Annotated in this window: 50 protein-coding genes and 1 pseudogene (1 of these 51 running past the window's edge); 33 read left to right on the forward strand and 18 right to left on the reverse strand. The window is 73.7% G+C overall.

The features are described 5' to 3' along the window. Window positions 1-256 carry the end of an NAD(P)/FAD-dependent oxidoreductase gene (locus G011_RS0118000; RefSeq protein ID WP_036552789.1) on the forward strand. 1121 nt of this gene lie to the left of the window's left edge, so the window shows 256 of its 1377 coding nt (coding positions 1122-1377); the start codon falls outside the window, past its left edge; its stop codon occupies window positions 254-256. 104 nt (window positions 257-360) lie between these two features. On the opposite strand, the gene G011_RS0118005 is transcribed toward G011_RS0118000, so the two are convergent. Next, entirely contained in the window at window positions 361-651 is a 291-nt protein-coding gene (locus G011_RS0118005; RefSeq protein ID WP_013154270.1) for a metal-sensitive transcriptional regulator, read from the reverse strand. A gap of 293 nt (window positions 652-944) precedes the next feature. Between G011_RS0118005 and G011_RS0118010 the strand changes: the two genes are divergently transcribed. From G011_RS0118010 to G011_RS0118030, 5 genes are all read left to right on the forward strand, one after another. Then, the gene (locus G011_RS0118010; RefSeq protein WP_013154269.1) at window positions 945-1190 is read left to right on the forward strand and encodes a DUF2630 family protein; all 246 of its coding nucleotides are present in this window, start codon (window positions 945-947) and stop codon (window positions 1188-1190) included. Window positions 1191-1305: 115 nt separating this feature from the next. Continuing rightward, window positions 1306-2001 carry a DUF4126 domain-containing protein gene (locus tag G011_RS0118015; RefSeq protein WP_019609706.1) on the forward strand — a complete coding sequence of 232 codons (696 nt, stop codon included), beginning with the start codon at window positions 1306-1308 and terminating at the stop codon, window positions 1999-2001. 84 nt (window positions 2002-2085) lie between these two features. Further along, window positions 2086-2760: an HAD family hydrolase gene (locus tag G011_RS0118020; RefSeq protein WP_013154267.1), complete on the forward strand. Its 675-nt coding sequence runs from the start codon at window positions 2086-2088 to the stop codon at window positions 2758-2760. A gap of 339 nt (window positions 2761-3099) precedes the next feature. Next, window positions 3100-5103 carry an acetoacetate--CoA ligase gene (locus tag G011_RS0118025; RefSeq protein WP_019609707.1) on the forward strand — a complete coding sequence of 668 codons (2004 nt, stop codon included), beginning with the start codon at window positions 3100-3102 and terminating at the stop codon, window positions 5101-5103. Between the two features lie 87 nt (window positions 5104-5190). Continuing rightward, window positions 5191-6489, forward strand: coding sequence for a heparan-alpha-glucosaminide N-acetyltransferase domain-containing protein (locus G011_RS0118030; protein ID WP_019609708.1), 1299 nt, complete (start codon window positions 5191-5193; stop codon window positions 6487-6489). Here the strand turns inward: G011_RS0118030 and G011_RS0118035 are convergent. Together G011_RS0118035 and G011_RS0118040 are read right to left on the reverse strand one after the other, a co-directional pair. Continuing rightward, window positions 6467-7153 carry a hypothetical protein gene (locus G011_RS0118035; protein ID WP_013154264.1) on the reverse strand — a complete coding sequence of 229 codons (687 nt, stop codon included), beginning with the start codon at window positions 7151-7153 and terminating at the stop codon, window positions 6467-6469. The genes G011_RS0118030 and G011_RS0118035 overlap by 23 nt on opposite strands. 155 nt (window positions 7154-7308) lie before the next feature. Then, window positions 7309-7893 (reverse strand): N-acetyltransferase, encoded by a 585-nt coding sequence (locus tag G011_RS0118040; RefSeq protein ID WP_019609709.1) that lies wholly within the window; start codon window positions 7891-7893, stop codon window positions 7309-7311. Between the two features lie 409 nt (window positions 7894-8302). Between G011_RS0118040 and deoC the strand changes: the two genes are divergently transcribed. From deoC to G011_RS0118065, 5 genes are all read left to right on the forward strand, one after another. Beyond that, on the forward strand, window positions 8303-9250 hold the full coding sequence (gene deoC / locus G011_RS0118045; protein WP_013154262.1) for a deoxyribose-phosphate aldolase: 948 nt from the start codon (window positions 8303-8305) through the stop codon (window positions 9248-9250). 5 nt (window positions 9251-9255) lie between these two features. Continuing rightward, window positions 9256-10686, forward strand: a complete 1431-nt coding sequence (locus tag G011_RS0118050) for an aldehyde dehydrogenase family protein (protein ID WP_019609710.1) — start codon at window positions 9256-9258, stop codon at window positions 10684-10686. After that, window positions 10679-11641, forward strand: coding sequence for an aldehyde dehydrogenase family protein (locus G011_RS0118055; RefSeq protein ID WP_019609711.1), 963 nt, complete (start codon window positions 10679-10681; stop codon window positions 11639-11641). Before G011_RS0118050 ends, G011_RS0118055 begins: the two co-directional genes overlap by 8 nt. A 164-nt stretch (window positions 11642-11805) precedes the next feature. After that, entirely contained in the window at window positions 11806-12603 is a 798-nt protein-coding gene (locus tag G011_RS0118060) for a purine-nucleoside phosphorylase (protein WP_019609712.1), read from the forward strand. A gap of 11 nt (window positions 12604-12614) precedes the next feature. Then, window positions 12615-14285, forward strand: a complete 1671-nt coding sequence (locus G011_RS0118065; protein ID WP_019609713.1) for a phospho-sugar mutase — start codon at window positions 12615-12617, stop codon at window positions 14283-14285. A gap of 9 nt (window positions 14286-14294) precedes the next feature. On the opposite strand, the gene G011_RS0118070 is transcribed toward G011_RS0118065, so the two are convergent. Continuing rightward, window positions 14295-14786, reverse strand: a complete 492-nt coding sequence (locus G011_RS0118070; RefSeq protein ID WP_019609714.1) for an Lrp/AsnC family transcriptional regulator — start codon at window positions 14784-14786, stop codon at window positions 14295-14297. Between the two features lie 883 nt (window positions 14787-15669). On the opposite strand from G011_RS0118070, the gene G011_RS0118075 reads away from it, so the two are divergent. The 10 genes from G011_RS0118075 (at window position 15670) to G011_RS0118120 (ending at window position 26729) form a co-directional block, all read left to right on the forward strand. Then, window positions 15670-16668, forward strand: coding sequence for a thiamine pyrophosphate-dependent dehydrogenase E1 component subunit alpha (locus G011_RS0118075; RefSeq protein WP_026338417.1), 999 nt, complete (start codon window positions 15670-15672; stop codon window positions 16666-16668). Further along, window positions 16665-17684: an alpha-ketoacid dehydrogenase subunit beta gene (locus tag G011_RS0118080; protein WP_019609716.1), complete on the forward strand. Its 1020-nt coding sequence runs from the start codon at window positions 16665-16667 to the stop codon at window positions 17682-17684. The genes G011_RS0118075 and G011_RS0118080 overlap by 4 nt, the downstream gene beginning before the upstream one ends. A 7-nt stretch (window positions 17685-17691) precedes the next feature. After that, window positions 17692-18036, forward strand: coding sequence for a biotin/lipoyl-containing protein (locus G011_RS0118085; protein WP_019609717.1), 345 nt, complete (start codon window positions 17692-17694; stop codon window positions 18034-18036). A 165-nt stretch (window positions 18037-18201) separates the two neighbouring features. Next, entirely contained in the window at window positions 18202-18903 is a 702-nt protein-coding gene (locus tag G011_RS29970; RefSeq protein WP_081642985.1) for an alpha/beta fold hydrolase, read from the forward strand. 352 nt (window positions 18904-19255) lie between these two features. Then, window positions 19256-20308, forward strand: coding sequence for a BMP family protein (locus G011_RS0118095; RefSeq protein WP_019609719.1), 1053 nt, complete (start codon window positions 19256-19258; stop codon window positions 20306-20308). Between the two features lie 183 nt (window positions 20309-20491). Continuing rightward, entirely contained in the window at window positions 20492-22090 is a 1599-nt protein-coding gene (locus tag G011_RS0118100; RefSeq protein WP_013154251.1) for an ABC transporter ATP-binding protein, read from the forward strand. Next, entirely contained in the window at window positions 22087-23673 is a 1587-nt protein-coding gene (locus G011_RS0118105) for an ABC transporter permease (protein WP_019609720.1), read from the forward strand. The genes G011_RS0118100 and G011_RS0118105 overlap by 4 nt, the downstream gene beginning before the upstream one ends. Beyond that, window positions 23670-24932, forward strand: coding sequence for an ABC transporter permease (locus tag G011_RS0118110; RefSeq protein ID WP_019609721.1), 1263 nt, complete (start codon window positions 23670-23672; stop codon window positions 24930-24932). The genes G011_RS0118105 and G011_RS0118110 overlap by 4 nt, the downstream gene beginning before the upstream one ends. After that, window positions 24911-25339: a cytidine deaminase gene (locus G011_RS0118115; protein WP_019609722.1), complete on the forward strand. Its 429-nt coding sequence runs from the start codon at window positions 24911-24913 to the stop codon at window positions 25337-25339. The genes G011_RS0118110 and G011_RS0118115 overlap by 22 nt, the downstream gene beginning before the upstream one ends. Before the next feature lie 94 nt (window positions 25340-25433). Next, window positions 25434-26729 (forward strand): thymidine phosphorylase, encoded by a 1296-nt coding sequence (locus G011_RS0118120; RefSeq protein WP_019609723.1) that lies wholly within the window; start codon window positions 25434-25436, stop codon window positions 26727-26729. A 93-nt stretch (window positions 26730-26822) separates the two neighbouring features. Here G011_RS0118120 and G011_RS0118125 read toward each other — a convergent pair whose 3' ends face one another. Beyond that, window positions 26823-27380, reverse strand: a complete 558-nt coding sequence (locus tag G011_RS0118125) for a hypothetical protein (protein ID WP_231391522.1) — start codon at window positions 27378-27380, stop codon at window positions 26823-26825. Window positions 27381-27431: 51 nt separating this feature from the next. Beyond that, window positions 27432-28013, reverse strand: coding sequence for a hypothetical protein (locus tag G011_RS0118130; protein ID WP_019609725.1), 582 nt, complete (start codon window positions 28011-28013; stop codon window positions 27432-27434). A gap of 151 nt (window positions 28014-28164) precedes the next feature. Here G011_RS0118130 and G011_RS0118135 point away from each other — a divergent pair, with 151 nt between their 5' ends. The 6 genes from G011_RS0118135 to G011_RS0118160 all read left to right on the forward strand — a co-directional run bounded on the left by G011_RS0118135 (window position 28165) and on the right by G011_RS0118160 (window position 36207). Continuing rightward, a complete protein-coding gene (locus G011_RS0118135) occupies window positions 28165-29937 on the forward strand; it encodes an acyclic terpene utilization AtuA family protein (protein WP_019609726.1) in 1773 nt (590 codons plus the stop codon). 55 nt (window positions 29938-29992) lie between these two features. Continuing rightward, a complete protein-coding gene (locus G011_RS0118140; RefSeq protein ID WP_019609727.1) occupies window positions 29993-31591 on the forward strand; it encodes an acyl-CoA carboxylase subunit beta in 1599 nt (532 codons plus the stop codon). A gap of 7 nt (window positions 31592-31598) precedes the next feature. Then, entirely contained in the window at window positions 31599-33698 is a 2100-nt protein-coding gene (locus G011_RS0118145) for a biotin carboxylase N-terminal domain-containing protein (RefSeq protein WP_019609728.1), read from the forward strand. After that, window positions 33695-34867, forward strand: a complete 1173-nt coding sequence (locus G011_RS0118150) for an acyl-CoA dehydrogenase family protein (RefSeq protein WP_019609729.1) — start codon at window positions 33695-33697, stop codon at window positions 34865-34867. The genes G011_RS0118145 and G011_RS0118150 overlap by 4 nt, the downstream gene beginning before the upstream one ends. A 59-nt stretch (window positions 34868-34926) precedes the next feature. Continuing rightward, window positions 34927-35541, forward strand: a complete 615-nt coding sequence (locus tag G011_RS0118155; protein ID WP_013154240.1) for a TetR/AcrR family transcriptional regulator — start codon at window positions 34927-34929, stop codon at window positions 35539-35541. Between the two features lie 96 nt (window positions 35542-35637). Continuing rightward, on the forward strand, window positions 35638-36207 hold the full coding sequence (locus tag G011_RS0118160) for a hypothetical protein (RefSeq protein ID WP_019609730.1): 570 nt from the start codon (window positions 35638-35640) through the stop codon (window positions 36205-36207). 40 nt (window positions 36208-36247) lie between these two features. On the opposite strand, the gene G011_RS0118165 is transcribed toward G011_RS0118160, so the two are convergent. Together G011_RS0118165 and G011_RS29975 are read right to left on the reverse strand one after the other, a co-directional pair. Beyond that, on the reverse strand, window positions 36248-37582 hold the full coding sequence (locus tag G011_RS0118165) for a GH1 family beta-glucosidase (protein WP_019609731.1): 1335 nt from the start codon (window positions 37580-37582) through the stop codon (window positions 36248-36250). 86 nt (window positions 37583-37668) lie between these two features. Beyond that, window positions 37669-38969, reverse strand: a pseudogene (locus G011_RS29975) (MFS transporter). A 201-nt stretch (window positions 38970-39170) separates the two neighbouring features. Here G011_RS29975 and G011_RS0118175 point away from each other — a divergent pair. Next, window positions 39171-39992 (forward strand): hypothetical protein, encoded by an 822-nt coding sequence (locus tag G011_RS0118175; RefSeq protein ID WP_019609732.1) that lies wholly within the window; start codon window positions 39171-39173, stop codon window positions 39990-39992. 9 nt (window positions 39993-40001) lie between these two features. On the opposite strand, the gene G011_RS0118180 is transcribed toward G011_RS0118175, so the two are convergent. The 7 genes from G011_RS0118180 to map form a co-directional block, all read right to left on the reverse strand. Beyond that, window positions 40002-40622 (reverse strand): PadR family transcriptional regulator, encoded by a 621-nt coding sequence (locus G011_RS0118180; RefSeq protein ID WP_019609733.1) that lies wholly within the window; start codon window positions 40620-40622, stop codon window positions 40002-40004. A 165-nt stretch (window positions 40623-40787) separates the two neighbouring features. Next, on the reverse strand, window positions 40788-42758 hold the full coding sequence (locus G011_RS0118185; protein WP_019609734.1) for an acyl-CoA dehydrogenase: 1971 nt from the start codon (window positions 42756-42758) through the stop codon (window positions 40788-40790). Between the two features lie 116 nt (window positions 42759-42874). Beyond that, window positions 42875-43162: a helix-turn-helix domain-containing protein gene (locus G011_RS0118190; protein WP_019609735.1), complete on the reverse strand. Its 288-nt coding sequence runs from the start codon at window positions 43160-43162 to the stop codon at window positions 42875-42877. Between the two features lie 281 nt (window positions 43163-43443). Beyond that, window positions 43444-44421, reverse strand: coding sequence for an LD-carboxypeptidase (locus G011_RS0118195; RefSeq protein WP_019609736.1), 978 nt, complete (start codon window positions 44419-44421; stop codon window positions 43444-43446). 168 nt (window positions 44422-44589) lie between these two features. Next, the gene (locus G011_RS0118200) at window positions 44590-45996 is read right to left on the reverse strand and encodes a M20/M25/M40 family metallo-hydrolase (protein ID WP_019609737.1); all 1407 of its coding nucleotides are present in this window, start codon (window positions 45994-45996) and stop codon (window positions 44590-44592) included. Window positions 45997-46150: 154 nt separating this feature from the next. Further along, complete coding sequence (locus tag G011_RS0118205; protein ID WP_019609738.1) at window positions 46151-46984, reverse strand: M55 family metallopeptidase; 834 nt, start codon at window positions 46982-46984, stop codon at window positions 46151-46153. Window positions 46985-47075: 91 nt separating this feature from the next. After that, on the reverse strand, window positions 47076-47927 hold the full coding sequence (gene map, locus G011_RS0118210; RefSeq protein ID WP_081642986.1) for a type I methionyl aminopeptidase: 852 nt from the start codon (window positions 47925-47927) through the stop codon (window positions 47076-47078). A gap of 143 nt (window positions 47928-48070) precedes the next feature. Between map and G011_RS0118215 the strand changes: the two genes are divergently transcribed. Together G011_RS0118215 and npdG are read left to right on the forward strand one after the other, a co-directional pair. Further along, a complete protein-coding gene (locus G011_RS0118215; RefSeq protein WP_013154223.1) occupies window positions 48071-48262 on the forward strand; it encodes a hypothetical protein in 192 nt (63 codons plus the stop codon). Between the two features lie 82 nt (window positions 48263-48344). After that, window positions 48345-49040 carry an NADPH-dependent F420 reductase gene (npdG, locus tag G011_RS0118220; RefSeq protein WP_019609740.1) on the forward strand — a complete coding sequence of 232 codons (696 nt, stop codon included), beginning with the start codon at window positions 48345-48347 and terminating at the stop codon, window positions 49038-49040. A 224-nt stretch (window positions 49041-49264) separates the two neighbouring features. Here the strand turns inward: npdG and G011_RS0118225 are convergent, their stop codons facing one another. Continuing rightward, window positions 49265-50305, reverse strand: coding sequence for an LLM class F420-dependent oxidoreductase (locus G011_RS0118225; RefSeq protein ID WP_019609741.1), 1041 nt, complete (start codon window positions 50303-50305; stop codon window positions 49265-49267). A gap of 187 nt (window positions 50306-50492) precedes the next feature. Next, window positions 50493-51362 carry a 3-methyl-2-oxobutanoate hydroxymethyltransferase gene (gene panB / locus G011_RS0118230; protein WP_019609742.1) on the reverse strand — a complete coding sequence of 290 codons (870 nt, stop codon included), beginning with the start codon at window positions 51360-51362 and terminating at the stop codon, window positions 50493-50495. Between the two features lie 458 nt (window positions 51363-51820). On the opposite strand from panB, the gene G011_RS0118235 reads away from it, so the two are divergent. The 3 genes from G011_RS0118235 (at window position 51821) to G011_RS0118245 (ending at window position 55521) form a co-directional block, all read left to right on the forward strand. Continuing rightward, window positions 51821-53437, forward strand: a complete 1617-nt coding sequence (locus tag G011_RS0118235) for an MFS transporter (RefSeq protein ID WP_019609743.1) — start codon at window positions 51821-51823, stop codon at window positions 53435-53437. A gap of 27 nt (window positions 53438-53464) precedes the next feature. Beyond that, window positions 53465-53896 carry an Rrf2 family transcriptional regulator gene (locus G011_RS0118240; RefSeq protein ID WP_019609744.1) on the forward strand — a complete coding sequence of 144 codons (432 nt, stop codon included), beginning with the start codon at window positions 53465-53467 and terminating at the stop codon, window positions 53894-53896. A gap of 347 nt (window positions 53897-54243) precedes the next feature. Next, entirely contained in the window at window positions 54244-55521 is a 1278-nt protein-coding gene (locus G011_RS0118245) for a globin domain-containing protein (protein WP_019609745.1), read from the forward strand. A 611-nt stretch (window positions 55522-56132) separates the two neighbouring features. Here G011_RS0118245 and G011_RS32520 read toward each other — a convergent pair. Continuing rightward, window positions 56133-56336 (reverse strand): HNH endonuclease (locus G011_RS32520; protein ID WP_231391523.1); only part of this gene is annotated, 204 nt, incomplete at its 5' end.

Consider the following 56336-nt stretch of genomic DNA (forward strand, 5'->3'; position numbering starts at 1 on the left):
ACTGCCCGCGCTGGGCGTCACCCGCGGGTACCACCTGATGGCGGTGCCCTCCGCGACCGCGCGGGCGCGCATCCTGGCCAACTGGGGGATCCGCAAGGCCACCGGCGGCGACACCTCGCGCCTGGGGTTCGCCGACGGCGGGCGCCCGTCCTCGTTCGTGGCCAACGAGTCGGTCGACTACCTGGACGCGGAGGCCTCCCGCCGGGAGGGCGCGCGCCTGCTGGAGAACCTGCACGCGCGCTACGGCGTGCACTGACCGGGAGCCGTCCGGGCCCCGCCGGAGTCCGGACCGCAGAGCCCCGCCGACCGGCCGCGGCGCCCCGCCGCGGCCGGTCGGGCGTGGGCGCGGGGGCGACGGGGTCAGGAACGGACCAGGCGGGCGATCGCCTCTGAGGCCTCGCGGACCTTCTCGTCCGCCTCCTCGCCGCCGTTGGCCACCGCGTTGGACACGCAGTGCTTGAGGTGCTCGTCGAGCATGGACAGCGCGAAGGAGCGCAGTGCCTTGTTGGCCGCCGACGTCTGGGTCAGGATGTCGATGCAGTACTGGTCGTCCTCGACCATCCGCTGCAACCCGCGGATCTGGCCCTCGATACGGCGCAGCCGGTTGATGTGGCTCTGCTTGTCGTTACTGTAACCGTGGGTCGCAGCCATGCTCCCGCTTCCGTGTCGTTCCTGCTCAGATGCCATTACCATACCCCCTCGTGGTATCCAACGGCGGGGGCCGGGAACGCATTCCGCCGGTGCGCCCCCCGCGGGCGCGCGCCGCACCGCCGACGCGGTCGTAGTAGGAGTTTCCCAGACGAACGGGGACCGGTCGCCCCGCCCGGAGTCGCGCGCGTGCCGTGCGCGGGAACCGTCACCGCGCGTAAACGTCCGGTCCGCTCTGGGCAACGCGGGGGTGGTGGCCCTTGCCCGCGGCCCCGCCCCGAACCGACCATGGCGGTATGACTGACAGCGCCGAGAACGACATCATGGCCACCATCCGGGGACTGATCGACGAGGAGCACGCGCTCCGCTCCACCGCCGGGGGACTGGACCCGCGGGAGCGCGCCCGCGTCAAGCAGGTCGAGGAGGCGCTCGACCAGTGCTGGGACCTGCTCCGCCAGCGCAGGGCCCGCGAGGAGTTCGACCAGGACCCCGACGAGGCCGAGCCGCGCCCGGTCTCCGAGGTCGAGAACTACCGGCAGTAGGGGGGCCGAACCGAAAACCCCGCGTGCTCCGCGAGCGTCAACACGGGTACAGCGGTGCCGGGCGGTGACCGCATGACCGCACGGCGCCCCACGCCGGGAGCACAGAAGGAAGCGCATGCTCACCACACTGACCGGGCTGGGCCTGGCCTCCGCGGCCGGGCTCAACGCCTACATCCCCCTCCTCCTCGTCGGACTGCTCGCACGCTTCACCGACCTGGTCCCGCTGGGAGAGTCCTGGCAGTGGATCGAGCACCCCGCCACCCTCGTGGTCCTCACCGTGCTGCTGGTCGTGGAGTTCGCGGCGGACAAGATCCCCGCGGTCGACAGCTTCAACGACGTCCTCCAGACCGTGGTGCGGCCCACCTCCGGCGGCATCACCTTCGGTGCGGGGGCCTCCGCGGTGGAGCTCGGCGAGATCACCGGGGTCGCCTCCGGCGCCGCCGCGGGCGGTGACGGGGTCTCCTGGTGGGCGGTGGTCGCGGGCGTGGTCGTCTCCCTGGCCTTCCACGCGGTCAAGTCCCTGGCCCGGCCGGTGGCCAACTCCGTGTCCCTCGGGTGCGCGGCCCCGGTCACCTCCTTCCTGGAGGACGTCGTCAGCTTCGTCACCTCGCTGCTGGCCCTCCTGGTGCCCGTCCTCGTCCTCGTCGTGTTCCCGCTCATGGTGGCGGCGGGCGTGTGGGCGGCCCGGCGCGGGCGGCGGCTGCGCCGGGAACGCCGCGAGGCGCGGGGAACCGGGCCGCAGGGCGCGGACGCGGGCGCGCGGACCGGTGCGGAGGGCGTGGACCCGGCGGGGGAGTCCCACCCCGGGTGAGGGGCCCCGGCGGGCGCGGGGGCCGGGCCGGGGTGGCGCACGACGCATTCCCCGACCGGGGCCGGTGCCCGTAAAGTGCGGTCAATGGCTGAGACGACTTTCGACCGACACGACAGCACCCACATCGTCTGGGACTGGAACGGCACCCTCCTCAACGACAACCACGCCAACCTCGCCGCGGTGAACGCCGTGTGCGAGCTGTTCGGCCGCGACCCCGTGGAGCTGGACCACTGGCGCTCCGTCTTCCGCCGCCCCCTCATCCCCTGCTACGAGGAGCTCCTCGGCCGGGCCTTCGAGGAGGGCGAGTGGGAGCGGGCGGAGCGGCACTACGACAGCAGCTACCAGGAGCTGCTGCCCTCCTGCGAACTCACCGCGGGCGTCCCCGACGTCCTCCGGGAGTGGACCCGCGGCGGCGGCACCCAGTCCCTGCTGTCCATGGCCTCCCACGACCACCTCGTGCCCCTCATCGAGGAGCGCGGCCTGACCGGGCACTTCACCCGGGTGGACGGCCGCCAGTTCCAGACCGAGGACGACTCCAAGGCCGAGCACCTGGTACGCCACCTCGAACACCAGGGCATCGACCCGGCCCGGGTCGTGCTGATCGGCGACATCGACGACGACGCCCGCGCCGCCCGCGAGGCCGGGGCCCGCTCCATCCTCGTCACCAGCGGCCTGATGTCCCGCGCCCGCCTGGAGGCCACCGGCTCCCCGGTGGTCGACTCCCCGGCGGCCGCGGTGGCCGCGCTGCGCGGCGCCTGAGGCCACCGCCGGGCCCGGCCGCAGCCAGCGCCCCCGGGCCCCGCGCGCCCGGAGCACCGCGCGGGCGCTGACGCGGCAAAGGTCCGGTCACTGGCTCTCCCGCCCGCCTCCGACCCCTGTCAACGGTGACCGCCCACGCCCGCGCGACCGCCCGCCAGTGGGTTCCACACACCGGTTACCTCCCACCGGTGACCTGCGCACTCGACCCGCCTCCCGGCCCCCGTCACCCCGGGGGCCGGGCCGTCGCCGCCGTCATGGGGTGTTGTTAGATGGGTCTCACAGCAACACACGGTCGGCAGCACACCGTGCGGAACACAGTGCGAATGGGAAGGCGGGCCAATGACGGAGAACAGCGTGCCCCGGGTGCTCTGGAAGCCCGACGAGGAGAGGGCCGCGTCCTCCAACATCGTCGCGTTCGCCCGATGGGCCGAGCGCGAGAAGGGGGTCCGGGCCTTCGGCGACGCCTCCGCCGCGTCCTTCGACTACGACTCCCTGTGGCGCTGGTCGGTCACCGACGTCGACGGCTTCTGGGAGTCGGTCTGGGAGTACTACGGCGTACGCTCCGAGACCCCCTACGAGCGGGTCCTGGGCGAGCGCACCATGCCCGGAGCCGAGTGGTTCCCCGGGGCCACCCTCAACTACGCCCGGCACGTCTTCGAGGGCCGCGACGACGACCGCGTCGCCATCCGCCACGCCACCGAACTGCGCGGGCTCGGCGAGTGGACCTGGGGTGACCTGCGCCGCCGCACCGCCGCCATCGCCGCCGGCCTGCGCGGGCTGGGCGTGGGTCCCGGCGACCGCGTCGTGGCCTACCTGCCCAACCTGCCCGAGACCGTCGCCGCCTTCTACGCCGCGGCCTCCCTGGGCGCGGTGTGGTCCTCCTGCTCCCCGGACTTCGGCGTGCGCAGCGTCATCGACCGCTTCGCCCAGATCGAACCCAAGGTCCTGCTCGCCGTGGACGGCTACCGCTACGGGGGCAAGGACTTCGACCGCCGCCCCGTCGTGGAGGAGCTGCGCGCGGCCCTGCCCACCGTCGAGCACACCGTCCTCCTCGACTACCTCCACCCCGGAGAGTTCCTCGACGGCACCCTGCCCTGGGGCCGACTGGAGGAGTCCGGGGCCGGGGCCGAGCTGGAGTTCGCGTCCGTCCCCTTCGACCACCCCCTGTGGGTGCTCTACTCCTCGGGAACCACCGGCCTGCCCAAGGCCATCGTCCACGGGCACGGCGGCATCCTGCTCGAACAGCTCAAGAACCTCCACCTGCACCTGGACGCCCAGGAGCACGACCGGGTCTTCTGGTTCACCACCACCGGCTGGATGATGTGGAACTTCCTGGTCAGCGTGCTGCTGACGAAGGCCTCCATCGTCCTGTACGACGGCAGCCCCGCGGCCCCCGACCTGGGCGCCCTGTGGGACCTGGCCGCCGAGGCCGGGGTCACCGTCTTCGGCACCAGCGCCGGGTTCCTCTCCTCCTGCATGAAGGAGGGCGTCCACCCCCGCCGGGGCCGCGACCTGTCCGCGCTCAAGGCCATCGGCTCCACCGGCTCGCCGCTCAGCCCCGAGGCCTTCTCCTGGGTCTACGAGGAGTTCGGCGAGGACCTGTGGCTGTTCTCCACCTCCGGCGGCACCGACGTGTGCAGCTGCCTGGTCGGCGGCACCCCGACCCTGCCCGTCCACGAGGGCGAGATCCAGTCCCGGGCCCTGGGCATGGCCGTGGCCTCCTGGGACCCCGACGGCAAGGAGCTGGTCAACGAGGTCGGCGAGCTCGTCGTCACCGAGCCCGCCCCGTCCATGCCGCTGTTCCTGTGGGGCGACGACAGCGGCGAGCGGCTGCGCGAGAGCTACTTCTCCGTCTACCCGGGCGTCTGGCGGCACGGCGACTGGATCGCGATCACCGACCGCGGCACCGCGGTCATCTACGGCCGCTCCGACTCCACCATCAACCGCGGCGGCGTGCGCATGGGCACCAGCGAGATCTACCGTGCGGTCCTGGCTCTGGACGAGGTCGTCGACGCGCTGGTCGTGGACGTGCCCCAGGCCGACGGCTCCTCCCGGATCGAGCTGTTCACCGTGCTGCGGGAGGGCGCCGACCTGGAGGGCGACCTGCCCCGGGAGATCGCCCGCCGCATCCGCACCGACTGCTCGCCCCGCCACGTGCCCGACCGCGTCCGCGTCATCGGCGCGGTGCCCCGGACCCTGTCGGGCAAGGTCCTGGAGGTGCCGGTCAAGCGCATCCTCATGGGGGAACGGCCCGACCGGGTCGCCAGCCGCGACTCACTGGCCAACCCCGAGGCGCTCGACTTCTTCAGCACCCTGGCCGGGGAGCGGGAGAACACGGGCTGACGGCGACCGCGCCGGGGCACGTGGCCGGTGACGGCCACGTGCCCCGGCCCGTTGTTGCCGCGCGGGCGACGGCATAGCCTGACGGGCGTGACACAGAACCAGTCCGGCGAGACCTCCGCCGCCCCCGCGGGCCCGTCCTCGGGCCGGGTCCGGATCGACGGCATCGACGCCGCACGCGCCCTCGCGGTGTTCGGGATGTTCGTCGTGCACCTCGGGGTGGAGTCCATGGGACTGCTGTCGCCGGAGGGCTACGCCTGGGACGTGCACGGCGTCGTGCGCGGCAACTCCTCGGCGCTCTTCGCCCTCCTGGCGGGGACCTCCCTGGCCATGATGACCGGGCGCACCGACCCGGTCGGCGGCGATCGCCTGCGCGGGGCCGTCGTGCGCATCCTCACCCGCGCGGCGCTCATCGGCGTGCTGGGCCTGGTGCTGGACCTCATGGGGGTCCCGGTCGCCATCATCCTGACCTACTACGCGGGCTTCTTCGTGCTGGCCCTGCCCCTGCTCAGACTGCGCTCGGGCGCGCTGTGGACGGTGGCGGGCGCCCTGGCCGTGCTCGGCCCGCCGCTCTCGTTCCTGCTGCGCGACAACGTCTTCCCGCCCTCGCCGCGCACGTCCTCGCTGGCCTCGCTCAGCGAGTTCCTCCTGACCGGCTACTACCCGGCGATCACCTTCATGGCCTTCGTGACGGCGGGGATGGCGCTGGGGCGGCTGGACCTGGCCGCCACCGCGGTGCGGCTGCGCCTGCTGGCCTCCGGCGCGGCCCTGCTCCTGCTCGGCCACCTCGGCTCCTGGGTCCTGCTCGGCCCGATGGGCGGCATGGACCGCCTGGTGCGGGCCAGCGGTCCCGCCCTGACCGGCCTGCCCTCCGGGGAGATGACCGACGAGGCGACGGCGGCCCTGGTGCGCGCCGCGGTGGTGGAGGAGACGCAGTCGCTCTCGGGCCAGGTGCCCACCGACTCCTGGTGGTGGCTGGCGGTCGGCACGCCCCACACCGGCACCACCTTCGAGATCGCCGAGGCGGTCGGTCAGGGACTCGTGGTGCTGGTGGTGTGCATGTTCCTGTGCGACCGCTTCCGGGTCCTCATGTACCCGCTGACCTCGGTCGGCCGGATGCCGCTGACCGTCTACACCGGACACATCCTGGCCCTGGCGGTGGTCATCGCCGCCTCCGGCGGGATCGGCTGGCACCAGCCGTGGCTGCTGGAGGGATTCGTCCTGGGGGCGCTGGTCTTCGCCACCCTGTGGCGGCTGACGGCGGGCAGGGGACCGGCCGAACTCCTCCTGGGCGAGGCCGCCGACGGCGTGGTCGCCCTGGTGGAGGAGCGAAGATCCGCCGCCGACGGGCGCCTTCCCCGCCGTCCTAGCGACGGTCCCCCCGCGTGATCCTGGCCGAGGTGCGGTCGCGGTGGGCCAGGGAGTCGGTGGTGGTCCGCGCGTTCTGGCGCATGAGCCTGCGCGCGTCGTCGGCCGCCGACCGCGCGACCGCCGGACTGGCCACGGGCCGCTGCGCGACCTCGGCGTCCTCGGGCAGGCCGATGTCCATGGGCAGGCCCGCCCTGCTGATCACCCGGAGCTGGGCCTCCTCCTGCGACCTGGAGGGCCGGATGTCGCCGTCGGGGGTGCGCCACGCCTTCAGGCGGGCGTGCAGCCAGTCGGTGCCCTGGTAGTCGGGGCCGCTCGGCCAGGGCACGCCGTCGGGACGGTGCCCCAGAGCGTGCAGGGCGTCGGCGACGGTCCACCCGGCCGAGAAGAAGCGCGCGGTCTCGTCGCGCAGCACGCGAAAGTCCACGCGGCGCAGGGACGCCTCCTCACGCCGCAGAGTCTCGCAGGCGTCGTGCACGTCGCGGGGGGTGTGCCGGGTGCGGTGCAGGGGGTCGGCCTCCGGTTTGCGCAGCAGGGAGTCGTCCACCGTCACGATCACCTCGCCGCGGCGGTTGTCCCAGACGCTGACCTCCTCGCGCGCCCACCCCTGGGACTCGGCCAGGGCCACCGCCATCCTGCGCAGGTCGACCCGCTCGTCATCGCTGCTGATCCGGAACTCCGCCATGCCCCCAGCCTAGACGAGCCCTTCCCCGGGCCTGCGCGGACGGCGAGAGGGCGTCCCCGGCAGTGGGCCCGGCAGGTCCCGGGCGGCTCCTCGCAGGGCCGCCACCCCGCCCCTCTCCCGCCCGGCCCGGACCGCGCCGGACCCCCTGACCCCGCTCAGTCCCGCTCCACCGGGCGGGCCATCACCAGCTGCGGTCCCCCCGCCGTGTCCACGAAGCGGCGGCCGGTGAAGACGAACCCGGCGCGCCCGTAGACGCGGGCCGCCGCGTGGTTGGCCTCGTCCACGCACAGCACCAGCTCGGCCGCCTCCGGCGCCACCTGCGCCGCCAACCGGTCCAGCAGCGGCGGAGAGCACACGGCCCGTCCCACGCCCCGGTTCTGCCAGGCGGTGGTGACGTAGAAGGCGCGTAGCAGCACCGCCCGCGCCGGGTCGGGCACCAGGTCGCGCGCGTGCACGGCCCGGTCCAGCACGCCGAAGCCCGCGCAGGCCACCCGCGCCCCGGCGGCGTCGGCGACGGCTCCCGGACCGACGACGGCGAAGGGCGTGCGCGCCGGGTCGGCGTCGGCGGCGGGCAGGGTGGTCACCGGCAGCCGCACGTGGCCGCGCTGGCCGGGCGGCAGGCGGTGGCGCAGCACGGTCTCCCGCAGCAGGCCCGCCTCCGGCGTGGCCCGGTCCAGCCTCACCAGGCGCACCGGCTCCGTCCCGTCCGCTCGTGGCTCGCTCCGCTCTCCGGCCGACATCACCGCTCCCGTCACCTCGGGGTCCGCTCCTCCGGCTCCCGGGCCGGCTGGGCGGGCCGGGGGGAGGATTCGGGCCAGTCTCGCATCCCGCCCACGTAGCCAAAAGGGAGTGGTCCGGTCTAGACCGCGCGTGTCCGTCCCAGCGGTGACAGAACAGTGCGGATGTCCTTTTCTGGGGGTTTTCTGTGCCGGATTGGAGGAAAGGACGACGAAAAACCAGAGCGGGCGTTAGAGGCTCCTCCAACCTTGGGCGGCTCGATCCGGACGGATGCTGACGGCGGCTCCGCCCGGCGTTAGGGTGACTGCCTGACGGCCCGGCCCGGGGGAAGAACTCCCCGCGCGCCGCGCCGCGAGCCCCGTTTCCGCTGGCCACAGCGGACGGGCAGGCCAGCAAACCGACGAGCTGTAGGTGCCCGTGCCCCACACCGCATTCGCGCCCGAGGCGGCGACCAACCGCGAACTCCGCGCGTTCCTGCACGGCCTCCCGGGCGTGGACGAGGTCGGCGCGCGAGCCCGCGCCCAGGACCTGTCCACCCGGTCGGTCAAGACCACCGCGAAGGCCCGGGCCATCGACCTGGCCATCACCATGGTGGACCTGACCACCCTGGAGGGCGCCGACACCCCCGGCAAGGTCCGGGCCCTGTGCGCCAAGGCCGCCCACCCCGACCCCGCCGACACCACCGTGCCCCGCGTGGGTGCCGTGTGCGTCTACCCCGACATGGTCGCCACCGCCGTCGAGGCGCTGCGCGGCACCGGGGTCGGCGTGGCCTCGGTGGCCACCGCCTTCCCCTCCGGCCGGGCGCCCATGGAGGTCAAGCTCGCCGACACCCGCCGCGCGGTCGCCGACGGCGCCAGCGAGATCGACATGGTCATCGACCGCGGCGCCTTCCTGTCCGGCGACTACCTCAAGGTGTTCGAGGAGATCGCCGCCGTCAAGGAGGCCTGCGGCACCGCCCACCTCAAGGTCATCCTGGAGACCGGCGAGCTGGCCACCTACGACAACGTGCGCCGCGCCTCCCACCTGGCCATCCGGGCCGGGGGCGACTTCGTCAAGACCTCCACCGGCAAGGTGTCCCCGGCCGCCACCCTGCCGGTCACCCTCGTCATGCTGGAGGCGGTCCGCGACCACCACGCCGCCACCGGCAGGCGCGTGGGCGTCAAGCCCGCGGGCGGCATCCGCACCACCAAGGACGCCATCCGCAACCTGGTCCTGGTCAACGAGGTCGCCGGTCCCGACTGGCTGACCCCCGACCTGTTCCGGATCGGCGCCTCCAGCCTCCTCAACGACCTGCTCATGCAGCGCACCAGGCTGTCCACCGGCACCTACCCGGGCCCCGACTACTACACGCTGGACTGAGAGCCGTGATCTTCGAGTACGCGCCCGCACCGGAGTCCCGCTCCGTCGTCACCCTGCGCGAGAACTACGAGCTGTTCGTCGACGGCGCCTTCACCCCGGCCGAGGGCGGCGAGTACCTCACCACCCTCAACCCCGCCGACGAGACCGAGCTCGCCCGGGTCGCCGTCGCCGGACCCGCCGACGTGGACCGGGCCGTCGCCGCCGCCCGCCGCGCCTTCGACACCGTCTGGGGGCCGATGCCCGGCGCCGAGCGCGGCAAGTACCTGTTCCGCATCGCCCGCATCATCCAGGAGCGCTCGCGCGAGCTGGCCGTGCTGGAGTCGATGGACAACGGCAAGCCCATCAAGGAGACGCGCGACGTCGACCTGCCGCTGGTCGCCGCGCACTTCTTCTACCACGCGGGGTGGGCCGACAAGCTCGCCCACGCCGGGCTGGGCCCCGACCCGCGCCCGCTGGGCGTGGCCGCCCAGGTCATCCCGTGGAACTTCCCGCTGCTCATGCTCGCGTGGAAGATCGCGCCGGCGCTGGCCACCGGCAACACCGTCGTGCTCAAGCCCGCCGAGACCACCCCGCTCACCGCGCTGGCCTTCGCCGAGATCTGCCAGGAGGCCGACCTGCCCCCGGGTGTGGTCAACATCCTCACCGGCGCGGGCGAGACCGGCCGGGCCCTCGTGGAGCACCCGGGCGCCGACAAGGTGGCCTTCACCGGCTCCACCGGGGTGGGCCGCCAGATCGCCCGCTCGGTCGCGGGCACCGGCAAGCGCCTCACCCTGGAGCTGGGCGGCAAGGGCGCCAACATCGTCTACGACGACGCGGCCCTGGACCAGGCGGTCGAGGGCATCGTCTCGGGCATCTTCTTCAACCAGGGCCACGTGTGCTGCGCGGGTTCGCGGCTGCTGGTCCAGGAGTCGATCGCCGAGGAGCTGCTGCCCCGGCTCAAGGAGCGCATCGCCAAGCTGCGCCTGGGCGACCCGCTGGACAAGAACACCGACATCGGCGCGATCAACTCCGCCGCGCAGCTGGAGCGCATCCGCGAACTCACCGACACCGGCGAGGCCGAGGGCGCCGAGCGCTGGTCGCCCGCCTGCGAGCTGCCCGCGAGCGGCTACTGGTTCGCGCCCACCGTCCTGACCGGCGTCAGCCAGTCCCACCGCGTGGCCCGCGAGGAGATCTTCGGCCCCGTGCTCTCGGTGCTGACCTTCCGCACCCCCGAGGAGGCCGTGGCCAAGGCCAACAACACCCCCTACGGCCTCTCCGCCGGGGTGTGGACCGAGAAGGGCTCGCGCATGCTCTGGACCGCCGAGCGCCTGCGCGCCGGGGTGATCTGGTCCAACACGTTCAACAAGTTCGACCCGACCAGCCCCTTCGGCGGCTACAAGGAGTCGGGATACGGCCGCGAGGGCGGGCGGCACGGATTGGAGGCCTACCTTGGCTGAGCGGCGCGAGAACCGGAAGACCGCCAAGAACGCGGCCAGGGCCGTCAAGGCCGCGAAGGGCACGGCCGACGCCGCCAGGCCCGCCCGGCTGGCGGTCCGCAAGACCTACAAGCTCTACCTGGGCGGGGCCTTCCCCCGCTCGGAATCGGGCAGGAGCTACCCCGTGACCTCCGCCAGCGGCCAGCACCTGGCCAACGCCTCGCTCGCCTCCCGCAAGGACGCCCGCGACGCCGTGGCCGCAGCGCGCAAGGCCTTCGGCGGCTGGTCGGGCCGCACCGCCTACAACCGCGGCCAGATCCTGTACCGGGCCGCGGAGATGCTGGAGGGGCGCCGCGACCAGTTCGCCGCCCAGGCCGTGGCCGCGCAGGGGCTCTCCCGCGCCGACGCCGAACGCGTGGTCGACGCCGCCGTGGACCGGTGGGTGTACTACGCGGGCTGGACCGACAAGGTCGCCCAGGTCCTGGGCGGCGCCAACCCCGTCTCGGGGCCCTACTACAACCACTCCGCGCCCGAACCCACCGGCGTGGTCGCGGTGTTCGCCCCCCAGAACGCGCCGCTGCTCGGCCTGACCTCCGTGGTCGCCCCCGTGATCGCCACCGGCAACACCGCCGTCGTGGTCACCTCCGGGGACGCGCCGCTGGCCGCGATCGACCTGGCCGAGGTGCTGGCCACCTCCGACCTGCCGGGCGGCGTGGTCAACCTGCTCACCGGACGCGTGCCGGAGCTGGGCCCCCACCTGGCCTCGCACGCCGACGTCAACGCCCTGGACCTGACCGGCGCCGGAGACCTGGCCGCGGAGTTCGAGAGGGCCGCCGCCGACACCCTCACCCGGGTGCTGCGTCCCGGCCCCGGCTCCGACGGCGGCGAGGAGGCCTGGCTCGACCCCGACCCCGGCACCGCACGCCTGAAGCCCTTCCTGGAGACCAAGACGGTCTGGCACCCCGTGGGGATCTAGGGGGCGCCGAGGCCGCGGCCGGTGTGACACACGGGTTCCACCGGCGACGATCCCGCACCCCCGGCGCGTCCGGGCCGCCCGGACGCGCCGCGGGTAGCAGGATCACGCTTACGGCACCGCGTCCGTGAACCCTTCCCGGGCACCAACGAACGGAGAGACCCGCTGTGACTCGCACACCCCAGGCAGCCGCCGAGGAGGCCGCCGCCGAACTGCGCTCGCGCACCGGCGTGGACGCCTACGACGTCGCCCTGGTCATGGGATCGGGGTGGGCCTCCGCGGCCGACCTGCTCGGCGACTCCGGTCAGGAGCTGCCCACCACCGACCTGCCCGGCTTCGTGCCCCCGGCCGTGGAGGGCCACAGCGGCACCGTGCGCAGCATCAGGGCGGGCGACCGCTCCCTGCTCGCCTTCCTGGGCCGCACCCACCTGTACGAGGGCCACGGCACCGACGCCGTCGTGCACGGCGTGCGCACCGCCGTGGCGGCCGGGGCCTCCACGGTCGTGCTGACCAACGCCGCGGGCGGCATCAACCCCGCCTACGCGGTGGGGTCCCCGGTGCTCATCGCCGACCACCTCAACATGACCGCGCGGTCCCCGCTGACCGGCGCGACCTTCGTCGACCTCACCGAGACCTACACCCCCGCCCTGCGCGAGCTGGCCCGGTCGGTGGACCCCTCCCTGCCCGAGGGCGTGTACGCGGCCATGCCCGGCCCGCACTTCGAGACGCCCGCCGAGATCCGCATGCTCAGCGCCATGGGCGCCGACCTGGTCGGCATGTCCACCGTGCTGGAGGCGATCGCCGCCCGCGCCGCGGGCGCCCGCGTCCTGGGCCTGTCCCTGGTCACCAACGTCGCGGCCGGGCTCACGGGGGCCAACCTCGACCACGAGGACGTGCTGGCCACCGGCCGCGACGCCGCCGCAACAGTCGGACGCCTGCTCGCCGACATCACCGCCAAGCTCTGAGGGGAGCCCCCATGACCGACCTCGCCCGGGCCAGGCGGTGGATCGCCCAGGACCCCGACCCCGACACGCGCGCGGAGCTGGCGGGACTGGTGGAGCGCGCCGACCGGGGCGAGGCCGACGCGCTGGCCGACCTGGACTCCCGCTTCGGGGCCCGCCTGGAGTTCGGCACCGCCGGACTGCGCGGCGCCCTCGGCGCGGGCCCCAACCGGATGAACCGGGTGGTGGTCATGCGGGCCGCCGCGGGGATCGCCGCCTGGCTCGGCGAGGGCCCCGGGCACGTGGTCATCGGCTACGACGCCCGGCACCGCTCGGCGGACTTCGCCCGCGACAGCGCCGCCGTCCTCACCGGCGCCGGGCACCGCGTGTCCCTCATGCCCGGACCGCTGCCCACCCCCGTCCTGGCCTTCGCCGTCCGCGACCTGGGCGCCGACGCCGGGATCATGGTCACCGCCAGCCACAACCCGCCCCGGGACAACGGCTACAAGGTCTACGCGGGGGCGGCCAAGGCAGGCGGCGCCGCCGACGCGGGAACCCAGATCGTCTCCCCGGCCGACGCCGAGATCTCCGCCGCCATCGACGCGGTGGGCCCGGTCGACGAACTGCCCCTGGGCGAGGGGTGGACGGTGCTGGGGGAGGAGGCGGTGGAGCGCTACCTGGACGCGGTCACCGCGCTGGTCCCGGGCGGGGACCGCGACCTGGCCACCACCTACACCGCCATGCACGGGGTGGGCGGCCGGGTGCTGCTGGCGGCGATGGAGCGGGCCGGGTTCCCCCGCCCGTCCGTGGTCGCCGCCCAGTTCGAGCCCGACCCCGACTTCCCGACCGTGGACTTCCCCAACCCGGAGGAGCCCGGCGCCATGGACATGGCACTGGCCACCGGCGCCGCCGACCGCTCCGACCTGGTCATCGCCAACGACCCCGACGCCGACCGGCTCGCGCTCGCGGTCCCCGGGCACGGCCTGCTCACCGGCAACGAGGTGGGCGGGCTGCTCGCCGAGTACGTGCTCGACCACACCAGCGGGTCCGACCGGGTGGTGGCCGCCTCGATCGTCTCCTCCAGCCTGCTCGGCAAGATCGCCCGCGACCGGGGCGTGCACTACGAGGAGACCCTCACCGGCTTCAAGTGGCTGGCGCGCGCGGGCGGCCCCGGGCAGCGGCGGGTCTTCGCGTTCGAGGAGGCGCTGGGCTACTGCGTGGGCGCCGACGGCGGCCGTCCGGTCGCGGACAAGGACGGGATCAGCGCGGCCCTGGTGGCCGCGGCGCTCGCCGCCCGGGCCAAGCGCGAGGGGGCGACCCTGTTCGACCTGCTCGACGACCAGGCGCGCCGGTACGGTCTGCACCTGAGCGACCAGCTGTCGGTGCGGGTGGAGGACCTGGCGGTCATCTCCGCGGCGATGCGGCGGTTGCGCGCCGAACCGCCCGCCGCGTTCGGCCCCCTGCGGGTGGTGGGGGTGGACGACTTCGCCGCCGGACACGCGGGTCTGCCGCCGACGGACGCCCTGCGCTTCCGGTTGGAGGGCAGGGGACGTGTGACGCTCAGGCCCTCGGGGACCGAGCCCAAGCTGAAGGCCTACGTCGAGGTGGTGCTGGACGTGGACGGTGACGTGGCGGCCACCCGCGCACTGGGCTCGGAGCTGCTCGCCGAGCTGATGGCCTCGGTCACCGCGGCTGTCGGGGGTTGAGGGCGCCGCTCAGCCGCCGTCGGAGGGTTCCACGACCGGCCGGTGCACGACCTCGTCGATGACGGTGAGCGTCTGGGTGGACGTCACACCGGGAAGCGACTGCAACCGGGTGAGGATCAGGTCGCGGAGCTGGTTGGTGTTGGCCACGCGGACGAGGAGGACGATGTCCGCCGAGCCCACGACGTACCAGCAGTACTCGATCTCCGGGTAGGAGGACAGGATCTCCCGGTTGGCGCGCCAGTCCGGCTGGCTGCCCGAGATGAGGACGAGCGCGGTGACGCCGAGCCCCATCTTGGAGTGGTCGGTCACCACGGAGTAGCCGCGGATGACGCCCTCGTCGGTGAGCCGCTTGATGCGGTTGTAGGCCGTCGCGCGGGACACGTTGGCCAGTGCGGCGATCTCGGTGATCCCGGTCCGCGCGTCCTTGGCGAGCGCGCTCAGGATCGTCTGGTCGGTCGTGTCCGGCCGCCGGCCGTTCCTCCGCTGGTCGCCCATGGCCATGTGCGTGCTCCTCGTGTGCTCTTGTTTCAGGACGAAGCCCCTCACTGTCGTCGTTGACCGGGGCTAACGAGTTACCAGGTAAACGTTGTTTCCGTCTATCGGAATCTCAGTCGGCGAGATGCGCGGCGTTCGGGCACCCCCTCCGGTCGCCGCGGGGGCGGCGCCGGAGGAGGACGGGAGCGGGGACCCTGGCGCGGGGTCCGACGGGCGGGGGGAGGCGCGTCGGGAGTCCGACTGTACTCGTGGTCGACGCTGTCGGTGGATGGGGTGGTTTCCCGGACCGGCGGCGCCTACACCACGCGGCCCGGAACACGACAGAACTTCTTGCCGCGGGGTTCCGTGGGGTCCAAGTGTCGGGAAATCGGGGGGTTTCGTTGACCGGATGACCGGTGCCTCGAACGTACGCGCTCGGCGCCGGGAAGTGCGCCCGCCGCGGCCGATCGCGGCTGTTCCGTGACCGTGGACCCCCCTCCCGGCGACGCCGCGTGCGCTCCCGGTCGCGGCTCGCGCTCCCCCGGGGCCCGAGGGCGTTCGTGGGGTGTACAGGCCCGTGTGTCGTTTTCTCGGGTGGAACGGGGTTCGAGCTGGACTACAGAGGACCATATGGCGAATTTCGTTCCCTTATGTATCAAGTAGCGGCGGATATCTAGCGAAAGTGTCGAGTCTTCCGGAGAATCTGTGTACAGGACAGACACCACCCGGAGCCCGGACCGCGCCACCGCGTCGGACGGGGCCACGTTGGGAGCCGCTCGACATGCCCGCCAGTCGCCCGCCCTCGCCCCAGGACCCGCTGCGCGCAAGGCCCGGGGCCACCGCCCCCGACGGAGGCGCCGTGCGTCCGGACCCCGCCCCCCACGAGTCGGCGGACCGGGGCGCCATCACCGTGGGTCACCTGCCGCCCGACCTCACCCGTGCCCTCTACCGCCACATGAGGACCGCGCGCGACCTGGACACCGAGGCCATCGCCCTCCAGCGCCAGGGCGTCTTCCCCGCCTACGTGTCCGTGCGCGGCCAGGAGGCCGCCCAGGTCGCCAGCGCCTCGGCCCTGGACCCCGCGCGCGACTTCGTCTTCCCCACCTACCGGGAGATGGCCTCCGCCCTGGCCTACGGGGTGGAGATGGTCGGCTACATGGCCACCCACCGCGCCCTGTGGCACGGCGGTCTCTACGACGTCGCGGCCTCGCGGTTCGGCGCCGTCAACGCCGTGGTCGGCGGCCCCGTCCCGCACGCGGTCGGCTGGGCCGTGGGCGAGCGGCTGCGCGGCGACGACGGCGTGGCCCTGGCCTACTTCGGCGACGGCGCCAGCTCCGAGGGCGACGTCCACGAGGCCATGAACTTCGCCGGGGTCTTCGGCGCCCCCGTGGTCTTCTTCTGCCAGAACAACCAGTGGGCGCTGTCGGTGCCCAACCACCGCCAGGTCGCGGGCGGCTCGGTCAGCGCGCGAGCCGAGGGCTACGGCATGCCCGGCGTGCTGGTGGACGGCAACGACGCGGGCGCGGTCCACGAGGCCACCGCCGAGGCCGTCGCCCGGGCCCGCCGCGGCGAGGGGCCCACCCTCATCGAGGCGCTCACCTACCGCGTGGAGCCGCACTCCACCTCCGACGACCCCGGCCGCTACCGCGACGACGCCGAGGCCCGGCGCTGGCGCGAGCGCGACCCCGTCACCCTGCTGCGCGAGGCCCTGCTCGCCGCCGGGCACGCCGACGAGGGCGAACTCGCCCGGGTCGACGCCGAGGCCCGCCGGGAGGCCGAGCGCATCCGCGACGGCGTGGCCACCGCGCCCGAACCGGACGGATCGGAGCTGTTCACCCACGTCTTCCGGGAGACCACCGAGGAGCTGACCCGGCAGCGCCGCACCTGGCAGGAAGAGGTCGAGCTGTGACCGAGCTGATCGAACGCGCCGACACCGCCGCCGAGGCCCCCGCGGTCGAGCTGTCCATGCAGCAGGCCATCAACCGCGCCCTGCGCGACCTGCTCGCCGAGGACCCCGACGTGCTGGTCTTCGGCGAGGACGTGGGCGCCCTGGGCGGGGTCTTCCGCGTCACCGACGGGCTCCAGAAGGAGTTCGGGGACACGCGTGTCTTCGACACCCCGCTGGCCGAGTCCGCCATCATGGGCATGGCGGTCGGCCTGGCCATGAACGGCTGGCGGCCCGTCCCCGAGCTCCAGTTCGACGGTTTCGCCTACCCCGCGATCGACCAGATCGTCAACCAGGTGGCGCGCATGAACTACCGCACCCGCGGCGCGACCCCCATGCCGATCACCCTGCGACTGCCCTCCTTCGGCGGCATCCAGGCGCCCGAGCACCACGGCGAGAGCCTGGAGGCGCTCTTCGCCCACACCCCCGGCCTCAAGGTCGCCGCGCCCTCGGACCCCGCCGACGCCTACAGCCTGCTGCTCCAGTCGGTGCGCTCCGACGACCCCGTCGTCTACATGGAGCCCAAGGCCCGCTACTGGGACCGCAGGCCCGTGCGGCTGCGCGAGCCCAGCGAGCCCATCGGCACCAGCCGCATCGTGCGCCCCGGCAGGCACGCCACCCTCATCGCCTGGGGCGCCATGGTGCACCGCTGCGTCCAGGTGGCCGAGCTGGCCGCCGAGGACGGCGTGGACCTGGAGGTGCTGGACCTGCGCTGGCTCAAGCCCCTGGACGCCGCCGGGATGGCCGCCTCGGTCGCGCGCACCGGACGGGCCGTGGTCGTGCACGAGGCGCCGCTGACCGCCGGGCTCGGCGCGGAGGTGGCCGCCCTGGTCACCGAGCACTGCTTCCGCGACCTGTCCGCCCCCGTCCAGCGCGTCACCGGGTTCGACGTGCCCTACCCCGCGGGCCCCCTGGAGCCGCAGTACCTGCCGACCATCGACCGCGTCCTGCTCGCGGTGCAACGGACCCTGGAGTACTAGAGCGACCATGGCAGAAGACAACATCACCTTCTCCCTCCCCGACCTGGGCGAGGGGCTGGTCGAGGCGACCGTCCTGGAGTGGCAGGTCGCCGTGGGCGAGGAGATCGAGCGCAACGCCCCCCTGGTGGAGGTGGAGACGACCAAGTCCGCGGTGGTCATCCCCTCGCCCCAGGCTGGCCGGATCGTCGAGCTGCACGCCGAGGAGGACCAGGTGGTCCCGGTCGGCGCGCCCCTGGTGACCTTCGCGGTCCAGTCCTCCGGCGACGCGCCGAGGGCGGGCATCGTGGGCCGCGTCCCCGAGGAGCAGGCCCGGCCCGCCCGCCGGGTCCGGCTCAGGCCCCCCACGGACTGACGGCGGCCGACCGCGGGGCCTGTTCGGAGGAAGGCACGAACGGCGGCGCCCCTGGGCGCGCGCCATTCGGAGGAAAATCCGACCGGGCCCCGCGTTTTTTCCCTTTTCTTTTCGAAAACATGGTGGGTGGTTTTCATGTCCGCGAATCTCGCCGACGGCGTGACAATGCGTTATGCGGATTTGCGCCCGCAGGCTCAGGGGGGCGGGGTCCCCGTACTCCTCCTGCACGGTTTCGGCACCGACTTCGGCATGAATTGGCGGGCCGCCGGGTGGACGCGGGCCCTGGAGTCGGCTGGGCTACGGGTGATCGGGCCGGATCTGCGCGGTCACGGAAACAGTGACAAACCGACCGACAGTGCTTTCTACCTGCCCGGACACTTCGTCGCCGACCTCGTCTCCATGCTCGACGAGTTGGCGGTGGACAAGGTCGACGTGGTCGGTTACTCCATGGGTTCGCGCCTGGCCTGGGAACTCGCGCTGACCGCTCCCGAACGCGTCAGGCGGGTGGTTCTCGGCGGTTTCGGACCGAAAAACGCCTTCGCCGGAACGGACCTGTCCGACCCCGGTTCCGGGGACACGCCCTTCGACCACGTCTACCGGACGGTGGCCGCCCTGCCCTCCAACGACCCCGCCGCGCTGGCCGCCTGCGCGCGCGGCCAGGCCTCGCGCCCCTTCGCCGCGGAGCCCCCGCTCAGCGGGTTTCCGGTGCTGCTGGTCTCGGGCGCCCGGGACCAGCTCGCCGAGGGCGCCGCGGCCCTGGCCGAGCGCTGCGGCGGCACGCACGTGGAGATCCCCGGGCGCGACCACGCCAACGCCGTCTCCTCCCGGCACTTCCGGCAGGCCGTGCTGGACTTCCTGGCCGACTGACGCCGGGCGGAGCCCCGCGGCTCCCGCCGCCCGACGCGGTTAGTCCGGTCTAGACCGGCCCCCTCCGACGTGCCGCTGTGACAACCGGTGAAGGGGGCGAAGCCATGCGTGGTAATGCCGTGTCGGGGCGGGGAACGGCTTCCCCGCAACACAATCCCGAAACACCGCCGACCGCTTCGGGCGCACGCTTGTCGACTTTCGGGTAAGGACCCGTGTCGCTACGCTCTCGCCTTCATAACAACTCCGCCCGTTGGTTAGATGTACTTTCGGCCACCGGATATCGTCCGGCTGCAGAACTCAGGTCGGTCGCGAGCGAATGCTGGCCGCTGAGAGGGCGTAAGAGGAGTGAGAAGTGAAGCGCAGCAACACAGTCAGGTTCGCCGCGGCCGCGGCGGCCGGTGTGCTCGCCCTCACCGCGTGTGACAGCGCGGCCGAAGAGGGCGGCGGCGAGGGCGGCGGCGAGGAGTCCGCCTCCGAGCTCCAGGTCGGCCTGGCCTACGACGTCGGCGGTCGCGGCGACCGCTCCTTCAACGACTCGGCCTACCGGGGACTGGAGCGGGCGGCCGAGGAGCTCGGCGTCGAGGTCAACGACTTCGAGCCCAGCGACGGCGAGGCCGAGTCCGCCAAGGAGGACCGCCTGGCCACGATGGCCGAGGAGGGCTACGACGTCGTCATCGCCGTCGGGTTCGCCTACGACGGCGCCGTGCGCGCGGTCGCGCCGGAGTACCCGGACGTCCACTTCGCCATCGTGGACTCCGAGATCGCCGACATCGACAACGTCACCAGCCTGGTCTTCGCCGAGGAGCAGGCCTCCTTCCTGGCCGGCGCCGCCGCGGCGCTGACCACCGAGGAGGACCACGTCGGCTTCGTCGGCGGCGTCGAGACCCCGCTGATCCACAAGTTCGAGGCCGGTTACGCCGCGGGCGTGGAGCACGTCAACGAGGACATCACCGTCGAGGTCGACTACCTGAGCCAGCCGCCGGACTTCAGCGGCTTCAGCGACCCCGCCAAGGGCCGTGAGACCGCCCAGGCCCAGTACGACCGCGGCGCGGACGTGATCTACCACGCCGCCGGCGCGTCGGGCAACGGCGTCCTGGAGTCGGCCGTGGCCAACGACTTCACCTTCATCGGCGTCGACAGCGACCAGTACGAGAACGCCGCCGAGGACCAGAAGCCGCACGTGCTCACCTCCGCCATCAAGCAGGTGGACGTGGCCGTGTTCGAGCTGATCTCCGCCGCCACCGAGGGAGGGGTCGAGGGCGGCATCCAGCGCTTCGAGCTCGCCGACGGCGGCGTGGACTACACCACCTCCAACGAGGAGGCGATCAGCCCCCTCCAGGAGCAGCTGGACGAGATCAAGCAGCAGATCATCGACGGCGAGATCGAGGTCCCGACCGAGCCGTAGACCGCGCCACGCGCGACCGTCGTCGCGGGGGCGCCCGCGGCGGCCAGCATCCACGGGCGGCAGCGACCGGGGTAGATCCCCGGTCGGTGCCGCCCCGGTTGCCGTTCGGCGGCGGGGCGTCCGGCAGCGGCCGCGACCCGGCCGGTTCCGCGGCGCCACACCGCACATTCCACGAGGAGACTGATGAGCAGCACGCCATCGGGCGAGGGGGCCCTGGCGCCCCCCGCCGTTGAGCTGCGCGGGATCACCAAGCGTTTTCCCGGCGTCGTGGCCAACCACGACATCGACATCACCGTGGCTCCCGGTACCGTGCACGCCATCGTCGGCGAGAACGGTGCGGGCAAGTCCACGCTGATGAAGACCCTGTACGGCATGCACCGGCCGGACGAGGGACACATCTACGTCCAAGGCCGCGAGGTGCGCTTCGGCTCGCCCTCCGACGCCATCCGCAACGGCATCGGCATGGTGCACCAGCACTTCATGCTCGCCGACAACCTCACCGTGCTGGAGAACGTGGTCCTGGGCGCCGAGCGCCGCCACGGCATCGGCAACCGCGCCCGCGCGCGCATCCGCGAGCTGTCCGCCCAGTACGGCCTGGGTGTCGACCCCGACCGCCTCATGGAGGAACTGGGCGTGGGCGACCGCCAGCGCGTGGAGATCCTCAAGGTCCTCTACCGCGGCGCGCGGACCATCATCCTTGACGAGCCCACCGCCGTCCTGGTCCCGCAGGAGGTCGACGAGCTCTTCGACAACCTGCGCGAGCTCAAGCGCGAGGGCCTGACCGTCATCTTCATCTCCCACAAGCTGGACGAGGTGCTCTCCGTCGCCGACGAGATCACCGTGATCCGCCGCGGCACCACCGTGGCCACCGCGGACCCGGGCACCACCACCGCCCGGGACCTGGCCACGCTCATGGTCGGCGGCGAGCTGCCCGTGCCCGAGCTGCGCGAGTCCACCGTCACCGACCACGTCGTGCTGTCCCTGGACGGGGTCACCGTGCACTCCGCCGACGGCCGCGCCGTCGTGGACGGGGTGAGCGTCGACATCCGCCGGGGCGAGATCGTCGGCATCGCCGGTGTCGAGGGCAACGGCCAGTCCGAGCTCATCGAGGCCATCATGGGCATGCGCCCGCTGGCCGCCGGGAGCATCCGCCTGGAGGAGCAGGACATCACCGGCTGGCCCACCCTCAGGATCCGCGAGGCGGGTGTGGGCTACATCCCCGAAGACCGCCACCGGCACGGCGTGCTGCTGGAGTCCCCCCTGTGGGAGAACCGCATCCTCGGCCACCAGACCAAGGAGCCCAGCGTCCGCGGCCCCTGGATCAACCGGACCGGCGCGCGCGCCGACTCCGAGCGCATCGTCGCCGAGTACGACGTGCGCACCCCGGGCATCGACGTCATCGCCGACGCCCTGTCCGGCGGCAACCAGCAGAAGTTCATCATCGGCCGGGAGATGAGCGGCTCCCCGCGCTTCCTGGTCGCCGCCCACCCCACCCGGGGCGTGGACGTGGGCGCCCAGGCCGCCATCTGGGAGCAGCTGCGCGACGCCCGTGCCGCGGGCCTGGCCGTGCTGCTGGTCTCCGCCGACCTGGACGAGCTGATCGGCATGTCCGACACCCTCCACGTCATCCTGCGCGGCCGACTGGTCGCGCAGGCCGACCCGACCACCGTCACACCCGAACAGCTGGGCTCGGCCATGACCGGCGCCGGACTGCACCGGGCCGACCAGAGCACGGAAGGCGACAGCGGTGCCGACCGAAACGGAAGCGAGGGCGGCGCATGAGTAGGATCCCCCGTCCCGCGAGGACCCTGCCCGCACCCGCGGCCGCGGGCGTCGCGATCGCCCTGGGCGTGGTGCTGACCATCGCCCTGGACACGGCGCTGCTGTGGTGGGCGGCGCTGATCATCGGCGTGGTCGCGGCCTTCGCCTTCGTGGCCTGGTCCGGGCCCATGGTGCCGCGTGAGCGCCGGGCGGGCGCGGACGGCGCCCGCGAGGAGGGCACGGTCCTGCACAACACGCTGGTGGTGCCCACCGCCCTCGTGCTGTCGGTGGTCGCCGGTCTGCTGACCGCGTGGTTCCTGGACCTGTCCCTGATCGAGCCGGTGGCCGCCGCGCTGGGCGCGCTGGTCGGCTCCGCCGCGGCCTTCTGGCTGTTCCACCGGTTGTCGGCCATGCTGGCGCTGTCCTTCGCCGCGGTCCTGGCCGCCGGGGTCATCGCGACCGCGGTCACCGCGGCCGTGCTGTTCTTCAGCGGAATCCCGCCGCTGGCCACGTTCGAGCGGATGCTGGAGTACGGCACCCGGCCCGACAGCCTGGTGCGCATCGTCAACGACGGCACCACGTACTACCTGGCCGCGGTCGCGGTGGCGATCGGCTTCAAGATGAAGCTGTTCAACATCGGCGTGGACGGCCAGTACCGGCTTGCCGCGCTGCTGTCGGCCGCCGTGGGCGGTTACATCATGCTGCCGCCGGTGCTCAGCCAGATCGTCATCGTCATCACGGCCGTGGCCGTGGGCGGCGTGTGGGCGGGCATCGCCGGGTACCTCAAGGTGACCCGCGGCGTGTCCGAGGTGATCTCCACGATCATGCTCAACTCCATCGCCACCGGCGTCACCGCCTACCTGCTGAGCACCGACCGCCTCGCGGTGGAGATCAGCACCAACAACATCGGCACCCCGCCGATGCCCGAGTCCTCCTGGGTGCCCGGCATCCCGGCGGGCTTCCTCGGCTCGGACGAGACGATCTTCGGGTTCGTGTTCCTGGCCGTGGCCGTCGGCATCGGCTACTGGGTGATGCTCAACCGCACCCGCTTCGGCTTCGAGCTGCGGGCCACCGGCCAGTCGCAGACCGCGGCCGAGGCCAGCGGAGTCAACGTCAAGAAGATGGTGTTCCTGTCCATGCTCTTCTCGGGCATGGTCGCCGGTCTGGTGGGCCTGCCCCAGTTGCTGGGCAGCTCGCACCACTACGCCCTGGACTTCCCGACCGGCATCGGCTTCATCGGCATCGCCATCGCGCTGCTGGGCCGCAACCACCCCGTGGGCATCGTCTTCGCCGCCCTGTTCTGGGCCTTCCTGAACCAGGCGTCGGGCATCCTGCCCTTCGACGGCATCCCGCAGGAGATCGCGGTCATCTCGCAGGCCACCATCGTCCTCACCGTGGTCGTGGTCTACGAGGTCGTGCACCGCTGGGGCCGCCGCTACCAGCAGCAGCAGATCGGCAGGCAGCTCGGCACCACCGCCGAGTCGCCCGCACCGGAGACGGTGAAGGTGTCCGCGGACGAGACGTCCCCGGCCCCCGCGGACGGGTCCACCGACGCGGGCACCGCCCCCGAACCCGAGGACAGGCGCGGAGGGGAGGCCAAGTGAGCCAGGAGATCAACGTGATGGAGCCGGTGGCCAAGCCCGCCGCCCGGCCCCGGGGGTGGGCGCGCTGGCGCATCCTCACCCTGTTCGGCGCGGTGCTGGTGTCCCTGGCGGGACTGCGGGTCATCACCGGGCACGACATGCTCACCGACGCGGGCACCATCAGCACCACCATCACCTTCGCGGTGCCCATCGGGCTGGCCGCGCTGGGCGGTCTGTGGGCCGAACGCGCGGGCGTCATCAACATCGGCCTCGAAGGCATGATGATCCTGGGCACCTGGTTCGGGGCCTACTTCGCCTGGTCCACGGGCAACCCGTGGATCGGGCTGCTGGCGGGCGTGCTCGCCGGTATGGCGGGCGGGCTCCTGCACGCCGTGGCCACGGTGACCTTCGCGGTGGACCACATCGTCTCCGGCGTGGCGATCAACATCCTCATGCTCGGCGCGATGCGCTACCTGTCGATCCTGGTCTACTCCGACGTGCCCGGCGCGGGCGCGGCCCAGTCGCCCCCGGCGCCCTCGTTCCCGGTGTGGGACCTGCCCCTCGTGGCGCAGGTCCTCAGGCCGGTCGCCGACAGCGGGGTCTTCCTGGTCAGCGACCTGGCCTCGCTGGTGCTCGGCGCGACCACGAACATGCCCGCGCTGACGGTCGTCGCGATCCTGATGATCCCGCTGACCTACCTGGTGCTGTGGCGGACCACGTTCGGCCTGCGGCTGCGCTCGGTGGGTGAGAACCCCGACGCCGCCGAGTCCCTGGGCGTGCCGGTGTACAGCCTCAAGTACGTCGCGGTGATCGTCTCCGGCGGCCTGGCGGGCATGGGCGGGGTGTTCCTGTCCGTGGTCGCCTCGCAGATCTACCAGGAGGGCCAGACCGGCGGCCGCGGCTACATCGGCCTGGCCGCGATGATCTTCGGCAACTGGCGCCCGGGCGGCCTGGCCATGGGCGCGGGCCTGTTCGGCTACACCGACGCCCTCCAGGTGCGCGGCGGCGGCGCGGCGGTGCACGCCCTGCTGCTGCTCCTGGCCGTGGCGCTGGTGGGCGTGGCCGTGTGGCAGGTGCGCCGTGACCGCAAGGGCCTGGCCGCCTTCGGCGCGCTCACGGCGGTGCTGCTGTTCGTGTGGTACTTCTCCACCGACTCGCTGCCGCGCGAGCTGGCCACCTACAGCCCGCACATCGCCACCCTGCTGGTGCTCTCGCTGGCCTCGCAACGGCTCCGGCCACCGGCCGGGGTCGGCAAGCAGTGGAGGGCGAGCCGGTCATGACCGACGCACCACTGGACCCGGCGAGCGTGGACTGGGAGGCCCTGCGGGCCGCCGCCCGCGAGGCCATGGGCCGCGCCTACGCGCCCTACTCCCAGTACCCGGTGGGTGCGGCGGCGCTGGTCGACGACGGCCGCACCGTCAGCGGCTGCAACGTGGAGAACGCCTCCTACGGGCTCGGCCTGTGCGCCGAGTGCGGCCTGGTCAGCGCCCTGCACGCCTCCGGCGGGGGCCGTCTGACGGCCTTCAGCTGCGTGGACGGGCGGGGCGAGCTGCTCATGCCGTGCGGGCGCTGCCGCCAGCTCCTGTTCGAGCACGGCGGGCCGCAGCTGCTCGTGGACACCCCCGAGGGAGTCTGGACCATGGACCGGGTGCTGCCGCAGGCCTTCGGCCCGCACAGCCTGACGTGACCGGGATCCTTCGTCAGCCGCGCCTCCCCGGACGCCGCCCGCGCGGCGGCCTCCGGGGAGGCGCTTCTTCTTCCGCCAGTCGAGAGGGGATGACATGGACGTCATCGAGATCATCCGAGCCAAGCGCGACGGGGGAGAGCTGAGCCCCGGCCAGATCGACTGGGTGATCGACGCCTACACCCGCGGCGAGGTCGCCGAGGAGCAGATGTCGGCGCTGGCCATGGCGATCTTCCTGCGCGGGATGAACCGGGCCGAGGTGAGCCGCTGGACCGAGGCGATGCTGGCCTCGGGGGAGCGCCTGGACTTCTCCGACCTGGCGCGGCCCACCACCGACAAGCACTCCACGGGCGGGGTGGGCGACAAGATCACCCTGCCGCTCACACCCACCGTCGCGGCCTGCGGGGCGGCCGTGCCGCAGCTGTCGGGGCGCGGGCTCGGGCACACCGGCGGAACCCTGGACAAGCTGGAGTCGATCCCCGGGTGGCGGGCCTCGCTGTCCACCGGCGAGATGCGGGAGGTGCTGGACTCCACGGGCGGGGTGATCTGCGCGGCCGGGTCCGGGCTGGCCCCGGCCGACCGCAAGCTCTACGCCCTGCGCGACGTGACCGGCACGGTCGAGTCGATCCCGCTGATCGCCGCGTCCATCATGAGCAAGAAGCTCGCCGAGGGCACCAGCGCGCTGGTCCTGGACGTCAAGGTGGGTTCGGGGGCGTTCATGAAGGACGCCGACTCCGCGCGCGAGCTGGCCCGCACGATGGTCGACATCGGAAACGACCACGGCGTGCGCACGGTCGCGCTGCTCACCGACATGTCGGTCCCGCTGGGCAGGCAGGTGGGCAACGCCCTGGAGGTGGCCGAGTCCGTGGAGGTGCTGTCGGGCGGCGGGCCCGCGGACGTGGTGGAGCTGACCGTGGCCCTGGCCCGGGAGATGCTGGCCGCAGCCGGGCTCGTCCCCGGTGAGGGCGGGGTCAAGGACCCGGCCGAGGCGCTGCGGGACGGCAGCGCGCTGGAGTCGTGGAAGCGGCTGGTCCGGGCGCAGGGCGGGGACCCGGACGCGCCGCTGCCGGTGGCCGCCGAGCGCCGGGTGGTGCTCGCTCCGGCCTCGGGGACGGTGACCCGGCTGGACGCCTACCAGGTGGGGCTGGCCGCGTGGCGGCTGGGCGCGGGCCGGGCGCGCAAGGAGGACGCGGTGTCGTTCGGGGCGGGGGTGACCCTGCACGCCAAGCCGGGGGAGTCCGTGCAGGCCGGGGAACCGCTGTTCACGCTGCACGCGGACGAGGCGGAGCGGTTCGAGCGGGCGGCCGAGGCGCTGGAGGGCGCCTTCGACATCGAGCCGGAGGGCGGGGCGGGCTACGAGGCCCGGCCGCTGCTGATCGACCGGATCGCCTGACCCCGGAGTCCGCTGCTCCACGATCGCGGGGCGGCGACCGGACCTCCGGTCGCCGCCCCGCGGCTGGACAGGGCTCTCCCTGCCCCGCGTGGATCAGTTCGGCATCGGCATGGGCTGGGGCGCGCTGCCCGCGGGCATCATGACGTAGGCCACGACCGCCAGCAGCACCAGCAGCAGGCTCACGATCAGCACGGAGGCGGCCAGCCACCGCGCCCAGGGCCGGGTCCGCAAACCCGCCAGGGCCAGCGCGAGCCCCGCCAGGATCGCCGTCAGCGCGGCCAGGCCGCCGCCGATGAGCAGTTGCACGGAGAACTGCGACACCTGGTCCACGGGCACCGGCTGGTCGCCGATGAGCACCACCGTGGTGAAGAGCTGGACCAGTTGGCTCGACAGCACCGTCACGGCGAGCAGGAACAGCGCGGTCAGGGCGAAGGTCTCCGCGCCCAGAGCACCGCTGGGCCGGTCGGTGCGCTCCGGGGCGGCCACCCCGGAGTCCGGTTCCAGCAGGGGCTCCTCCACCATGGCGGGCTCCTGCGCGGGCACCCCGGACCCGGCGGCCGGGTCGGCCCCGGGCTCCGGCTCGCGGCCGGGGTCCCGTGCGGGCCCCCGGGTGGGATCGGTCGGGTCGTTGCCTTCCGCTGATGTACTCACGCGGTCAACCTACCCGCCGAAGTACCAAGGGAGTTTCTACGAAACCCCTGTTCAGGACCCGGACGGCAGGGTGATGAAGGTCAGCACCGAGACCACGACCAGCAGCGTGCCCACGATCACGGCCGCGGCGGCGCCCCAGCGGCTCCACGCCCGCGTGGCCGCGCCGCCCCGCAGCAGCGACAGGGCCCCGGCGAGCACGGTCAGCGCGCTCAGCCCGCCCGCGACCATCACCTCGGCCGCGAGCGCGCTCGCCTCCCCGGCGCTGGTGTCGGTGGGGACCCGGCCCACGAAGAAGAAGCCGAAGAGTTCGAAGAGCCGGGTGTTCAGCGCGGTGAGGACGAACAGCATCAGGGCGATGACGCTGAAGGTCTCGGCGGCGAACAGGCCGCTGGGGGAGCGGGCCGGCGCGCCCGCGATGAAGGCGCCGCCGGCGTCGGCCTCCTGACGCGCCCCCGGGGCCCCGGCCTCCCCGCGCGTTCCGGCGGTCCCGGCGGCACCGGTGCTCCCGGCCTCCGGGGTCTCCTCCGCCGACGTCCGCGCTGTCTCCGCCTCCGTCGTCTCCGCCGCCTCCGCCGTCCCTTCGGAGGAGGCGGCGTCGTCGGCGGGGTTGGTGTCTTCTCGCGAGGTGTTCACGGCGCCAAACTACCGCGCGCCTCCCCCCGCTCCGAGGGGGAGTAACGCACGCTCCGTGGCCGGTTTCGGCCATACCGCGCCCACCTCACCGTGTCCGCTCGGACCCGTCCGTCCCGTACGGAAAAACAAGCACGTGTGCTTGTTTTTCCATGTGATCGGTGTCACCCTCGTGTCCATGACCGCTGCTGCCACCCCGGCGCCCCCGCTGCTGGTCGCGAACGCCTCCGGTTTCTACGGGGACCGCTTCGCCGCCGTCCACGAGATGCTCACCGAGGGGCGCGTGGACGTCCTCACCGGCGACTACCTGGCCGAGCTCACCATGGCCATCCTCGGCCGCGACCAGCTCGGCGACCCCGGCCGCGGCTACGCCCGGACCTTCCTGAGCCAGATGCGCGAGACCCTGGCGCTGGTCATGGAACACGGCACCAGGGTGGTCACCAACGCGGGCGGCCTCAACCCGCGCGGCCTCGCCGACCGGCTCACCGAACTCGCCGACGGGCTCGGCCTCGAACCCCGCATCGCCTGCGTCACCGGCGACGACCTCATCGACCGCGCCGAGGAACTCGACCTGGGCTCCCCCCTGACCGCCAACGCCTACCTGGGCGCCTTCGGCATCGCCGCCTGCCTGGAGGCGGGCGCCGACATCGTCGTCACCGGCCGCGTCACCGACGCCTCCCTGGCCGTGGGCCCGGCCGCCGCCCACTTCGGCTGGACCCCCGGGGACCTGGACGCCCTGGCCGGGGCCACCGTCGCCGGGCACGTCATCGAGTGCGGTACCCAGGCCACCGGCGGCAACTACGCCCTGGCCGCCGAACTCCTGCGCGAGGGCCGCGACCTGGACCGGCCGGGCTTCCCCCTCGCCGAGATCCACGCCGACGGCAGCGCGGTGATCACCAAGCACCCCGGCACCGGCGGCGCCGTCACCACCGGGACCGTCACCGCCCAGCTCGTCTACGAGGTCGCCGGAGCCCGCTACCCCGGCCCCGACGTCACCGCCCGCCTGGACACCGTGCGCCTCACCCGACAGGGGCCCGACCGCGTCCTGCTCAGCGGAACCCGCGGCGAGGAACCGCCCCCCGACCTCAAGGTCGGACTGACCAGCCTCACGGGCTTTCGCAACGAGGTCGAGTTCCTGGTCACCGGCCTGGACGCCGGGGCCAAGGCCGCACAGGCCGAACGCCAGATGCGCGCCGCCCTCGCCGACCGCGCGCCCGACGACCTGCGCTTCACCCTCGTGCCCGCCCAGGACCCCCACGGCGACACCCAGGACGCGGCCACCGCACGCCTGCGCGTGGTCGCCCGCGACCACGACCCCGCGGTCGTGGGCCGCTCCTTCGGCGCGGCCGCCGTGGAACTGGCCCTGGGCAGCTACGCCGGATTCCACCTCACCGCGCCGCCGCGCGAGGCCCGACCCGACGGGGTCGCCGCCACGCACGCGCTCGTGCCCGCCTCCGAGGTCGCCCACACCGCGATCCTGCCCGACGGCGCCAGGGTGCCCGTCGCGCCCGCGCCCCGCACCCGGGCCCCGGCCGAGGTCGCCGAGCCCCCGCTGCCCGAACCCCTGCCCCGGGGCCCCGCGCGTCCGGTCCCGCTCGGCCTGGTCCTGGGCGCGCGCAGCGGCGACAAGGGCGCCGACGCCAACCTGGGCGTGTGGGTGCGCGGCGAGACGGCGTGGCGGTGGCTGGCCACCACCCTGACCGCCGACCTGCTGCGCGAACTCCTGCCCGAGACCGCCGGACTGCGCGTCACCCGGCACCTGCTGCCCAACCTGCGCGCCGCCAACTTCTGGATCGAGGGCCTGCTCGCCCCCGGCACCGCCCGCCGCGAGGGCGTGGACCCCCAGGCCAAGGGGCTGGGCGAGTGGCTGCGCGCCCGCCGCGTCCCCGTTCCCGAGATCGTGTTGGCGGAGGTGGAGCAGCCGTGAACGTGCCCAGGACCGGAAGCGTTCCCGTCCCCGAGACCAGGGAGGCGGGCCAGCCGTGAGCGTGCTCAGGAGCGGGCTCGCCACCGCCTCACCCGCCTTCGCCGAGGCCCGCGAGGCGATGCTCGCCAAGCTCGCCGAGATCGACGCCGAGCACGCCAAGGCCCTGGCCGGAGGAGGGCGGCGCTACGTGGAGCGCCACCGCGCCCGGGGCGGCCTGCTGGCCCGCGAGAGGATCGAACTCCTCCTGGACGAGGGCAGCCCCTTCCTGGAGCTGTCTCCGCTCGCCGCCTGGGGCAGCGACTTCCACGTCGGCGCCAGCCTCGTCACCGGTGTGGGCTCGGTCTCCGGCGTGGAGTGCGTGCTGGTGGCCAACGACCCCACCGTGCGCGGCGGCTCCAGCAACCCGTGGACCCTGAAGAAGACCGCCCGGGCCGCCGAGGTCGCCGAACGCAACCGGATGCCGCTGGTCAGCCTGGTGGAGTCCGGCGGCGCCGACCTGCCCACCCAGAAGGAGATCTTCATCCCGGGCGGCCGCGCCTTCCGCGACCTGACCCGCCTGTCCGCCGCCGGAATCCCCACCGTCGCGCTGGTCTTCGGCAACTCCACCGCCGGGGGCGCCTACATCCCCGGCATGAGCGACCACGTGGTCATGGTGCGCGAGCGCTCCAAGGTGTTCCTGGGCGGGCCACCGCTGGTACGGGCGGCCACGGGCGAGGAGAGCGACGACGAGTCGCTGGGCGGGGCCCGCATGCACGCCGAGGTCTCCGGCCTGGCCGACCACCTGGCCGAGGACGAGCGCGACGCGATCCGTATCGGACGGCGGATCGTGGCCCGCCTGGGACACACCAAGGCGGGGCCCGCCCCGCGCCCGTCGGCACCCGAACCCCTCTACCCGGCCGAGGACCTGCTCGGGATCATGCCGCCCGACCTGCGCGTGCCCGTGGACCCGCGCGAGATCATCGCCCGCCTCGTGGACGGCTCGGTGTTCGACGAGTTCAAGCCCTCCTACGGCGGCGGCCTGGTCACCGGCTGGGCCGACCTGCACGGCTACCCCGTCGGCGTGCTCGCCAACGACCACGGCGTGCTCTTCAGCGCCGAGGCCCAGAAAGCCGCCCAGTTCATCCAGCTCGCCAACCGCGCGCACACGCCTCTGGTGTTCCTGCACAACACCACCGGCTACATGGTCGGCCGCGAGTACGAGCAGGGCGGCATCATCAAGCACGGCTCGATGATGATCAACGCCGTCTCCAACAGCACCGTCCCCCACTTCTCGGTGCTCGTGGGCGCCTCCTACGGCGCGGGCCACTACGGGATGTGCGGGCGGGCCTACGACCCGCGCTTCCTGTTCGCCTGGCCCAGCGCCCGCTCCGCCGTCATGGGCCCCCGCCAGCTCGCCGAGGTGCTGTCCATCGTCGCCCGCCAGTCCGCGGCGGGGAGGGGACAGCCCTACGACGAGGACCAGGACGCCGCCCTGCGGGAGATGGTGGAGCGCCAGATCGAGGCCGAGTCACTGCCCCTGTTCCTGTCCGGGCGGGTCTACGACGACGGCGTCATCGACCCCCGCGACACCCGCACCGTCCTGGGCCTGTGCCTGTCCTACGCCCACAACGCCCCCGTCCGGGGCACCGACCGCTTCGGCGTCTTCCGAATGTGAGGAGAACGTGAACCACACGCCCTCCGCCGTGCCCTCCGGTGGTTCCGCCGAGGCGGGCGCCACGGCCCCCGGCCGGCCCGCGCCGCCGCGCCCCGTCACCCGCCTCCTGGTCGCCAACCGGGGCGAGATCGCCCGCCGGATCCTGCGCACCTGCCGCTCCCTGGGCGTGGCCACCGTCGCCGTGCACGCCCCCGGCGAGGAGGACGCCGCGCACGTGGCCGAGGCCGACACCGCCGTGCGCCTGCCCCTGCCCCGGGGACGCGGCCCCGTGGACGCCTACCTCGACCCCGACGCCGTGGTGGCCGCCGCCCGCGCCTCCGGCGCCGATGCCGTCCATCCCGGCTACGGCTTCCTGTCCGAGAACCCCGCCCTGGCCCGCGCCGTCACCGGCGCCGGGCTGACCTGGATCGGCCCCCCGGCCGAGGCCGTCGAGAGCATGGGCGCCAAGACCCGGGCCAAACGCATCGCCCGGGACGCCGGGGTGCCCGTCGCCGACGCCCTGGACCCCGAGCGGGTGCGCCCCGAACACCTGCCCGTGCTGGTCAAGGCCGTCTCCGGCGGCGGCGGACGCGGCATGCGCGTGGTCCGCGACCTGGCCGACCTGCCCGCCGAGGCCGCCGCCGCCCGCGCCGAGGCGGCCTCGGCCTTCGGCGACCCGGCGGTGTTCTGCGAGCCCTACGTCCCCCACGGCCGCCACGTCGAGGTGCAGGTCCTGGCCGACACCCACGGCACCGTGTGGGCCCTGGGTGAACGCGACTGCTCCCTCCAGCGCCGCCACCAGAAGGTCGTCGAGGAGACGCCCGCCCCCGGCCTACCCGACGACCTGCGCGAACGCCTGCACGAGGCCGCCCGCCGCCTGGCCCGCGCCATCGGCTACACCGGCGCAGGAACGGCCGAGTTCCTCGTCCCCGTGGGGGAGGAGGGCTTCGGCGAACCGGTCTTCCTGGAGATGAACACCCGGCTCCAGGTCGAACACCCCGTCACCGAGTGCGTCACCGGGCTGGACCTGGTCGAGTGGCAGATCCGCGTCGCCGAGGGCGAGGCCCTGCCCGGGAGCGGCCCGCCCGCGCCGCGCGGCCACGCCGTCCAGGCCCGCCTGTACGCCGAGGACCCCCGCGACGGCTGGCGGCCCCGCACCGGCGTCCTGCACGCCTTCGACGTCCCCGCCGACACCCGCTTCGCCGCGCCGCCCGCCTTCGGGGTGCGCCTGGACAGCGGCGTCGAACCCGGTGACACCGTCGGCGCCGACTTCGACCCCCTGCTCGCCAAGGTCGTCGCCCACGGGCGCGACCGCCGCGACGCGCTGCGCCGCCTGGCCGCGGCCCTGGCCGCCGCGCGCGTGCACGGGGTGGGCACCAACCGCGACCTGCTCGTGCGGGCGCTGCGCCACCCCGCCTTCGCCGGGGCCGAGACCCGCCCCGAGGGGCTGCACACCGGCTACCTGGACGGCGACCGCCTCAGCGCCCTCGTCCAGCCCCTGGCCGACCCGGCCACCGAACGCCTCGCCGCGCTGGCCGCGTCCCTGTCCGCCGCCGAGGCCGCCCGCGCCGACGCCGCCACCCCCGCCGGGATCCCCGCCAACTGGCGCGGCCTGCCCTCCCAGCCCTTCGTCCGCCAGCACGACGTCGACGGCGACGAGACGAGGCGGACCACCACCGCCTACCGCACCCTGAGGGGGACCTACCTGCCCGAACAGGCCGGGGTCCGCGTGCTCTCGGCCGCACCCGACCGGGTGGTCCTGGAGGCGGACGGCCTGCGCCGCGCCTTCGACGTCCACCGCCCCGCCGCGGGCGGCGACGTCCACGTCGACTCCCCCCTGGGGTCGGTCACCCTCACCCCCGTCGACCCCCTGCCCGAACCCGAGGCCGCGGTCGACCCCGGCGCCCTGCCCGCGCCCATGCCCGGCACGGTCACCGCCGTGGAGGTCGCCGTGGGCGAGCGGGTCGAACCCGGGCAGACCCTGCTGCGCATGGAAGCCATGAAGACGGAGCACCGCGTCACCGCCCCCGCCGCCGGTGCCGTCCGGGAGATCCCGGTCGCGGCGGGGCAGAGGGTGCCCGCCGGGGCGCCCCTCGCCGTCCTCGACTACGAAGGGGCCACGCCGTGACCGGTGCCATGACCTTCAACGAACCCGCCGAGCGCGTCGACCTGCGCGCCGCCGTGTCCGCGTTCGCCGCGGGGTACGGGTCCGAGTACTACCGGGCCCGCGCCAAGGAGGGCGCCTACCTCACCGAACTGTGGCGCGAGGCGGGCGGACTCGGCTACCTCGGCGTCAACATCCCCGAGGAGTACGGGGGCGGGGGCGGCGGCATCGGCGACCTGGCCGCCGTCCTGGAGGAGCTCAGCGCGGCCGGGTGCCCCACCCTGATGATGGTGGTCTCCCCGGCCATCTGCGGCACCGTCCTGACCCGCTTCGGCACCCCCGAACAGCGCGCGCGCTGGCTGCCCGGCCTGGCCACGGGCGAGACCATCATGGCCTTCGCCATCACCGAGCCCGACGCCGGGTCCAACTCCCACCGCATCACCACCACCGCCCGGAGCGACGGCGGGGGCTGGGTGCTCAACGGCCGCAAGACCTTCATCTCCGGTGTGGACGTGGCCGACGCCGTCATGGTCGTCGGACGCGTCCAGGACGAGGACACCGGGCGCCTGTCCGCCGCGCTGTTCGCGGTGCCCACCGACGCCCCGGGGTTCGAGGCCCGCCGGATCGAGATGGACCTGGTCAGCCCCGACCACCAGTACCAGCTGTTCCTGGACGACGTGCACCTGCCCGCCGACGCCCTGGTCGGCGACCCCGGGGCCGGGCTCCTCCAGCTCTTCGCCGGACTCAACCCCGAGCGCATCATGGCCGCGTCCCTGGCCTCGGGCAGCGCCCGCCACGCCCTGGACAAGGCGGTGGCCTACGCCAGGGAGCGCACAGTCTGGCGCGACACCCCCATCGGTGCCCACCAGGGGCTGGCCCACCCGCTGGCGCAGGTCAAGATCGAGCTGGAGCAGGCCCGCCTGATGACCCAGCACGCGGCGCTCCGCTACGATTCCGGCGACGACGCGGGGGCGGGGGAGGCGGCCAACATGGCCAAGTACGCCGCCGCGGAGGCGTGCGTGCGCGCGGTCGACCAGGCCGTGCAGACCCTGGGCGGCAACGGCCTGGCCAGCGAGTACGGGCTGGGGTCGGCGATCGCCGCCGCCCGCCTGGCGCGCATCGCGCCGGTGAGCCGGGAGATGGTGCTCAACTACGTGGCGCAGCAGTCCCTCGGCCTGCCCAGGTCGTACTGAACGGTCGGCGCGCGGGCACGGGTCGCCTCAGGGACGCGGGGACAGGGGGAAGCAGCGACGTGGACACCGGGGCCGACCGCGAGCCGCGCCAGGAACGCAGCCGGGCCACCCGCGCCCGACTGCTGGAGGCCGCCGTGGCCTGCCTGGCCGAGGAGGGCACGGCCGGCGCCACCGTGGGCGCGGTCGCGCGGCGGGCCGGGGTGTCACGCGGGGCCGCCCAGCACCACTTCCCCACCCGCGAGGACCTCTTCCTGGCCGTGCTGCGGCACATGCTCGACAGCCGCGGCGCGGAGCTGCGGCGCGGCGCGGCCGCCGTCCCCGAGGGCGGCGGCCGCACCGAGGCGGTCGTGCAGATGGTCGTGGACGCCTTCACCGGGACGGACTTCCGCGCCGCCCTCCAGCTGTGGTCGGCCGCCGCCAGCGACCCGGTCCTGCGCGAGCGCATCATCCCCATGGAGGAGCGGATGGGCCGGGAGATCCACCGGGCCGCCGTGGAACTGCTGGGGGTGGACGAGTCGGTCCCCGGGGTCCGCGAGACCGTCCAGGCCACCCTCGACCTGGCACGCGGCCTGGGACTGGCCAACCTGCTCACCGACGACGGGCCCCGGCGGCGCCGGATCGTGCGCCAGTGGGCGCGCACCCTGGACGGGCAACTGCGGACCCCGGCACCGTGAACCGGCTACCTCGACGGCACGGAGCGTGCTTATCATCGAAGCGGCGCGGGGCCACGGGCCCGCGCCGAACGTCATCCCCGGACCGGACAAGGCGGTGTGAAGGTGAGCGCGGATGCGGGCAGGGACCTTCCGGACCTGGCCAGGCGGGCGTTGGACGCCTTCGCCGAGAGCGCCTCGCGCCGCAGGGACCGCGACGCCCTGATGGACAACGCCTTCGCCGCCCTCTTCGCCCTGTACCGGGCGACCACGCCCGCGCAGCGCAGGTCCCCGGGCGGTCAGGAGTTCAGCGCCACCCTGGCCGAGCTGCTGGTGGGCGGCAGCAACCCCGACCGGCTCAGCCTGTACGTGGTCCGCACCCAGACCGCGGCCGAGAACGGCGAGCACGAGGCCTACCGCCCCGCCTGCTGGCGGCGGTCCATGCTGGAGCTGCTCGGCGAGGAGTTCGTGCCCTGGGAGGCCTTCCTGCGCCCGGGAGACCTGGAGGCCCTGCCGCGCATCGACGAGGCCCTCACCGCGGTGGCGGGCCGGGCGCGGCCGGTCAACGAGGAGGAGGTCCCCTCCTGGGTGCCCGAGTCGCACTGGTGGTGGTGGGAGCCCGCCCGCCAGCGCGGCGAGGAGGTCCCCGAACGCCACGACAGCGGCACCCTGGACGCCGTCGGGGACTGAAGACCCCGGCCGCGCCCCGCTCCCGCGCCGCCGCGCTCCCTCACGCACCGGCTGACGCGGTCCTGGCGGCGACGAGGTCCCGGTACCAGGCGAAGGAGTCCTTGGGGGTGCGCGCCTGGGTGGCGTGGTCCACGTGCACCAGCCCGAAGCGCTGGTGGTAGCCCTCGGCCCACTCGAAGTTGTCGGTGAGCGTCCACACGAAGTACCCGCGCACGTCCGCGCCCCGCTCCCGCGCCGCCTCCACGGCGGCCACGTGCCCCTCCAGGTAGGCGATCCGCTCGGGGTCGGCGATCCGCCCGCCGGGGGAGACCCGGTCCTCGTAGGAACAACCGTTCTCGGTGACGTACAGCGGCGGCAGCGCCTCGCCGTGGCGCTCGCGCAGCAGGTCGATCATCCGGCCCAGCCCCTCGGGCACCACCGGCCACCCGAACGCGGTCACCGGCGCCCCGGCGACCTCGCCGAACCCGAACGGCAGTCCCGACCCCTCGTCGGGCGCGGTGGCCACGGTGGGGTTGTAGTAGTTGACCCCGAGGCCGTCCGCGCTGCCCGCGACCGCCTTCAGGTCGCCCTCGCGCACGCCGGGGACCTCCGCGACGCCGAAGGCCGACAGGTCCGGGTAGGCGCCGGTCAGCACGGGGTCGGTGAACAGCCGGTTGTGCAGGGTGTCGTAGGCGTGCGCGGCGGCGGCGTCGGCCTCGGAGCCGGTGGCGGGGCTGACGGGGGAGTAGTTGTTGGTGAGCAGTGCCTCCAGGCCGCGCGAGCGCAGCTCCCCGGCGGCCAGCCCGTGCGCGAGCAGCATGTGGTGGGCCACCCGCATCACCTCGGGCACCGCCAGGGTCCGCCCCGGGGCGTGGACGCCGAGCGCGTGCCCGTAGGTGGTGTGCACCAGGGGCTCGTTCAGGGTGATCCACCGCTCCACCCGGTCGCCGAGGCGGTCGGCGGCCGCCGCCGCGTACTCGGCGAACGCGTACGCCGTGTCGCGTTCGCTCCAACCGCCCGCGTCCTCCAGCGCCTGGGGCAGGTCCCAGTGGAACAGCGTCGGCACCGGGGTGATCCCCCGGGCCAGCAGCGCGTCCACCAGGCGATCGTAGAAGTCCAGACCGGCCCCGTTCACCGCGCCGCGCCCGGTCGGCACGACCCGGGGCCAGGCGAGCGAGAACCGGTAGGCGTTCACCCCGAGCCGGTCGAGCAGTTCCACGTCCTCGGCCCACCGGTGGTAGTGGTCGCAGGCCGGGGCGGGGCTGTGCCCGTCGCGGACCGCGCCCGGACGCTCGGCGAAGACGTCCCACACCGACGGGCCGCGCCCGTCCGCGTCGAGGGCGCCCTCGATCTGGAAGGCGGAGGAGGCCACTCCCCACAGGAACGGTGACGACATGGACGGTACCTGCCTTTCGCTGGGTCTGACGGGGTGAACGGGGGTCGAGGAGCGGACAGGAGGGGACGCGTGGAACCGGCGGGGACTCATGCCACACCCCGGATCCGCCACACCAGCGCCCCGCCCAGCAGGCTGAGCAGCCCGCACACGGTGTACAGGACCGGGTAGCCGCCCAGGTGGACCACGATCGGACCGGCCAGGGCCGGGGCGATGACCTGCGGTCCGGCGCTGGCGATGTTGACGATCCCCAGGTCCTTGGCCCGCCCGCCGGCGCTCGGCAGGACCTCGGTGACCAGGGCGTTGTCCACGGACAGGTAGACGCCGAAGCCGACCCCCAGCACCACCGCGCACACCAGGCTCATCGGCCACGTCGGAAACGCGGCGATCAGGAAGGCGGGCACCGCCGAGACCACCCCGGACAGGCACACCATCCCCCTGCGGCGGCCGATGCGGTCCGAGACCAGACCGGCCAGCACGGTCGTGGCCACGACCGCCGCCGTGTACACGGCGATCAGCACCAGCAGCCCGCCGCGGCCGAGGAACCGGGGAACAGCTCCTCGTAGCCCACCGCGTCGGTGAGGAAGTAGAGCAGGTAGAGGGTGAACATGGCGTTGCCCGTCTGCATGAGGAAACGGGTCAGCCACGCCCAGCCGAAGTCGGGGTGGCGGCGCGGGGACACCCACAGCCCGCGCGCGAACCCGCTCCAGGAGGGGCGCGCCTCGCGGGGCAGCGGCGGGTCGGGGGCCAGCAGCGCGAACGGCAGGACGCACAGGACGGTCAGCGCGCCGAGGAGGGCGTAGCCGGGGGCGACCCCCGTGACCACCACGGTCACCAGGAGCACCGCCACCACCACGCCCGCCGACTGCGGTACGCCGATCCACCCCGAGACCACGCCGCGCTGGCGGACCGGCACGTGGTCGGGCACGGCCGCGAGCAGGGTCGCGTTCAAGCAGGACAGCGCGGCCTGGACGAAGGACCACCCCACCAGGACACCGAGGACGCCGTCCTGTCGGCCGAGCACCACCAAGCCCAGGCCGCCCAGGAGCGCACCGGCCAGGATCCAGGGGCGTCGGCGCCCGAACCGGCCGGCGGTCCGGTCGGACAGGGCCCCGGCCAGCGGGGTGCCCAGGGTGGAGCAGGCCGCGCCCGCCCCGGTCACCCAGGCCAGGGCGGTCTCCTTGGCGTCGGGGGCGAGCAGGCCGACCTGTTCGGGCAGCAGGACCTGGAGCGGGCCGAAGAAGGCCATCCACATGCCGAGGTTGGCCAGGCTGATCCCGGCCACCCACAGGCGGCGCACGGGTCGGGTGGGTTCGGCGAGCGCGGCGGGCGTTCGCGGGGAGGGGGAGGACTGCGCGGGGGGTGGGCGCACGTGTGACCTGCCTAACATGAATGTGTCTCATGTTAGGAGGCCCGCCTTGCCGAGGAAAGCCCCGCGGCGGGGTCGGTTCGCGGCGCACCGGCGCGGCCCCGGGGTCAGTCGTGCGCGGCGCCGGGTCCGGCGTTCCCAGTTGTGTAGTCAAGTTTGACCAGTGGACTCCGGGAGGGCTACCCTCGCAAAGTAATCAAACTTGACTAATAGGAGGTGCGCGTGGCCGCGACGGACACCGCGCGGGCGGACGGCGGTAAGGAGGGGGACACGGGACAGGAGCGGCCGGAGGCGGCCGTTCGGGCCAACGAGACGACCGTTCCGCTGCTGCCGTGCGTCTCGGCCGAGGAGACCCTGGAGTTCTACCGGGCGCTCGGCTTCGAGGTCACCTACGAGCAGACCAGGCCCTACCTCTACCTGGCCTTCCGCTGGAGCGGGTTCGAACTGCACTACGGCCGCGCCTCGAAGGACCTGGACCCGGGGCTGGAGAACAGCGGCGGCTGCATGGTCGTGGTCGACGCGGTCGCGCCCTACCACGCCGCTTTCACGCAGGCCATGCGCCGGGCCTACGGCAGGGTCCTGGCCAAGGGTCTGCCCCGTATCACGCGCCACCGGCCGGGCGCCAGCCGCTTCACGCTCGTGGACCCCTCGGGCAACTCGCTCATCTTCATCCAGCGCGGCGAACCCGAGAGGCTGGAGTACGGCGGCTCCGGGGAACTCGACGGGCTCGCCCGCGCCCTGGACGGCGCGCGGATCCTGCGCGACTTCAAGACCGACGACCTCGCCGCCTTCCGGCGGATCCGCTCCGGACTGAAACGGCACGGGGACCGGGCGCCCGCGGTGGAGCGGGCGCTGGCACTGGCCATGCTCATCGAACTCGCGGTCGCCCTCGGCGAGGAGGAGGGCGTCCAGGAGTGGCGGGAGCGACTGGGCGCGATCACCCTCACCGGCGGTGAGCTGAGCAGGGTCGAGGGGGAGTTGCGCAACGCCTCCGCGCTGCGGAGCTGGCTCGGCGCGCGGACCCCGGAGGCGGACGGGGACTGAGGGATCGCCTCAGCCGGAGGGGGACGCCTCCGGCTCCTCGCCGGTGAGGACGCCCTCGTAGGGGTCGCCCCCCTCACCGGCGAAGGAGTAGGCGCCGCCCTCGATCCGCCGGATCAGCGAGCGCGTCCACGCCGCGTCCGACTCCGCGGAGTGCACCCACATGTCCATGATCTCGCCGATGTGGCCCGCCTGTCCGGGCCCCTCCTCCGGGGCGTAGTGGGCGACCACGCCCCCGCGCCACTCCTCCAGGCCCTCGACCCGCCGCCTGAGCAGGTCGACCGCCTCCCGCCGGGACAGGTCCACGATGAAGCCCAGACCGGCCGAGAGCACGTCCGTGTGCGCGTCGTGCGAGGACACCGCCCGGCGCAGCAGGGCGAAGTACTCCCGGGCGCCCTCCCCGGTGATCTCGTACTCGGTCCGGGGCGGCCCCCCGGCGGTGGACGGCGCGGTCTCGTGGGCGTGCAGCAGCCCCTGCCGGGCCATCTGCTTGAGCGCGTGGTAGATCGACCCCGGCTTGGCGTTGGACCACTCGTGCGCGCCCCAGGACTCCAGGTCGTTGCGCACCTGGTAGCCGTGCGCCCGCCCGCGCAGGCGGACCGCCCCCAGGACCAGCAGCCGGATGGCCGACATCCACACCCCTCATCCCACCAGCGCGTCCGCACCCTTCGGCGGCCCGCGCCGTCCGACTCCGACCAGCCTATCCACGCGCCCGCGCCGGCCCGCGCCCCCTGCCGCCTCCCCCGTGCCCCGACGGGCGCCGGCACGGGGGAGGGGCGTCGGCGCGACGGAGGGTCCTCAGCCGCGCCCGGGGACCGGGTCGCCCTGGCGGGCGTGCTCGCCGCCCAGCGCGATCGGCGCGGCCAGCCACTCGTCGCGCAGGCCGAACGCGTTCACCAGCTGCACGGCGTAGGGGCGCAGGCCCCGGCACAGGTCGTTGACCGCCTGGGTGACCGCCTTGGCCCGCGAGGTGGAGAGCCGCTCGTGCTCCAGGAACCACGCGCGGTCCTCCTCGACCACCGACATCACGTACAGGTCGCACAACCGGTTGAGCAGCTTGGCGGTCGCGGTGTCCCCGCAGCGGTCGATCCCCGCCACGAACGCCTCCAGCACCACCCGGTCCATGTGCGCGCGGCCCGCGGCGAGCACGTGGTCCTGGGCGCGGTTGAACACGTCGAAGGCGTCCTCGCCGTTCCTGCCGGACCTGCGCAGCCGCGCGGCCAGGCCCTCGATGACGTGCTTCTCGCGGTCCTCCAGCAGCTCCAGCTGCCAGCCCCGGTTGTACAGGCTGGCCTCCTCGCCGCGCCCCGGGGCGGCCGCGACGAGCCGCTCGATCAGCGGGATCGCGGCGGTGCGCTCGATGACCGTCTCGAAGACCTTGCCCGCCATGAACCGGGCCAGCCCCAGCTGGTCCAGGTCGCCGAACGAGTCCTTGAAGTTGGTCAGCAGGCCCTTGGTGAGCTGCTGGAGCAGGACCGTGTTGTCGCCCTCGAACGTGGTGAAGATGTCGGAGTCGGCCTTGAGCTGCGGAATCCGGTTCTCGGACAGGTACCCGGCGCCGCCGCACGCCTCCCGGCAGGTCTGGATGGTCTGGCTGGCGTGCCAGGTGGCCACCGCCTTGAGCCCGGCCGCCCGCGACTCCAGCTCGCGCTGGGCGTGCTCGTCGCGCTCGGGGGAGCGGGACAGCTCGTGCAGCCGGGTGACCAGCTCCTCCTGCGCGAAGTGCAGCGCGTAGGTGCGGGCCAGGGCGGGCAGCAGCTTGCGCTGGTGCGCCAGGTAGTCCAGGACGCGCACCTCCCGCTCGGGCCGCCCCTCGCCGTCGGGCCGGGTGAACTGGCGGCGGGTGTCGCCGTAGCGCACCGCGATGGTCAGCGCGGCCTTGGCCGCGCTCCCCGCGCCGCCCGCCACGCTGATCCGGCCCCGGACCAGGGTTCCGAGCATGGTGAAGAAGCGTCGGCCCTTGCTCTCGATGGGGCTGGAGTAGGTGCCGTCGGCGGCCACGTCCCCGTACCGGTTGAGCAGGTTGGTGCGCGGCACCCGCACGTGGTCGAACTCCAGCCGTCCGTTGTCCACGCCGTTGAGCCCGGCCTTGGGGCCGCAGTCGCCGATGCGCACGCCCGGCATCGGCCTGCCCCGCCCGTCCCGGATCGGGACCACCAGGGCGTGCACGCCGTGCTCCTCGCCACCGGTGCTCAGCTGGGCGAACACCACCGCCAGGCGGCCGTCGCGGGCCGCGTTGCCGATGTAGTCCTTGCGCGCCGCCTCGTCGGGGGTGTGGACCACGAACTCCTCGGTGTCGGGGTCGTAGACGGCCGTGGTGCGCAGGCCCTGCACGTCCGAGCCGTGGCCGGTCTCGGTCATCGCGAAGCAGCCGGGCAGCTCCATCGACATCGCGCCGGGCAGGTACTCGGCGTGGTGGGCCTCGGTGCCCAGGGCGCTGATCGCCCCGCCGAACAGCCCCCACTGCACGCCCATCTTCACCATGAGCGACAGGTCGTTGACCAGCATCTCGAAGCCGACCACGGACGCGCCGACGTCGTCGCGGCCGCCCACCGAGGCGGGGAAGCCGTAGGCGGGCAGGTCGGTCTTGGCCAGGGCCTTGATCTGGGTGAGCGTGCGGGCGCGGTGATCCTCCACCGACAATCCGTACACGGGGGCGTACAGGTCTCCCCGCAGGGCGTCGCGCATGTGTTCGCGCACGTGGGCCCAGCGGCCGTCGAGCAGGCCGCGCAGCTCGGCCTCGTCCACTCTCAGCGCCTGTTCGTTCATGTGCTCCCCCTGTGGTCCTGGCTGACGCGGCCCGGCCCGTGTTCGCCGCCGGAAGGCGGGTCGCGCACGGAACCGTACCCGCGGGTACACGCCCCACGTTAGGGGCGGGTGGGAAGTCAGACGGCCAGGGAGGCGGTCGCGGGGTCCCGGGCGGCGGTCGCGTCGGCGTCCACCCGGCGCAGGAGTTCGTCCAGGGACAGGCCGAGCGCGGCGGCGATCGCCGCGACCGTGAAGAACGTGGGGGTGGGGATGCGCCCGCCCTCGATCTTGCGCAGGGTCTCGACCGAGATCTGGGCCTCGCGCGCGACGTCGACCATCGTGCGCTCCGCGCGGGCCCGGCGGAGCAGGGCGCCCAGGAGACGCCCGCGCTCGATCTGGTCTGCGGTCAGCGGTTCACGCACCATGCGACGAGTCTAACGCCACGGCGCCGGATCGGTATATCAATACCGGTGATGCTGCTCGGTCGGCCCGTCGGCCCGTCGGACAGTGGGCGGTATGGAGAGGGCGGGTGAAGTCCGCCACGCGCGGGCGGAAGGCCGCCGGGAGTCCGGAGCCGAGCGCCGAGAGGCCCTCCCGTAACCGCCGGCCGTACCCGCCGTGCACGGAACCGCCGCGCGGACGAGGGTCCGGGCGCCGTCGGCGCGGGGACGAAGCGGGGTCCGGCCCCGCCCCGCGCCCGGGGACCCTAGACCAGTCCCGGGACGGCCAGCTCCAGACGGCCCCCGTCCGCGTCGAGCAGGGCGGGCACCCCCAGCGGAACCGTGAGCTGGGCCGCGCAGTGCCCGAACTCCAGCCCCCACAGCACCGGCACCCCCAGCGGCTCCAGCCGGTCGCGCATCAGCTCGGCGACCACCTCCGGCCCCGGCGGGCAGTCCGTCCACGAACCCAGGGCCACCCCGGCCAGCCCGGCCGCCCACCCCGTGCGCAGCAGGTGCGTGAGCATCCGGTCGATCCGGGCCACGTCCTCACCGACGTCCTCCAGCAGCAGGATGCCGCCGGAGGCCGACAGGCGGCTGTGCGGCGTGGCCAGACCGTCGTTGAGCAGGCTCAGGTTCCCGCCGAAGGTCACCCCCTCGGCCCGCCCCGGCACCAGCGCGTGCGCGCCCGGCGAGGTCAGCACGGTCCGCCGCTCGGGCTCGAACAGGGTGGCCCGCAGCTCCTCCTGGGCCACCGGATCCCCCACGAAGTACCCCGTGCCGACCACGGGACCGTGCACCGTGGCCACGCCCAGCTCCACCGCGAACGCCTCGTGCAGCGCCGTGATGTCGCTGAACCCGACCAGCGCCTTGGGCTCGGCCCGGCGCATCGCGTCGAAGTCCAGCAGGTCCACCGTCCGGTGCGCCCCGTCGCCGCCGCGCACGCACAGCACCGCGTCCACGTCCGGGTCGCACCAGGCCTCCTGGAGGTCGGCGGCCCGCGTGGCGTCCGCACCGGCCAGGTAGGGCAGCCGCGGGTGACGTTCGCGCACGTGCGGGGCCAGCTCCACCTCCAGACCCCAGCCGCGCAGCGTTCCCACCGCGGCCTCCAGCCGCTCCGCGGGAACCGGGCTGCACGGGGCGACCAGACGCACCCGGCCGCCCTCCCGCAGGCGCGGCGGACGGACCAGCGCGCGCACACCCCGCGCGTCCGCGACCCGCACCGCCGCGTCCGTCACCTCGGTCATCGCCTCTCCCACCCTGGGCCCTCTCCCTCGCTCGCGCGCCACCGGACGCGACGCCTCTCCCCACCACTGCTGCTCGGACACTCCCGCGACCGGCCCCTTCGAGGCCACGTCTTGCGGAGTCCGGCCCTCCCTAGTCCCAGCCTCCCAGCCGACCAGGGGTTTCGCCGTTCAGGCGCGCAGGAACGTGTCCAGCGCGCGCACCCCGAAGCGCAGCCCCTCCAACGGCACCCGCTCGTCCACGCCGTGCAGCAGACCCGAGTAGTCCAGGCCCTCGGGCTGGGCCAGGGGCGAGAAGCCGTAGCAGTCGATGCCCAGCCGGGAGAAGACCTTGGCGTCGGTGCCCCCCGACAGGCACACCGGCACCACGTGGGCCCCGGGGTCGTGCAGCAGCAGGGCCTCGCGCAGCTCCGCGAACGCGGGGGAGTCCACGGGCGCGGACACCGGCGGCGAACCGTGCGCGTACTCCCAGGTCACCCGGTCGCCGGTGAGCTCCTCCATGACCGCGGCGAACTGCTCCTCCGCGCCGGGCAGCACCCGGCCGTCCACACCCGCCGTGGCCTCCCCCGGCACCACGTTCACCTTGTACCCGGCCGAGAACATCGTGGGCGTCGCGCTGTTGCGCGTGGTCGGGCCGATCAGCGGCGCGGCCGTCCCCAGGCTGGCGACCAGGGCGTCCACCGCCTCCGCGGTCGCCGTGTCACCGGGGAAGCGCTCCACCTCCAGGGCCGCGGCGATCGCGTCGATCGCCGCACGCGTGACGGGGGTCAGGTGCAGCGGCCACTCGTAGCCGTCGATCCGGGCCAGGGCCGCGGCCAGGGCGCCGATCGCGTTGTCGCGCGGGGGCCGGGAACCGTGCCCGGCCGTGCCCTGGGCGCGCAGGTTCAGCCAGGCGCTGCCGCGCTCGGCCGCGCCCACCGGGTACAGGCGCACCGGCTCCCCGGAGGCCGTGCGGGCGTGGATGGTCTCCCCGCCGCCCTCGCCGATCGCGGTGGTGCAGCCCTCGAACAGCTCGGCGTGCTCGCGGACCAGGTAGTCGGCGCCGTAGGCGGCGCTGTCCTCCTCGTCGGCGACGAAGGCCAGCACGATGTCGCGCCGGGGCCGCAGCCCGTGGCGCGCCCAGTGGCGCACCACGGCGGTGACCGTGGCGATGGTGTTCTTCATGTCCACCGCGCCGCGCCCCCACAGCGCGGGCACGCCGGTGACGGGGCAGTCGGCGACCTCGCCGGCGAAGGGGGGCAGCGTCCAGTCGGCCGCGTCGGCGGGCACCACGTCCAGGTGGCCGTGCACCAGCAGCGCCGGGGCCGAGGGGTCGGTGCCGGGGACGCGCACGACCACGTTCGCGCGCCGGGGCGCCGACTCCAGCAGCAGGGGGTCCAGTCCGGCGTCGCCCAGGGCCTCGGCGACGTACTCGGCGGCCTCGCGCTCGTCGCCCTGACCGCCCCCGCGGTTGGTGGAGTCGCGGCGGACGAGTCCCCGGGCCAGGTGGACGGCGTCCTCCCCGGCCGCCGCGAGGCCGTCGGCCCCTTCCGGGAAGCCGTCGGTTCTCTCTGGGAAGGAAGTGGCGATGTGGCCCACGAGCGCGCCTCGCTCTCGCTGAGGTGTCAGTAACGGGGGAGGACCTTAGTGACCAGTGGTGACGAAGTGGTGCTCCCCGGCACAGTTCTACCAGCCCCGCCCGCCGCGCCCCGGCATTCGCGGGCGGCGGACCCCCGCGGCCCCGGACCCGGCCTCAGCCGTAGCGCTCCTCCATGGCGTTGGAGATGAGCGTCGTGACCGCCTTGAAGCAGCGGATCATCTCGTAGGCGTCCGGGGAGACGTACCGGACGCGCCGCACCCCCGTGCGCGTGACGCCGGGGACGACGGCGGCGGCCTGGGCCAGCTGCGCGGAGTCCACCTCCACCTCCACGGCCCGGGGCTCGGGCCCGACGGGGTCCAGGCGCCCGGCCAGGGTCATGGCGGCGCGCGCCCCGGCCCGGATGTCCCGCTCGGTCGCGGCCGGGGGACGGCAGCGGGCGGCGTACCGGCTGACGTGCTCCTTGACCGCGACCGTCCGCGCGAACGGGGCGTAGGTCGCGGCGTCCTCGCAGGCGCGGTCGTCCCCCGTGACCAGGATGACCGGGGTGCCGTACTCGGCGACCACCGCGGCGTTGAGGCGGCCCTCGCTGGCGGGTTCTCCGTCCAGCCACACACCGGTCACCGCGTTGGGCAGGTAGGTGTGCGCCAGCACGCCCTCGTCACCGGCGCCGCAGTGGTAGCCGAGGAACACCACGCCGTCGCAGTCGCCGGACTGCACGCCCTCGACCATGGACAGCTCCTTGTGCCGCCCGGTGATCATCGTGGCGTCGGTGTTGAGCTCCTCCAGCAGGAGGTTGCGCATGGTCGCGTGCGCCTCGTTGACCAGCACCTCGGTGGCGCCGCCCTCCAGCAGGCCCTCGACGGCGGCGTTGACGTCGCTGGTGAACATGGCGCGGCAGCGCTGCCACTGCTCGGTGCCGGGCTCGACGTCGGCGGGCCAGGTGACGCCCGTGGCGCCCTCCATGTCGGCGGAGATGAGGATCTTCACCCGCACGACCCTACGCCCCGGTCCCCTTCCGTGGCCACGTCCGGACGCCGCGTTCCGTCCGTGGGCGTACGGGAGGGGACCGGAGCGGCGGTCACGGCAGGGTGAGGATCTCCGCGCCGGACTCGGTGATGACCAGGGTGTGCTCGAACTGTGCGGTCCACCTGCGATCGGCCGTCACGGCCGTCCAGCCGTCGTCCCACATGTCGTACTCCACGCCGCCGAGCGTGATCATCGGTTCGATCGTGAAGGTCATCCCCGGCTCCATGACGGTGTCCGCGCGCGGGTCGTCGTAGTGCGGCACCACCAGACCCGAGTGGAACTCCGGCCCCACGCCATGCCCGGTGAAGTCGCGGACCACGCCGTAGCCGAAGCGCTTGGCGTAGGACTCGATGACCCGGCCGATCACGTTGATCTGGCGGCCCGGCCGGCACGCCTTGATCCCGCGCATCATGGCCTCGTGGGTGCGCTCGACCAGCAGCCGGTGCTCCTCGGAGACGTTCCCGGCCAGGAAGGTGGCGTTGGTGTCGCCGTGCACGCCGTCCCGGTAGGCGGTGATGTCGATGTTGACGATGTCGCCGTCGGAGACCACGGTGTCGTCGGGGATGCCGTGGCAGATCACCTCGTTGAGCGAGGAGCACAGCGACTTGGGGTAGCCCTTGTAGCCCAGCGGGCTGGGGTAGGCCCCGTGGTCCAGCAGGAACTCGTGGCCGATCCGGTCCAGCTCGTCGGTGGTCACGCCGGGCCGGACGTTGCGGCCGACCTCCTCCAGCGCCTGGGCCGCCAGCCGTCCCACCACGCGCATCCGCTCGATGGTCTCGGGGGTCTGCACGTCGCCCAGAACCCCCTCCACGGGGTGCTTCCGTCCGACGTACTCCGGGCGGACGATGTGGGAGGGAACCGAACGTTGTGGCGAGATTCGCCCAGGAACCAGCGGAGTAGTCATGGACACTGATTGTAGTTCGTGGGTCGGCCCCGCGGTCCTGGACGATGCCCCTCCCCCACGGGTGTAGGGGACGTCCCGGCCTGGGTAGGTCCCCCGGAAAGCACGTTCCCGTCCGGGCGGCGTCCCGTAGAAAGCGAGTCACGGTGAGCGAGGACACTCAGCTGGACGACAAGTGGTGGTACTGCCTCCGGCACAACCGGGTGGAGCACGGTCCCGGCTGCCCCAACAAGGAGCGCATGGGCCCCTACCCGGACGAGGCCACCGCCGCCAGCGCGCTGGCCATCGCCGCCCGGCGCAACGAGGCCTGGGACGAGGCCGACGAGGAGGAGCGGTGAACACCGCTCACGTGCGCTCCGGACCACTGTGCGGAGCCATGCCGGGGGCGCCTTCCAGCGGCGTCTCTGACAGGATCGGCGCATGACTGAACAGAGCACGTCCGCAGGCGCGGACATCGCCGGACTGTCCGTCGCCGTCCTGGGCGGAACCGGGGACCAGGGCCGGGGCCTGGCCCGCCGCCTCGCCCTGGCGGGGCACACCGTCCACCTCGGCTCGCGCAGCGCCGAGCGCGCCGACAAGGCCGCCCGGGAACTGGTGGAGGCCGAGTCCACCCCGATCGACGTGCGCGGCCTGGACAACGCCTCGGCCGCCGCCGCGGGCGACGTCGTCATCGTCGCCGTGCCCTGGGACGGCCACCGGGAGCTGCTGGAGCAGCTGGCCGCTCCGCTGGCGGGCAAGATCGTCGTGGACTGCGTCAACCCCCTCGGCTTCGACAAGAAGGGCCCCTTCGCCCTCGACGTCGTCGAGGGCAGCGCCGCCCAGCAGGCCGCCGAGGTGCTGCCCGACAGCCGTGTCACGGCCGCCTTCCACCACGTGTCCGCCGTGGTGCTGCTGGACCCCGAGGTCGAGGAGGTGGACCTCGACGTCCTGGTGCTGGGCGAGGACCGCGAGGCCACCGACGTGGTGCGCGCCCTGGCCGAGCGGATCCCGGGGGTGCGCGGCGTCTTCGGCGGCCGCCTGCGCAACGCCCACCAGGTCGAGGCCCTGACCGCCAACCTCATCGCGGTGAACCGCCGCTACAAGACCCACGCGGGCATCCGCATCACCGGTCTGTAGTCCCCGAACCCGCAGCCCCCGGGCACACCGGCCCCGCGGGAGCGCGTCGGACCGACCGCCTCCGGACCGCCCGGGGCTCCCGCCCGCGCACGCGCCCGGACGAGGAGGTCGAGGAGACCACCGCGGACTCGCGGTGCTCCCGCCCGCGCACGCGTACGGCGCCGGTCCCCGCCGCGGGGACCGGCGCCGCTGCGCCGGGCGCGCCCAGCCGCCAGGGGCCGGGGTCAGGACACCCACTCCTTGACCTTGCCGACCAGGGCGGCCGGGTTCTCGCCCACTGGGGTCACGTTGAGCTGGGTCACCCCGGCGGCCCGGAAGGCCTCCACGCGCTCGCGCACGTAGGACTCCGGGCCGACCATGTTCGTCAGCTCCACGAACTCCTCGGGCACGGCGGCCGCGGCCTCGTCCCTCTTCCCCGCCAGGTACAGGTCCTGGACCTTCTCGGCGGCCTCCTCGTAGCCGTAGCGGCGGGCGACCGTGTTGTAGAAGTTCTTCCCCTTGGCGCCCATGCCGCCGACGTACAGGGCGATCATCGGCCGTACGAGGTCCAGCAGCCTCTTGGTGTCCTCGCCCTCGCCGATGGCGAGCAGACCGCCCGCGGAGACCTCCAACCCGCCCAGGGACGGGTCGCGCCTGGCCCTGCCCTCGGCCAGCGCCTCGCCCCACACCTTGTCGGCCTTCTCGGGGATGAACAGGTGCGGGAGCCAGCCGTCGGCGATCTCCGCGGTCAGCGCCACGTTCTTCACACCCAGGGAGGCCACGTAGACGGGGATCCGGGGGCGCACGGGGTGGTTGATGATCTTGAGCGGCCTGCCGAGGCCGGTCCCCCTCTCCGGGGGCAGCGGCAGCTGGAAGACGGTGCCGTCGTGGGTGAGGCGGTCCTCGCGCGCCCAGACCTTGCGGCAGATCTCGATGGTCTCGCGGGTGCGGGCGAGCGGCTTGACGTAGGGGACGCCGTGGAAGCCCTCGACGACCTGCGGGCCGCTGGCACCCAGACCGAGGATGGCCCGCCCGCCGGACAGGTCGTCCAGCCCGGCGGCTGTCATCGCGATGAGCGTGGGGGTGCGGGTGTACAGCGGCAGGATCGCAGAGCCGATGGCCACGGTCTCGGTGCGGGCGGCGATGTAGCCCATCAGGGTGGGGCTGTCGAACCCGTAGGCCTCGGCGACCCACACGGTGTCGAGACCGGCCTTCTCCAGTTCGACCACCTGGTCGACGGAGGCCTTGGGATCGCCCGCGTACTGGAGCGGCATCGAGACGCGCATCTGTCCTCCCGGGAGGGCCGGACCCCCGGCCCGTCGGCGCTGGGTACGGTGCGACTCTACTCCCGAGTACGGTTCGGCCTGTTGCCCGGCTCACGTACCACGGGACCCCGGCGCCACACCGCCGGTCGGGCGGACCCGACCGGCGGTGCTCACCGGCGTCCGGAGAGGGGAGGGCTCACCCCGCCCCTCAACCGGCGTAGGAGTGGCGCTCCTCGGGGAACGCCCCGTTGACGACCTCGTCGGCGTAGGCCGAGGCCGCCTCACGCAGCGTCTCGTGCAGGTTGGCGTAGGTCTTGACGAACTTGGCCACCTTCGGGCTCAGCCCGGCCATGTCCTGCCACACCAGCACCTGGGCGTCCGTGGACGGACCGGCGCCGATGCCCACGGTCGGGATGGACAGCTGCTCGGTCACCTGCGCGGCCAGCTCGGCGGGCACGCACTCCAGCACGACCGCGAACGCGCCCGCGCGCTCCATCTCCTTGGCGTCCTTGAGCAGTCCGGCAGCGGCCTCGCCGCGGCCCTGCACCCGGTAGCCGCCCAGGGTGTTCACCGACTGGGGGGTCAGGCCCAGGTGCGCCATCACCGGCACGCCCGCCGAGACCAGCAGCTCCACCTGGGGGGCCACCGCGTGGCCGCCCTCCAGCTTCACCGCCTGGGCCCCGCCCTCCTTCATGAACCGCGAGGCCGCCTCCAGCGCCTGCTGGGGGGAGGCCTGGTAGGAGCCGAACGGGAGGTCGGCCACGACGAGCGCCCGCCGGGTGGAGCGGGACACCGCCGCGGTCAGCGGGAGGAGTTCGTCCACCGTCACCGGGACGGTGGTGTCGTAGCCGTAGACGACGTTGGCCGCCGAGTCGCCGACCAGCAGGACCGGGATCCCGGCCTCGTCGAAGACCCGCGCGGTGAGCGCGTCGTAGGCGGTCAGCATCGGCCAGCGCTCGCCGCGCCCCTTGGCGGCGGCCAGGTCGCGGATGGTGACGCGTCGGCTGGTGACCCCGCCGTACAGGGTGTTTCCTGTCGGGGCCCCGGTCGGGGCGAGGGGCTTTCCTGTGGTGCTCATGTGCTATCCCTCCGTTGTCTCGAAGCACCTCGCGGGTGTCTCCGGACGTGTGGACGAATGGTGTTGTCGCGCTCGCGCGCTGGGCGGACGAGGGGGCCGCGGGCGGTCCGCGGGGGACCGGGCGGGTGCGGGAGGAGGCGGGAACCGGCGTACGCGGACGACCGGGCGCGGCCACCGCACGCAAGCATCATCGCATGCCCGCTCCGCGCCTCTCCGCACCGGCTACAACCCGGTCCGACGGTCGGATGTTTCCCGACGGGAACGCTCCCGCCCTCCGCCGGGACCGGCCCGTGCTCCCCGCCGGAACCGCCCCGCAGACGGTCGGCGTCCTCCCTCCGGAACCGGCCCGAACACGGCCGACACACCGTTCGCGGCCCCCCCGAAGCGCGCGGTCGGAGCGGTTCGCGGGTACGGTCCGATCGGCGTGAGTTTCGGTGGGCCCCGGCGGTGGAGGTGGGTTGGTGGACGCGCAGACGGCGTACCGGCGCAGGTGGGGCGGGCTGGCTGTCCTGATCATCTGCCTGCTGGTGATCGTGGCCGACAACACGATCCTCAACGTGGCGCTGCGTGTGCTGTCCGACCCCGAGCGGGGCCTGGGCGCCAGCCAGTCGCAGCTGGCCTGGGCGATCAACTCCTACACGCTGGTCTTCGCGGGCCTGCTGTTCACCTTCGGCGTGCTCGGCGACCGGTGGGGGCGCCGCCGCATGATCGTGGTGGGGCTGACGGTGTTCGGCGCGGCCTCGGCGCTGTCGGCCTACTCCCAGACCCCCGAACAGCTCATCCTGGCCCGCGCGGTCATGGGGTTCGGCGCCTCCATGGTGACGCCGCAGACCCTGTCGATCATCGCGAACGTCTTCCCGCCCGAGCAGCGCGCACGCGCCATCGGGATCTGGGCGGGCGCGGTCGGGCTGGCGATGGCCATCGGCCCCTCGGCGGGCGGGCTGCTGCTGGAGAACTTCTGGTGGGGGTCGATCTTCCTCGTCAACGTGCCCTTCGTGGCGCTCGGCCTGGCGCTGGTGTTCTTCCTGATCCCCGAGTCGCGCGACGCCGACCCCGGCAGGCTGGACGTGCTGGGGGTTCTGCTGTCCGTCCCCGGCCTGGTGCTGCTCATCTACGGCATCATCACCGCGGGCGAACGGGCCTCCCTGACGGACTGGGACGTGTACGGCGCGCTCATCGGCGGCGTGGTGGTGCTGGTGCTCTTCCTGGTGCACGAGTCGCGCGCGCCCAACCCCTCCCTGGACGTGCGCTTCTTCCGCGACCCGCGGTTCAGCGTCTCCGTGGCCACCATCATGGTGCTGTTCTTCAGCATGTCCGGGATCATCTTCTTCCTGAGCTTCTACTGGCAGAGCGTCCGCGAGTTCTCCCCGTTCGTCGCGGGCCTGCTGGTGCTGCCCGCCGCGCTGGGGCAGATGATCATGGCGCCGCTCAGCCCGACGCTCGTGCGCTGGGCCGGGCCGCGCGTGGTCGCCGCGGTCGGCGTGCTGGGCGTGTGCTCCAGCTTCCTCTTCTTCACCCAGCTCGAACCGGACACGCCGCTGCCGCTGATCGTCGGGTTCTTCTTCCTCCAGGCCGGTGCGATGGCCGTGGTCCTCACCCCCGCCACCGACGCGATCATGTCGTCGGTGCCGCCGGGCAGGGCCGGAGCCGCCTCCGCCGTGCAGAACACGGTCCGGCAGGTGGCCACGGCGATGGGCGTCGCGATCCTGGGCGCGGTCATCTCCTTCCGGTACCGGGCGGGGATCACCCCCACCCTGGAGGAGGTCGCCGACGAGGGCCCGACGGGTGTGACGGACCAGCGGCTGCGGTCGGCGGGGGAGTCGATCGAGGGCACCCTGGCGCTGGCCCGGAGCCTGGGGGAGCAGGGGAGGGTCCTGGTGGAGCCCGCCAAGGAGGCGTTCATGTCGGGGCTGCACACGGCGGCGACGGTGTCGCTGTGTTTCGGGGTGGTCGGGCTGGTCGTGATCCTGATCTGGATGCCGCGCGAGACCGGGCGCCACCGGCCCCTGGACTCCGAGGACGACGGCGGCCCCTCCACGGGGACCGCGCCCGTCCCCGGCCGGGGGGAGCGGTGACCGGGGCCGGTCCCCTACGTTGAACACATGCGCCTGACCGCCTTCACCGACGTCTCCCTGCGCCTGGTCATGCGGCTCGCGGTCGCGGACGAGGGAGAACTCCTCACCACCAGGGCCGTCGCCGGGATGCTCTCCGTGCCCTATACGCACATGGCCAAGGCCGTGGCTCGGCTGTCCGACATGGGACTGGTGGAGGCGCGGCGCGGCCGCAACGGCGGACTCCTCCTGACGGAGAGCGGGCGGCGGGCCTCGGTCGGGTCGATCGTGCGCGAGCTGGAGGGCGCGGGGGAACTCGCGGGGTGCGAGGACGATCCGCCCTGCCCGTTGCGTGCCGCCTGCCGCCTGCGCGGCGCCCTGCGCGAGGCGCACGAGGCGTTCTACACCTCGCTCGACGGCGTCACCGTGGAGTCCCTGGTGTCCTCGCCCACGCGTGACGCGCTGACCCTGCTGCGCCCGTAGGGCCCGCGGCGGTGCTCCGTGGCCGTTCGCCTGTGGCCGTCCGCCTGTGGCCGCCCGCCCGTGGTCGCCTGCCCCGTGATCGTCCGCTCACGGGCGCACGGCCGGGCTCTGTCGGGGGACGGTTCTCTTCGCCGGACCGGTAGTCCTCCAGGCCGGTAGTCCGGTAGCCCGGTGGCCCTCCTCCAGTCCGGCAGTCCTCCAGGCCGCTAGGCTGCCCGCGCGTGACCGCTCCCGCCTGGCCTCTTCGCGCGGGAACGACCCCGGAGGAGGGGGTCGCGAAGGCGGATTTAATATGCATTTCAGATACCAGTTTTCGCTCCGAGACACCCTCTCCGAAGTGAGGTCGCATGCTCTCCACCGAGTCAGCCGCCACCGTCCGGGCCACGGTCCCCGCCGTGGCCGGAGCCCTGGACACCATCACCGCCCGCTTCTACGACACGATGCTCGGCGAGCGCCCCGAACTCCTCGACGGCCTGTTCAACCGGGGCAACCAGGCCTCGGGCGAACAGCGCAGGGCCCTGGCCGGGTCGATCGCCGCCTTCGCCACCCTCCTCCTGGAGCACCCGGACGAGCGCCCCGACGCCCTCCTCTCCCGCATCGCCCACAAGCACGTCTCCCTCGGGGTCACCGAGGACCAGTACGTCATCGTGCACAAGTACCTCTTCGACGCCATCGCCTCCACTCTCGGGGACGCGGCCACCCTCGCCGTCGTCAGGGCCTGGGACGAGGTCTACTGGCTCATGGCCGGAGCCCTCATCGCCCTGGAGGCCCGCCTGTACGCCGAGCGCGGGCACACCGGACGCGGGGTCTGGCGCCCCTGGCGGGTCACGCGGCGCCGGCAGGAGACCCCCGACACCGCCTCCCTCACCCTCGAACCCGAGGACGGCGACCCGATCCCCGCCTTCCTGCCCGGCCAGTACGTGAGCGTCCGCATGCGCATGCCCGACGGCGTCCGCCAGGCCCGCCAGTACTCCCTGACCGGCGGGGACGGCGAGTCCCGCCGTATCACCGTCAAGCGCCTGCGCGCGGTCGGGGCCGACCCGGCGGGGGAGGTCTCCACGCTGCTGCACGACACCGTCGTCCCGGGCGACGTCCTCATGGTCTCCACCCCCGCGGGTGACGTGACCCTGTCCGAGGGCGACCGCCCCCTCGTGCTGGCCTCGGCCGGAATCGGCTGCACACCGATGGTGGCCATGCTGAACCGGCTCGCCGAACAGGGCAGCGACCGCAGGGTTGTGGTCCTGCACGCCGACCGCAGCCCGGGGGAGCACGCCCACCGTGAGGAGACCGCCGCCCTGGTCGGGGCGCTGCCCGGCGCGAGCGCCCGGACCTGGTACGAGAACGGTGTGGACGGGGGAGATGGTGTGGAGGCTGTCGAAGGCGGAGGCGGAGGCGGAGGCGGCGACGGCGCTGAGGGCGGTGGGGGCGTCGGGGGCGTCGAGGGTGCTGTCCGGGGGCTGATGGACCTGGACGGGGTGGACCTGCCCGAGGGCGCTGAGGTCTACCTGTGCGGGCCGCTGCCGTTCATGCGCAGTGTGCGTGGCCAGCTGCTCGCCGCCGGGGTGCCCGCCCGCCGTATCCGCTACGAGGTGTTCGGCCCGGACCTGTGGCTGGGCGAGGACTGAGCGCCTGGGCGTGCTCTGAGGGGGCGGAACGGAAGGGCGGGTGGGCTGTTCCTGCTTCCCTTCGACGCTCAGGCCGCTGGTGGTGGCCGGGGTAGCGGCATCAGCTGCCGCGAAACGGTTCGGTTCGCTGTCAACGCCTGGGGTCGGGAGATGGTTGGCCTCTGCTGCGTTGGCAGCGACGGCGGCGGGTGTCTGGGCGCTCCGTTCAACGACCTGGTTGCGGGTGGTGGCCGGTGGCGGCGGCGTCAGCTGCCGCGTAGTGGTGCGGGAGGGCGGCCAACGGTTGGGGTTCGGGGGCGGCTGAGCTTTGCTGCGTTGGCAGCGAAGGCGGCGGGTGTCCGGGGGCTCCGTTCAACGCTCCACCTGCTGGTGGTGACTGGAGGTGGCGGCGTCAGCTGCCGCGAAGTGGCCTGGAAGGGCGGCCAACGCCTGAGGTCGGGGGGTGGTCGGCCTCTGCTGCGTTGGCACCAAAGGCGAGCGGGTCCTCCGGCCTCGGGTAGCGGTGCTGGCCCCCGGGGTGGGGGTGGGCGACGGTGGCAGCGACCACGGTGGGTGCGGGGTCCGGGCCGCTTGCCGGGTGCGGGCATGCCGGGGTTCGGCATGACTCGGGGTCATTTTCGGGGTGGTGGATCCGGGTCCCTGCTGGGCGGGTGGCCCCGCTCCCGTGCTCGTCCTTGGTGGTGTGTGCGCAGTTCGCGTTGGTATTTGGCCCGGTTGTGCGGCCCGCACAACGGTTGCAGGTTGGCCACCACCGTGCGCCCTCCTCGGGAGAAGGAGGTGACGTGGTCGGCTTGGCACAACGCCACCGGTACTTC

The organism is Nocardiopsis sp. CNS-639, assembly GCF_000381685.1.
Lineage (GTDB): Bacteria > Actinomycetota > Actinomycetes > Streptosporangiales > Streptosporangiaceae > Nocardiopsis > Nocardiopsis dassonvillei.

Excerpts from the sequence above, each read along its gene's own strand:
- G011_RS0118005 (WP_013154270.1), bottom strand. The coding sequence starts at position 651 with ATGGCTGCGACCCACGGTTACAGTAACGACAAGCAGAGCCACATCAAC.
- G011_RS0118010 (WP_013154269.1), top strand. The coding sequence starts at position 945 with ATGACTGACAGCGCCGAGAACGACATCATGGCCACCATCCGGGGACTG.
- G011_RS0118015 (WP_019609706.1), top strand. The coding sequence starts at position 1,306 with ATGCTCACCACACTGACCGGGCTGGGCCTGGCCTCCGCGGCCGGGCTC.
- G011_RS0118020 (WP_013154267.1), top strand. The coding sequence starts at position 2,086 with ATGGCTGAGACGACTTTCGACCGACACGACAGCACCCACATCGTCTGG.
- G011_RS0118025 (WP_019609707.1), top strand. The coding sequence starts at position 3,100 with ATGACGGAGAACAGCGTGCCCCGGGTGCTCTGGAAGCCCGACGAGGAG.
- G011_RS0118035 (WP_013154264.1), bottom strand. The coding sequence starts at position 7,153 with ATGGCGGAGTTCCGGATCAGCAGCGATGACGAGCGGGTCGACCTGCGC.
- G011_RS0118040 (WP_019609709.1), bottom strand. The coding sequence starts at position 7,893 with ATGTCGGCCGGAGAGCGGAGCGAGCCACGAGCGGACGGGACGGAGCCG.
- G011_RS0118065 (WP_019609713.1), top strand. The coding sequence starts at position 12,615 with ATGACCGACCTCGCCCGGGCCAGGCGGTGGATCGCCCAGGACCCCGAC.
- G011_RS0118070 (WP_019609714.1), bottom strand. The coding sequence starts at position 14,786 with ATGGCCATGGGCGACCAGCGGAGGAACGGCCGGCGGCCGGACACGACC.
- G011_RS0118085 (WP_019609717.1), top strand. The coding sequence starts at position 17,692 with ATGGCAGAAGACAACATCACCTTCTCCCTCCCCGACCTGGGCGAGGGG.
- G011_RS29970 (WP_081642985.1), top strand. The coding sequence starts at position 18,202 with ATGCGTTATGCGGATTTGCGCCCGCAGGCTCAGGGGGGCGGGGTCCCC.
- G011_RS0118100 (WP_013154251.1), top strand. The coding sequence starts at position 20,492 with ATGAGCAGCACGCCATCGGGCGAGGGGGCCCTGGCGCCCCCCGCCGTT.
- G011_RS0118105 (WP_019609720.1), top strand. The coding sequence starts at position 22,087 with ATGAGTAGGATCCCCCGTCCCGCGAGGACCCTGCCCGCACCCGCGGCC.
- G011_RS0118120 (WP_019609723.1), top strand. The coding sequence starts at position 25,434 with ATGGACGTCATCGAGATCATCCGAGCCAAGCGCGACGGGGGAGAGCTG.
- G011_RS0118165 (WP_019609731.1), bottom strand. The coding sequence starts at position 37,582 with ATGTCGTCACCGTTCCTGTGGGGAGTGGCCTCCTCCGCCTTCCAGATC.
- G011_RS0118180 (WP_019609733.1), bottom strand. The coding sequence starts at position 40,622 with ATGTCGGCCATCCGGCTGCTGGTCCTGGGGGCGGTCCGCCTGCGCGGG.
- G011_RS0118185 (WP_019609734.1), bottom strand. The coding sequence starts at position 42,758 with ATGAACGAACAGGCGCTGAGAGTGGACGAGGCCGAGCTGCGCGGCCTG.
- G011_RS0118190 (WP_019609735.1), bottom strand. The coding sequence starts at position 43,162 with ATGGTGCGTGAACCGCTGACCGCAGACCAGATCGAGCGCGGGCGTCTC.
- G011_RS0118195 (WP_019609736.1), bottom strand. The coding sequence starts at position 44,421 with ATGACCGAGGTGACGGACGCGGCGGTGCGGGTCGCGGACGCGCGGGGT.
- map (WP_081642986.1), bottom strand. The coding sequence starts at position 47,927 with ATGACTACTCCGCTGGTTCCTGGGCGAATCTCGCCACAACGTTCGGTT.
- npdG (WP_019609740.1), top strand. The coding sequence starts at position 48,345 with ATGACTGAACAGAGCACGTCCGCAGGCGCGGACATCGCCGGACTGTCC.
- G011_RS0118225 (WP_019609741.1), bottom strand. The coding sequence starts at position 50,305 with ATGCGCGTCTCGATGCCGCTCCAGTACGCGGGCGATCCCAAGGCCTCC.
- panB (WP_019609742.1), bottom strand. The coding sequence starts at position 51,362 with ATGAGCACCACAGGAAAGCCCCTCGCCCCGACCGGGGCCCCGACAGGA.
- G011_RS0118240 (WP_019609744.1), top strand. The coding sequence starts at position 53,465 with ATGCGCCTGACCGCCTTCACCGACGTCTCCCTGCGCCTGGTCATGCGG.
- G011_RS0118245 (WP_019609745.1), top strand. The coding sequence starts at position 54,244 with ATGCTCTCCACCGAGTCAGCCGCCACCGTCCGGGCCACGGTCCCCGCC.